At 62.4% G+C, this 54,635-nt stretch carries 46 protein-coding genes and 1 pseudogene; 31 read left to right on the forward strand and 16 right to left on the reverse strand.

Annotated elements, in window-relative coordinates; all coding sequences use genetic code 11:
• Positions 1-229 precede the first annotated feature (229 nt).
• Complete coding sequence (locus QMX97_RS14485; protein WP_017529542.1) at positions 230-664, reverse strand: YkgJ family cysteine cluster protein; 435 nt, start codon at positions 662-664, stop codon at positions 230-232.
• Between the two features lie 237 nt (positions 665-901).
• Between QMX97_RS14485 and QMX97_RS14490 the strand changes: the two genes are divergently transcribed.
• The 6 genes from QMX97_RS14490 (at position 902) to QMX97_RS14515 (ending at position 10,580) form a co-directional block, all read left to right on the forward strand.
• Positions 902-3,352, forward strand: coding sequence for a glycogen/starch/alpha-glucan phosphorylase (locus QMX97_RS14490; RefSeq protein WP_106805396.1), 2,451 nt, complete (start codon positions 902-904; stop codon positions 3,350-3,352).
• A 200-nt stretch (positions 3,353-3,552) separates the two neighbouring features.
• Complete coding sequence (locus QMX97_RS14495) at positions 3,553-7,077, forward strand: DUF2339 domain-containing protein (protein WP_282397129.1); 3,525 nt, start codon at positions 3,553-3,555, stop codon at positions 7,075-7,077.
• A complete protein-coding gene (locus QMX97_RS14500; RefSeq protein WP_282397130.1) occupies positions 7,074-8,429 on the forward strand; it encodes a DUF3999 domain-containing protein in 1,356 nt (451 codons plus the stop codon). Before QMX97_RS14495 ends, QMX97_RS14500 begins: the two co-directional genes overlap by 4 nt.
• A 109-nt stretch (positions 8,430-8,538) precedes the next feature.
• Entirely contained in the window at positions 8,539-9,549 is a 1,011-nt protein-coding gene (locus QMX97_RS14505; protein WP_065899834.1) for a class 1 fructose-bisphosphatase, read from the forward strand.
• 176 nt (positions 9,550-9,725) lie between these two features.
• On the forward strand, positions 9,726-9,980 hold the full coding sequence (locus QMX97_RS14510) for a hypothetical protein (protein WP_017849914.1): 255 nt from the start codon (positions 9,726-9,728) through the stop codon (positions 9,978-9,980).
• 30 nt (positions 9,981-10,010) lie between these two features.
• Complete coding sequence (locus QMX97_RS14515) at positions 10,011-10,580, forward strand: lipocalin family protein (RefSeq protein WP_106805393.1); 570 nt, start codon at positions 10,011-10,013, stop codon at positions 10,578-10,580.
• A 66-nt stretch (positions 10,581-10,646) separates the two neighbouring features.
• Here the strand turns inward: QMX97_RS14515 and QMX97_RS14520 are convergent, their stop codons facing one another.
• The gene (locus QMX97_RS14520) at positions 10,647-12,011 is read right to left on the reverse strand and encodes a formimidoylglutamate deiminase (RefSeq protein ID WP_282397131.1); all 1,365 of its coding nucleotides are present in this window, start codon (positions 12,009-12,011) and stop codon (positions 10,647-10,649) included.
• A 78-nt stretch (positions 12,012-12,089) separates the two neighbouring features.
• Here QMX97_RS14520 and hutC point away from each other — a divergent pair, with 78 nt between their 5' ends.
• The 22 genes and pseudogenes from hutC to QMX97_RS14630 all read left to right on the forward strand — a co-directional run bounded on the left by hutC (position 12,090) and on the right by QMX97_RS14630 (position 38,887).
• Entirely contained in the window at positions 12,090-12,869 is a 780-nt protein-coding gene (gene hutC, locus QMX97_RS14525; protein ID WP_177343917.1) for a histidine utilization repressor, read from the forward strand.
• Positions 12,866-13,426, forward strand: a complete 561-nt coding sequence (locus QMX97_RS14530; RefSeq protein WP_106805392.1) for a HutD family protein — start codon at positions 12,866-12,868, stop codon at positions 13,424-13,426. Before hutC ends, QMX97_RS14530 begins: the two co-directional genes overlap by 4 nt.
• A 384-nt stretch (positions 13,427-13,810) precedes the next feature.
• A complete protein-coding gene (gene hutU / locus QMX97_RS14535) occupies positions 13,811-15,514 on the forward strand; it encodes a urocanate hydratase (RefSeq protein ID WP_065899838.1) in 1,704 nt (567 codons plus the stop codon).
• Positions 15,515-15,658: 144 nt separating this feature from the next.
• Positions 15,659-17,119, forward strand: coding sequence for a cytosine permease (locus tag QMX97_RS14540; RefSeq protein WP_282397132.1), 1,461 nt, complete (start codon positions 15,659-15,661; stop codon positions 17,117-17,119).
• 69 nt (positions 17,120-17,188) lie between these two features.
• Positions 17,189-18,154 (forward strand): ABC transporter substrate-binding protein, encoded by a 966-nt coding sequence (locus QMX97_RS14545; RefSeq protein ID WP_065899842.1) that lies wholly within the window; start codon positions 17,189-17,191, stop codon positions 18,152-18,154.
• 71 nt (positions 18,155-18,225) lie between these two features.
• Positions 18,226-19,077 carry a proline/glycine betaine ABC transporter permease gene (locus tag QMX97_RS14550; RefSeq protein ID WP_012721776.1) on the forward strand — a complete coding sequence of 284 codons (852 nt, stop codon included), beginning with the start codon at positions 18,226-18,228 and terminating at the stop codon, positions 19,075-19,077.
• Positions 19,074-19,898 carry a glycine betaine/L-proline ABC transporter ATP-binding protein gene (locus QMX97_RS14555; RefSeq protein WP_065899844.1) on the forward strand — a complete coding sequence of 275 codons (825 nt, stop codon included), beginning with the start codon at positions 19,074-19,076 and terminating at the stop codon, positions 19,896-19,898. Before QMX97_RS14550 ends, QMX97_RS14555 begins: the two co-directional genes overlap by 4 nt.
• Before the next feature lie 131 nt (positions 19,899-20,029).
• The gene (hutH, locus tag QMX97_RS14560) at positions 20,030-21,553 is read left to right on the forward strand and encodes a histidine ammonia-lyase (protein ID WP_106805390.1); all 1,524 of its coding nucleotides are present in this window, start codon (positions 20,030-20,032) and stop codon (positions 21,551-21,553) included.
• A 19-nt stretch (positions 21,554-21,572) separates the two neighbouring features.
• On the forward strand, positions 21,573-23,111 hold the full coding sequence (hutH, locus tag QMX97_RS14565; RefSeq protein ID WP_106805389.1) for a histidine ammonia-lyase: 1,539 nt from the start codon (positions 21,573-21,575) through the stop codon (positions 23,109-23,111).
• Between the two features lie 146 nt (positions 23,112-23,257).
• A complete protein-coding gene (locus tag QMX97_RS14570; protein WP_065899851.1) occupies positions 23,258-24,667 on the forward strand; it encodes an amino acid permease in 1,410 nt (469 codons plus the stop codon).
• Positions 24,668-24,682: 15 nt separating this feature from the next.
• Positions 24,683-25,888, forward strand: a complete 1,206-nt coding sequence (gene hutI, locus QMX97_RS14575; protein ID WP_282397133.1) for an imidazolonepropionase — start codon at positions 24,683-24,685, stop codon at positions 25,886-25,888.
• Positions 25,889-25,899: 11 nt separating this feature from the next.
• Complete coding sequence (gene hutG / locus QMX97_RS14580) at positions 25,900-26,700, forward strand: N-formylglutamate deformylase (protein ID WP_065899855.1); 801 nt, start codon at positions 25,900-25,902, stop codon at positions 26,698-26,700.
• 242 nt (positions 26,701-26,942) lie between these two features.
• Positions 26,943-27,890, forward strand: coding sequence for a choline ABC transporter substrate-binding protein (choX, locus tag QMX97_RS14585; protein ID WP_282397134.1), 948 nt, complete (start codon positions 26,943-26,945; stop codon positions 27,888-27,890).
• A 155-nt stretch (positions 27,891-28,045) separates the two neighbouring features.
• On the forward strand, positions 28,046-28,975 hold the full coding sequence (locus QMX97_RS14590; RefSeq protein WP_282397135.1) for an alpha/beta hydrolase: 930 nt from the start codon (positions 28,046-28,048) through the stop codon (positions 28,973-28,975).
• Between the two features lie 103 nt (positions 28,976-29,078).
• Positions 29,079-30,050 carry a prolyl aminopeptidase gene (gene pip / locus QMX97_RS14595; RefSeq protein WP_065899862.1) on the forward strand — a complete coding sequence of 324 codons (972 nt, stop codon included), beginning with the start codon at positions 29,079-29,081 and terminating at the stop codon, positions 30,048-30,050.
• Positions 30,047-30,484 carry a D-aminoacyl-tRNA deacylase gene (gene dtd / locus QMX97_RS14600; protein WP_106805386.1) on the forward strand — a complete coding sequence of 146 codons (438 nt, stop codon included), beginning with the start codon at positions 30,047-30,049 and terminating at the stop codon, positions 30,482-30,484. Before pip ends, dtd begins: the two co-directional genes overlap by 4 nt.
• A gap of 266 nt (positions 30,485-30,750) precedes the next feature.
• Positions 30,751-32,487, forward strand: coding sequence for a glucan biosynthesis protein G (locus tag QMX97_RS14605; protein ID WP_065899928.1), 1,737 nt, complete (start codon positions 30,751-30,753; stop codon positions 32,485-32,487).
• A pseudogene (mdoH, locus tag QMX97_RS14610) lies at positions 32,480-35,052 on the forward strand (glucans biosynthesis glucosyltransferase MdoH); the annotation flags it as partial. The gene QMX97_RS14605 and the pseudogene mdoH, both read left to right, overlap by 8 nt.
• A gap of 183 nt (positions 35,053-35,235) precedes the next feature.
• Positions 35,236-36,036 carry a transporter substrate-binding domain-containing protein gene (locus QMX97_RS14615; protein WP_282397136.1) on the forward strand — a complete coding sequence of 267 codons (801 nt, stop codon included), beginning with the start codon at positions 35,236-35,238 and terminating at the stop codon, positions 36,034-36,036.
• A gap of 219 nt (positions 36,037-36,255) precedes the next feature.
• A complete protein-coding gene (locus tag QMX97_RS14620; protein ID WP_065899930.1) occupies positions 36,256-37,053 on the forward strand; it encodes a transporter substrate-binding domain-containing protein in 798 nt (265 codons plus the stop codon).
• Positions 37,054-37,200: 147 nt separating this feature from the next.
• Entirely contained in the window at positions 37,201-38,160 is a 960-nt protein-coding gene (locus QMX97_RS14625) for an amino acid ABC transporter permease (RefSeq protein WP_065899870.1), read from the forward strand.
• The gene (locus QMX97_RS14630) at positions 38,153-38,887 is read left to right on the forward strand and encodes an amino acid ABC transporter ATP-binding protein (protein ID WP_058423697.1); all 735 of its coding nucleotides are present in this window, start codon (positions 38,153-38,155) and stop codon (positions 38,885-38,887) included. The genes QMX97_RS14625 and QMX97_RS14630 overlap by 8 nt, the downstream gene beginning before the upstream one ends.
• A gap of 14 nt (positions 38,888-38,901) precedes the next feature.
• Here QMX97_RS14630 and QMX97_RS14635 read toward each other — a convergent pair whose 3' ends face one another.
• The 11 genes from QMX97_RS14635 to ubiE form a co-directional block, all read right to left on the reverse strand.
• Positions 38,902-40,809 carry a methyl-accepting chemotaxis protein gene (locus tag QMX97_RS14635; protein ID WP_282397137.1) on the reverse strand — a complete coding sequence of 636 codons (1,908 nt, stop codon included), beginning with the start codon at positions 40,807-40,809 and terminating at the stop codon, positions 38,902-38,904.
• A gap of 165 nt (positions 40,810-40,974) precedes the next feature.
• A complete protein-coding gene (locus QMX97_RS14640; protein WP_282397138.1) occupies positions 40,975-42,891 on the reverse strand; it encodes a methyl-accepting chemotaxis protein in 1,917 nt (638 codons plus the stop codon).
• A gap of 303 nt (positions 42,892-43,194) precedes the next feature.
• Entirely contained in the window at positions 43,195-43,902 is a 708-nt protein-coding gene (locus tag QMX97_RS14645) for a 16S rRNA (uracil(1498)-N(3))-methyltransferase (RefSeq protein ID WP_282397139.1), read from the reverse strand.
• Positions 43,899-44,690 (reverse strand): twin-arginine translocase subunit TatC, encoded by a 792-nt coding sequence (gene tatC / locus QMX97_RS14650; protein ID WP_065899881.1) that lies wholly within the window; start codon positions 44,688-44,690, stop codon positions 43,899-43,901. Before tatC ends, QMX97_RS14645 begins: the two co-directional genes overlap by 4 nt.
• The gene (gene tatB / locus QMX97_RS14655) at positions 44,687-45,118 is read right to left on the reverse strand and encodes a Sec-independent protein translocase protein TatB (protein ID WP_106805383.1); all 432 of its coding nucleotides are present in this window, start codon (positions 45,116-45,118) and stop codon (positions 44,687-44,689) included. Before tatB ends, tatC begins: the two co-directional genes overlap by 4 nt.
• A gap of 10 nt (positions 45,119-45,128) precedes the next feature.
• On the reverse strand, positions 45,129-45,407 hold the full coding sequence (locus tag QMX97_RS14660; RefSeq protein WP_012721795.1) for a twin-arginine translocase TatA/TatE family subunit: 279 nt from the start codon (positions 45,405-45,407) through the stop codon (positions 45,129-45,131).
• A gap of 25 nt (positions 45,408-45,432) precedes the next feature.
• On the reverse strand, positions 45,433-45,765 hold the full coding sequence (locus QMX97_RS14665; protein ID WP_065899885.1) for a phosphoribosyl-ATP diphosphatase: 333 nt from the start codon (positions 45,763-45,765) through the stop codon (positions 45,433-45,435).
• Between the two features lie 2 nt (positions 45,766-45,767).
• A complete protein-coding gene (gene hisI, locus QMX97_RS14670) occupies positions 45,768-46,160 on the reverse strand; it encodes a phosphoribosyl-AMP cyclohydrolase (protein WP_065899886.1) in 393 nt (130 codons plus the stop codon).
• Between the two features lie 41 nt (positions 46,161-46,201).
• Complete coding sequence (gene ubiB / locus QMX97_RS14675) at positions 46,202-47,806, reverse strand: ubiquinone biosynthesis regulatory protein kinase UbiB (RefSeq protein WP_282397140.1); 1,605 nt, start codon at positions 47,804-47,806, stop codon at positions 46,202-46,204.
• Positions 47,803-48,426, reverse strand: a complete 624-nt coding sequence (locus QMX97_RS14680) for an SCP2 domain-containing protein (RefSeq protein WP_065899889.1) — start codon at positions 48,424-48,426, stop codon at positions 47,803-47,805. Before QMX97_RS14680 ends, ubiB begins: the two co-directional genes overlap by 4 nt.
• Entirely contained in the window at positions 48,426-49,196 is a 771-nt protein-coding gene (gene ubiE, locus QMX97_RS14685) for a bifunctional demethylmenaquinone methyltransferase/2-methoxy-6-polyprenyl-1,4-benzoquinol methylase UbiE (protein ID WP_060754560.1), read from the reverse strand. The genes QMX97_RS14680 and ubiE overlap by 1 nt, the downstream gene beginning before the upstream one ends.
• A gap of 144 nt (positions 49,197-49,340) precedes the next feature.
• Between ubiE and QMX97_RS14690 the strand changes: the two genes are divergently transcribed.
• From QMX97_RS14690 to QMX97_RS14700, 3 genes are all read left to right on the forward strand, one after another.
• The gene (locus tag QMX97_RS14690) at positions 49,341-49,616 is read left to right on the forward strand and encodes a polyhydroxyalkanoic acid system family protein (protein ID WP_065899890.1); all 276 of its coding nucleotides are present in this window, start codon (positions 49,341-49,343) and stop codon (positions 49,614-49,616) included.
• 105 nt (positions 49,617-49,721) lie between these two features.
• Positions 49,722-50,144 (forward strand): phasin family protein, encoded by a 423-nt coding sequence (locus QMX97_RS14695; RefSeq protein ID WP_065899891.1) that lies wholly within the window; start codon positions 49,722-49,724, stop codon positions 50,142-50,144.
• Between the two features lie 12 nt (positions 50,145-50,156).
• Positions 50,157-51,182, forward strand: coding sequence for a phasin family protein (locus QMX97_RS14700; RefSeq protein ID WP_282397141.1), 1,026 nt, complete (start codon positions 50,157-50,159; stop codon positions 51,180-51,182).
• A gap of 58 nt (positions 51,183-51,240) precedes the next feature.
• Here the strand turns inward: QMX97_RS14700 and QMX97_RS14705 are convergent, their stop codons facing one another.
• The 3 genes from QMX97_RS14705 to phaZ all read right to left on the reverse strand — a co-directional run bounded on the left by QMX97_RS14705 (position 51,241) and on the right by phaZ (position 54,505).
• Complete coding sequence (locus QMX97_RS14705; RefSeq protein WP_065899893.1) at positions 51,241-51,861, reverse strand: TetR/AcrR family transcriptional regulator; 621 nt, start codon at positions 51,859-51,861, stop codon at positions 51,241-51,243.
• A gap of 27 nt (positions 51,862-51,888) precedes the next feature.
• Positions 51,889-53,571, reverse strand: a complete 1,683-nt coding sequence (gene phaC / locus QMX97_RS14710; RefSeq protein ID WP_282397142.1) for a class II poly(R)-hydroxyalkanoic acid synthase — start codon at positions 53,569-53,571, stop codon at positions 51,889-51,891.
• A gap of 88 nt (positions 53,572-53,659) precedes the next feature.
• Positions 53,660-54,505, reverse strand: coding sequence for a poly(3-hydroxyalkanoate) depolymerase (phaZ, locus tag QMX97_RS14715; protein ID WP_065899897.1), 846 nt, complete (start codon positions 54,503-54,505; stop codon positions 53,660-53,662).
• Positions 54,506-54,635: the final 130 nt, after the last annotated feature.

The raw sequence follows: 54,635 nt of genomic DNA on the forward strand, positions 1-54,635 counted from the left end.
GGCTTGCCCCGCGTTGGGCTGCGAAGCGGCCCCTCCAGGAATCGGTGCGTTGTTTCAGGCAAACCGAGGTGTTTGGGTTTTGGGCTGCTGCGCAGCCCAACGCGGGGCAAGCCCGCTCGCCACAACAGGCTCGTTCATCACAACAAGCCCGTCCACCACAACAAGCTCATTCATCACAGCGAGCTCGTTCATCAGAGCAGGCCCGCTTGCCAAAGGGGTGGGTTTGGGATCAGAACTTGTCGAGGGTCTTGAACTTGGTTTCGCGCACCACTTCCTTCGGCTTGTACGCGCAATACCCTGGGCGCGGGCCGATCTTGGGGTGGTTGCGGCAAGTGTCCGGGCGCTTGTCATAAATAGTGCAGAAACGCGTCTTACGATCCAGGTACAGGCAATCGTTGTTGCTCATGCGCTGCAGGGTGAATATTTCCGACTTGGAATTGAAGCGCTCGACGATGCCTTCCTTCTGCAAGCGCTTGGCGATGTTCTTCGGCGGGTCGCCGCGCTCGAACTCATCGACGATGCCAATGCGGATCAGGTCCTTGATCTTCACCTCGACCGGCAGCGTGCAGCAGCTGGACACGCAGCCACCGCACATGTGGGCGGAATATTTCTGCCAGGTCTCGAGACGGTCGAGTTCCGCGGCGGCGATCAGTTGAGGCTTCATCAGGGTTCCAAGGTGGGGCGATATCCGGGCGCGCGATCATACCGGGATTGGTGATTTTTTGAACAACATTTTGCAGATTTCATCTCCAATGGTGCGCCAGGGGAAAGCAGGCACGGCCCCTGCATCTAATTTCCGCAAAGGTGAATGAGTTAAAAAACTGCCGAACCAGAGCGTCTACCGTCTGTCAGACCGTCTAGGCTCTAGCAACTCCTTCTATCTCGCCCGAGGTCGCATTTGATGTCTCAGGAACCACTTGCACGAGAAGCAGAGGTAGCCGCATTTCGCGATGCCGTCTTGACCAAACTCACCTACGCGGTGGGCAAGGACCCGGATCACGCCTTCGACCATGACTGGTTCGAAGCCATTGCCCTGGCCGCCCGCGACCAGATGGTCGACCACTGGATGGACCACACGCGGCGGATCTACCGCAAGGGCCAGAAGCGGGTGTATTACCTCTCGCTGGAATTCCTTATCGGCCGCTTGCTCTACGACAGCCTGAGCAACCTTGGCGTGCTGGAAATTGCGCGCGAAGCCCTGTCCGAGCTGGGCGTGGACCTGGAGCGCATCCGCCTGCTGGAGCCCGACGCGGCGCTCGGCAACGGCGGTCTGGGCCGTCTCGCGGCCTGCTTCATGGAGAGCATGTCGACCCTGGGCATTGCCGGCCATGGCTATGGCATCCGCTATGAACACGGCCTGTTCCGCCAGGCGATTGTCGATGGATGGCAGCAGGAGCAAACCGAACGCTGGCTGGATTTCGGCAACCCGTGGGAGTTCGAACGTGCCGAAGTGATTTACCCGATCGGCTTTGGCGGCAGCGTCGAAACCCTGGCGGATGCCTCCGGCAAGATGATCCAGGTGTGGTCGCCCAACGAAACCGTGCGCGCCGTTGCCTACGACACCCCGGTGGTCGGCTGGCGCGGCGCCAGTGTGAATACCCTGCGGTTGTGGCGCGCGCGGGCGGTGGAAGACCTGCACCTGGAGCGCTTCAACGCCGGTGACCACCTGGGCGCGGTGGCCGAAGTGGCCCGCGCCGAAAGCATCTCGCGCGTGCTTTACCCGGCCGACAGCACCGAAGCGGGGCAGGAATTGCGCCTGCGCCAGGAATATTTCTTCGTCTCGGCCTCGCTGCAGGACCTGCTGCGCCGCCACAAGAACATGCACGGCTCGGTGCTGAGCCTGGGCGAGCACGCGGCGATCCAGCTCAACGACACCCACCCGTCCATTGCCGTCGCCGAGTTGATGCGCCAGTTGGTCGACCTGCACGACATTCCATGGGAAGCCGCCTGGGATGTCACCGTCGAAACCTTGTCGTACACCAACCACACGCTGCTGCCCGAAGCGCTGGAAACCTGGCCGGTCGGCCTGATGGAACGCATGCTGCCGCGGCACATGCAGATCATCTACCTGATCAACGCCCAGCACATCGACTCGCTGCGCGCCAAAGGCATCCACGATTTCGACGTGCTGCGCGCGGTGTCGCTGATCGAAGAAGACAACGGCCGCCGCGTGCGCATGGGTAACCTCGCGTTCCTCGGCTCCCACAGTGTCAACGGCGTGTCCGGTTTGCACACCCAGTTGATGCGCAGCACGGTGTTTTCCGAATTGCACAAGCTCTACCCGGAGCGCATCAACAACAAAACCAACGGCATCACCTTCCGCCGCTGGCTGTACCAGGCCAACCCCAAGCTCACCTCGATGTTGGTGGAGGCGCTGGGCCCGGACATTCTCGACAAGCCCGAAGAGCGCTTGGTAGAGCTTGAGCCCTTCGCCGATAAGCAGACCTTTCGCAAGGCGTTTGCCGAGCAACGGCTGCACAGCAAGCGGGCACTGGCCGACATCATTCATGAGCGGTTGGGAATCGCGATCAACCCGGCAGCGATGTTCGACGTGCAGGTCAAGCGCATCCACGAGTACAAGCGCCAACTGCTGAACCTGTTGCACACCGTGGCGCTGTACCAGGCGATCCGTGCCGAACCTGGCACCGACTGGGTGCCGCGCGTGAAGATCTTCGCGGGCAAGGCGGCGGCCAGTTATCACCAGGCCAAGTTGATCATCAAGCTGACCAACGACATTGCGCGCACCGTCAACAATGACCCGACCGTGCGCGGTCTGCTCAAGGTGGTGTTCCTGCCCAACTACAACGTCAGCCTGGCGGAAAGCATCATCCCGGCGGCGGACTTGTCGGAGCAGATTTCCACCGCCGGCTTTGAAGCCTCGGGCACCAGTAACATGAAATTTGGCCTCAACGGCGCGCTGACCATCGGCACCATGGACGGCGCCAACGTGGAAATGCACGAGCGCGTGGGCGCCGAGCACATGTTTATCTTCGGCCTCAGCGCGCAGCAGGTGGAAGCCCGCAAGCACGCGGGTGAGTTCAACGCCGGGCCGGAGATTGCCGCATCGCATCGGCTCAACGATGTACTGCAGGCGATTCGCGGTGGGGTGTTCTCGCCGGATGACCCGGGCCGTTATGTCGGCCTGATCGACGGGCTGGTCGATTACGACCGCTTCCTGGTGTGTGCCGACTTCGATTCCTACTGGGACGCCCAGGCGCGGGTCGAAGCGCATTGGCACGACTCCAAGGCGTGGTGGCGTTCGGCAGTGCTGAATACGGCGCGGATGGGTTGGTTCAGCTCGGACCGGACCATCAGGGAGTACGCGACCGAGATCTGGAAAGCCCTCGACTAAACATCGCTGACCTGAACATGTGTACGGATTTATGTGGGCGCTGGCTTGCCTGCGATAGCATCACCTCGGTGTGACTGATACGCCGACGTGTCTGCATCGCGGGCAAGCCCGGCGCCCACATAAGCGTGCTTCCACATGGGGTCTGCGTCGATATACTAGGCGCCAGTTCGCCCGCCTCGGGCTGCTTAGGGATATCGACCATGCAATGGATTTTCATGCTGATTGGCCTGGTGCTCGGCTGGACGCTCGATGAGTCGTTCACCGATGCCGGTTTCGGTGCGCTGTTGGGGTTGGGCGTGGGTCAGGCGATTCGCCTGGCGAAGCTCTCGGCCCAGGCGGATCAGCAGGCACGTCAGTTGGAAACCACGCAGAAAGCGCTGATCGCGCTGGGTGAGCGCCTGCGGCAATTGGAAGTGCCCACGCCGGCCAGCCCTGTGAGTGTCGCACCGCTTATCCCTGAGCCGACGCCTGTCACCCAGGCTCCTGAGCTTGTGTGGGAGTTGCCGGCAGAAGCAGAAATAGCCCCCGTCGCTGCGGCTGTCGAAGCCAGCCAGCCGCTGCCGGATGACGTGTGGACCCCCGCGCCCACGCCGCGCGCCCAGGAACCTGCAATCCCCCGCGGCCCCAACCTGATCGAACGCGCGATCAGCGGCGCACGCAATTGGCTGTTTGGCGGCAATACCGTGCTGCGTGTCGGCGTGGTGCTGTTGTTTCTCGGCCTGGCGTTCCTGCTGCGCTACGCCACCGAAGGCATGGTCGTGCCGATCGAACTGCGTTACGCCGGCGTCGCCGCCGCCGCATTGGGCCTGCTGGGCCTGGGTTGGTGGCTGCGGCTGCGCAACAGCAACTACGGTCTGATGCTGCAGGGTACCGGGATTGCGGTGCTGTACCTGACGGTGTTTGCCGCGATGCGCCTGCACCCATTGATCGACCCGAGCGCGGCGCTGGGGCTGTTGGTGGCGGTCACGGTGTTCTCGGCGATCCTGGCGATTACCCAGGATGCGCTGGGGCTGGCCTGTGCGGCGGCGCTGGGCGGCTTTGCGGCGCCGATCCTCACCTCAACCGGTGCCGGCAACCATGTGGCGCTGTTCAGTTATTTCGCCCTGCTCAACGCCGGCATCCTCGCCATCGCGTGGTTCAAGGCCTGGCGCCTGCTCAACCTGATCGGTTTTGTCGGCACCTTTGGCATCGGCTTCGCCTGGGGCATGCGCTCCTACACGCCCGAATTGCTGTGGAGCACCGAGCCGTTCCTGATCCTGTTTTTCCTGATGTACCTGGCCATCGGCCTGTTGTTCGCCCGGCGCACATTGCTGGAAATGCGTGACGCGCCCGACGATGACAGCCGGGCCGCAGTGCTGCGTTGGTCGCTGGCCAAGGGGCACTATGTCGACGGCAGTATGCTGTTTGGCCCGCCGCTGGTGGGGTTCGGCCTGCAGTTCGCACTGGTGCAGCACCTGGAGTTTGCCGCTGCGTTCAGCGCGTTGGGCCTGGGGATCATCTACATGGGTCTGGCTCGCCTGTTGGGTGGTGGGCGCGCGTTGCTGCTGGCGGAAACCTGCCTGGCGCTGGGGGTGATCTTTGCCAGCCTGGCCATTCCGTTGGGTCTCGATGCGCGCTGGACTGCCGCCGCCTGGGCGGTCGAAGGCGCCGGGATCTTCTGGCTTGGCTTGCGTCAGGAGCGGCCATTGGCGCGTGCCTTCGGCTTGTTGCTGCAAGTGGGTTCGGCGTTGGCATTCCTCAGTGAGCTGCGCATCGGCGAGCACACCTTGCTCGACGGCGCCCCGCTGGGGGCGCTGCTGCTCGGCGCGGCGTTGCTGTTCAGCTTCGACCAGCTGCGCAAGGCCTCGGCGCAGCAGGCTGCAGCGTGGGAGCGCAAAGGCCTGCCCGTGCTGGCGAGCCTGGGCCTGGGCTTTTTGTACCTGCTTGCACCGTTCTTTTGGCTGACCCAAGGCACCGCGATCAGTTGGGCAATCGCCGGTCTGGTGACGCTGTTCGTCGGCCTGCGCATCGGCTCGCGCACCTTTCTGTTCACGGCATTCGCGGTGCAGTTGCTCGGCGGTGCTGTGTTCCTGCTGCGCTTGCAAGGCGGTGACGGCGCGGCGGTCTTCAATGCGGGCTGGAGCGGTTTGCTGACCGCCTCGCTGATCGGCCTGGCCTTGATCGGCGGCATGCTCCTGGCGGCCCGCGATGACAGCGTGCGCGGTGACGTGCGCTTGCTGCGCGGGCTGTCGGTGGTGCTGCTGGCCGGCTTGGTGCTGATCAACCTCGCGGTGCTGTTCGTGTTGCCGTGGGAAAGCGCCAGCGCGGTGTGGGCGGCCAGTGGCGTGTTGATCATCTGGCTGAGCCTGCACTTGCAGCAGCGCGTCAGTTTCGTCTTTGGCTTGCTGTTGCAGGTGATCGGAGGCAGCGCGTTCCTGCTGGCGGTGCCGCAACTGCTGGGGCCGTTGACCAGCGAGGGCTTGCGGCCGCTGGCCCACAGCGGGTTCTGGACACCGATGGTGCTGGGCCTGGCTGCACTGGTCGGCGCCTGGCGTTTGCAGCGTGAGCCGCATGCGCCGGTGTTCGCTGTGCTGAAGCTGCAGCGTCTGTCCGACCTGCTGCTGGTGTGGGGCGCGGCCTGGTGGACGCTGGCGTTGGTCGGTGAAGTGCTGCGGTTTCTTCCTGACGAGCTGCAGGGCTCGGCCTTGCTCGGCATCGCGGCGCTGAGCGTGGCGATCTGGGCGCTGCTGGCGGCGCGGCTGCACTGGGCGTCGCTCGGTGTGCTATGCGCCTTGCTGATGCCGGCGGCGGGCGTGGTGCTGCTGGTCTCGGCGCACAACTACTATCACCCGGCGGCGCACTACGGCTGGCTGGCTTGGCTGGCGGTGTTCGCGGTGCACTTCATTGCGTTGCGGCGTCTGGCGGCGAGTGTGCCGGCCAGGGTGCTGAGCGTGGCCCATGTGCTGGGCTGCTGGATGCTGATCGGCGTGCTGGCGCTGGAGCTGCGTTACGGCCTGTTGCGGCTCTCGAGTGAATACAACGCCTGGCGCTGGCTGGGCTGGGCGATACTGCCCAGCCTGTATCTGGTGCTGGCCGCCGCGCCGCGCACCTGGCCATGGCCAGTGGCGGCGTACCCGCGTGAGTACCGCGTGCTGGCCGCCTTGCCGCTGGCAGTGCTGATGCTCGGCTGGTTCTGGCTGGCTAACAGCTTCAGTGACGGCACGGCGAACCCTTTGCCCTATGTGCCGCTGCTCAACCCGTTGGACCTGGGCCTGCTGTTTGCGCTGCTGGGTGTGTACCTGTGGTCGCGCAGCGTGGCGCCGCAACGTGGGCCGCGTGCCGAGTTGATCGCCCAGGGTGTCGCGGGCGTTTCGCTGTTTGCCTTCTTCACCGCGTTGGTGATGCGCACGGCCCACCATTGGGGCGGCGTGCCGTTCCATCTGGATGCGTTGCTGGCGTCGATGCTGGTACAGGCCGGCCTGTCGATCGTCTGGACCCTCATCGCCCTCGGGTTGATGATCGGTGGCCACCTGCGCCATCGTCGTGAAGTGTGGTTGATCGGGGCGGTGTTGATTGCGGTAGTGGTCGCCAAACTGTTCTTTGTCGAACTGAGCAACCGCGGCGGCCTGGCGCGGATCGTGTCGTTCATCGGCGTGGGCGGGCTGTTGCTGGTGGTGGGCTACTTTGCGCCGCTGCCACCCAAGCGTGCCGAACCTGTATTGGAAACTGAAGGAGCAGCCTCTTGATCGGTAAGTTGAGCGTCATTGCGGTGGGCTTGTGTACGACCTGGGCCGTGTGGGCGCAGGAAACCCCGGCCGATTTCACCACCCAGGTACCGCTGGCGGTGAGTGGCAACGGCCCTTGGTATCGCCTGGAGTTGCCGCTCGCCGTGCAGTTGGCCGCGCGCCAGGCTGACCTGAGCGATGTGCGCGTGTTCAACGCTGCCGGCGAGCCGCAAGCCTATGCGCTGTCGCGCCAGACCTCCGAGCGCACCGAAAGCCGCAACATCACTGACGTGAAGTGGTTCCCGCTGTACGCCTCCGATGCCCGTGACGCTTCGCCTGGCGTGACGATGAAAGCCACCACGGCGGGCACGCTGGTGGAAATCAAACCCTCGAGCGGCGCCAAGCTCGGCAAGCAGGTATTGCGCGGCTGGGTGCTGGATGCCAGCGCGATCAAGGCGCCATTGCAGCAGTTGAGCCTCGACTGGAGCCGCGAGCACGAGGGCTTCCAGCGTTTCAGCATCGAAGCCAGCGATGACTTGCAGCACTGGGAATCCTGGGGCGATGGGCAGGTGGCGCGCTTGTCGTTTGCCGATGAGCGAGTCGAGCAGCATGACGTCAGCTTGCCAGGGCAGTCGGCACGCTACCTGCGCCTGATGTGGCAAGGCCAGGCGGCGCCGCGCCTGACCTCGGCCAAGCTGGTGAGTGCATCGAGCAGCAGTCTGCCGCTGCCGTTGGTGTGGTCGCAGCCGTTGGCGGGGTCGCGGCTCAAGGCGGGGGAGTACAGCTGGCAGTTGCCGGTGGGGCTGAATGTCGAGCGCTTGCGGGTTGAATTGAAGCAGCCCAACACCTTGGCGCCGGTGACCTTGGCAGGGCGGCGGGACAGCCAGCAGGCCTGGCAACCGTTGAGCAATGGCTTGCTGTACCGCCTGACCCAGAACGGCCAGGACGTGGTGCAGGATGAGTTGCGTTTGCCTGGCCAGGTGGTCAACCAGCTGAAATTGCAGGTGGACGAGCGCGGCGGTGGCCTGGGCGTTGAAGCACCGTCCCTGCGTTTTGCCGTGCGCGCCACGCAGTTGGTGTTCCTGGCGCGGGGTGAGCCGCCGTTCACGCTGGCCTTGGGCAATGCCTCGGTGAAGGCGGCGAACCTGCCGCTGTCGACGCTGATTCCCGATTACAACGCCGCGCGCGTCAAGGCGCTGGGCCAGGCCACGTTGTCAACGGAGGTGGTGGTCAAAGCGCTGGCCGTGGTGGCACCGACCGAGGCCGGCACCGACTGGAAGAAGCTCGGCCTGTGGGCCGTACTCCTGCTGGGTGTGGCGGCGCTGGGAGGCATGGCCTACAGTTTGCTGCGCAAGCCGCCGGTGGCACGTTAAATAAAGTCCATGAACTCTATTGGGTTTAAATCCTCTGATAGGAGGAAATACGCCCCGACTCGCGTTAAACTGCGCGGGTTTTTAGCCCCCCCATTCTCCGGAGCCTTCCATGTCCCGCGTTACCTTGAGTCGCTATTTGATTGAGCAGACCCGCAGCAACAACACGCCTGCCGATCTGCGCTTCCTTATCGAAGTGGTGGCGCGTGCTTGCAAGGAAATCAGCCACGCCGTCTCCAAAGGCGCACTGGGTGGTGTTCTGGGCAGCATGGGCACTGAAAACGTGCAGGGCGAAGTACAGAAGAAGCTCGACGTACTCTCCAACGAGATCCTGCTCGAAGCCAACGAATGGGGCGGTCACCTGGCCGGCATGGCGTCCGAAGAAATGGACAATGCCTACCAGATTCCGGGCAAATACCCGAAAGGCGCCTACCTGTTGGTATTCGACCCGCTGGACGGTTCGTCGAACATCGACATCAACGCGCCGGTCGGCACCATCTTCTCGGTACTGCGTTGCCCAAACGAATACCTGAGCCAGAACGAAGCCTTGAACGAAAAGGCCTTCCTGCAGCCAGGCACCGAGCAGGTCGCTGCCGGCTACGCGATCTACGGCCCGCAGACCATGCTGGTGCTGACCCTGGGCGACGGCGTCAAGGGCTTCACCCTGGACCGTGAAATGGGCAGCTTCGTACTGACCCACGAAGACATCTCGATCCCTGCCTCGACCCAGGAATTCGCGATCAACATGTCCAACCAGCGTCACTGGGAAGCCCCGGTACAGCGCTACGTCAACGAGCTGATGGAAGGCGAGGAAGGCCCGTTGAAGAAGAACTTCAACATGCGCTGGGTGGCTGCGATGGTCGCTGACGTGCACCGCATCCTGACCCGTGGTGGCCTGTTCATGTACCCACGCGACAGCCGCGAGCCGTCCAAGCCAGGCAAGCTGCGCCTGATGTACGAAGCCAACCCGATGTCGTTCCTGGTAGAGCAGGCGGGCGGTGCGTCCACCGACGGCCACCAGCGCATCCTCGACATCCAGCCTGAAGGCCTGCACCAGCGTGTGGCGGTGTTCCTGGGTTCCAAGGAAGAAGTTGAGCGTGTGACGGCCTATCACAAGGCATAACCCACGGCGATAAATTATCGGCCGTGTTGTGAGCCGGTTCACCGTTAAAGAAGCCCCGAAACGTTTCAGCGTTTTCGGGGCTTTTTTGTTTTCGTTCGTCGGGAACCAGACACCTCTTTTCCCTTCTAAGCTTCTGGCAGATACCCAAGCTGCTTCGTCCCTCCAGGAGTTTTTCCATGTCGTTACGCCGTCTCGCTTTGCTGGCTTTTTGCGTGCTGTTGGCCGCTTGCAGCAAGGTCAACCAGGAAAATTACGCAAAGTTGTCGGCTGGCATGGCCAAGGCCGAGGTGGAGTCGCTGCTGGGTAAGCCGACCGATTGTTCTGGCGCACTGGGCATGTCCAGCTGCACGTGGGGCGATAAAAACAGCTTTATCAGCGTTCAATATGCCGGTGACAAAGTTCTGATGTTTTCCGGGCAAGGCCTGAAGTAAACCGGGGCGAGAGCCTGCGGGAGAAGAAGAATGATGCGTTTTGTTTTGTGCCTTTGTGCCAGCCTGTTTTTGGCGGGCTGCGCCAGTCATTCTGGCGATGATCTGCAACCCAAGACCGCGAGCAACGTCAATCTCAAGCGTTACCAGGGCACCTGGTATGAGTTGGCCCGATTGCCGATGTACTTCCAGCGCAACTGCGCGCAGTCCGAAGCCCGCTACACACTGCTGCCCGATGGCGATATGTCGGTGTTCAACCGCTGCCTGACCAGCGAGTGGAAGTGGGAAGAAGCCAAAGGCACGGCCACGCCGCAAGTGCCGGGCAAGACCGACAAGCTCTGGGTTGAATTCAATAACTGGTTTACCGCGCTGCTGCCCGGCGTCGCCAAGGGCGACTACTGGGTGCTGTACGTCAGCGATGACTACAAGACCGCCATCGTAGGCAGCCCGAGCCGGCGCTACATGTGGATCCTGTCGCGCACGCCGACGGTGAATGCTGACACCCGCGAAGACTTGCTCAGCAGGGCGCGGCAACAGGGGTATGACACCACACGGTTGATCTGGCGTACGTCGGACAAGCAGATGGCCAAGACCTCGCAGTAACTGAGGGCACCCTCAATCCAATAGGGGAGCTGGCTTGCCAGCTCCCCTATTTTTTTGTGTCGCCCGTCAGCCGAGCAAATCCCTCAAGACTTGCGTGAATGCCCGGCTGCTTTCTTCCTCGCCAGCATGGCGCCCATCCCGTACTACCCACTTACCGTTGACCAGCACATCGCGTACTTGCCGATCACCACCGGCGAACAGCCAGCGATTCAGGATCCCGTCTTCACTCGCCGTGGCCAGGTACGGATCATTGCCGTCCAGCACGATCCAATCCGCACGCTTACCCACTTCCAGTCGACCAATCGGCTGCCCCAGCGCCTGTGCGCCACCGTCCAGCGCGGCATCGAACAGTGTGCGGCCGACCATCGGCTGATCGCTGCGATACAAGCGATTGCGCCGCTGGTCGCGCAGGCGCTGGCCGTATTCCAGCCAGCGCAATTCTTCGACCACGCTCAATGAGACGTGGCTGTCGGAGCCGATCCCAATGCGACCGCCCTGTGCCAGAAAGTCCACGGCCGGGAAGATCCCGTCGCCCAGGTTGGCTTCGGTGGTCAGGCACAAACCGGCAATCGCGCGGCTCTTGGCCATGCGGGCCACTTCGTCAGCGTCCGCGTGAGTGGCGTGCACCAGGCACCAGCGCTCATCCACCTCGACATTGTCATACAGCCATTGCAGCGGGCGTTTGCCGCTCCAGGCCAGGCAATCGTCGACTTCCTTTTGCTGCTCGGCAATGTGGATATGCACCGGGCAGGCTTTGTCGCTGGCGGCCAGCACGTCATTGATTTGTTGCGGGGTCACCGCGCGCAGGGAGTGAAAGCACAACCCCAGCTGCTGCGCCGGTTGCGCGGCGAGGATCGGTTTCAGGTGCGCTTGCAGGTCCAGGTAGTTTTCCGTGCTGTTGATAAACCGACGCTGGCCTTCATTGGGGGCCTGGCCGCCAAATCCCGAGTGGGTGTAGAGCACCGGCACCAATGTCAGCCCGATGCCGCTGCTGGCGGCCGCCTGGCTGATCTGCCGCGACAGCTCCGTGCGGTCAGCATAGGGCTGGCCACTGACGTCATGGTGCACGTAGTGGAACTCAGCCACCGAGGTGTAGCCGGCCTTGAGCATCTCGATGTACAGCTGCCGGGCGATGACCTGCAATTGGTCCGGGTTGATCTTGCCCACCATGCGGTACATCAGGTCGCGCCAGGTCCAGAAGCTGTCATTCGGGTTGCCGGCGACTTCCGCCAGCCCCGCCATGGCGCGCTGGAACGCGTGGGAGTGCAGGTTCGGCATGCCCGCCAACACCGGGCCCCTGAGCCGTTCGGCGCCGTCTGCACTGGCGTTGGGCTCAACGTGGGTCAGCAGGCCATCGGCGCTGACTTCAAAGCGTACATCGTTGGCCCATCCATTAGGCAGCAGTGCGCGTTCGGCAAAGAAAGCGGACATGATCATGTCACCCCGGTCGTGTGTTTATTTGTATATACATATACAGACGTTTGCCTGCTCGGTAAACTCCGGCAATCTATGCATCTTTTCCTCTTGCAAGGATTCCCTGTGCCGACTCCGCCCGCCAAGTCTTCACTGGCTGCCCACATGGACGAAAGTCCGGCGCCCTTGTACGCCCGCGTCAAACAGATGATCAGCCAGCAGATCCTCAACGGCAACTGGCCGCCCCATTACCGCGTGCCGTCGGAGAGCGAGCTGGTCAGTCAACTGGGCTTCAGCCGCATGACCATCAACCGCGCCCTGCGCGAGCTGACCGCCGAAGGTTTGTTGGTGCGCATGCAAGGTGTCGGCACGTTCGTCGCCGAACCCAAGAGCCAGTCGGCGCTGTTCGAGGTGCACAACATCGCCGATGAGATCGCCTCCCGTGGGCATCGGCATACTTGCCAGGTCATTCACCTTGGTGAAGAAGCGGCCGGCTCCGAACGCGCCGTAGCGCTGGAAATGCGCGAGGGCGGACGGGTGTTCCATTCGCTGATCGTGCACTTTGAAAACGACATTCCGGTGCAAATCGAAGACCGTTTCGTCAACGCCCTGGTCGCGCCGGAGTACCTGCAGCAGGACTTCACCCAGCAAACCCCCTACGCCTATCTGAACCAGGTCGCACCGTTGACCGAAGGCGAGCACGTGGTCGAGGCGATTCTCGCCGACGCCGCCGAGTGCAAGTTGCTGCAGATCGAGCCGAGCGAGCCCTGCCTGTTGATTCGCCGACGCACCTGGTCGGGTCGCCAGCCGGTGACCGCCGCGCGTTTGATCCACCCCGGTTCCCGTCATAGCCTGGAAGGACGTTTCAGTAAATGAGTGCAGTGAAAGTCTGGCGCGCCGCCGATTACGTGCGCATGCCGTGGAAAAACGGCGGTGGCAGCACCGAAGAAATCACCCGTGACGCCGGTACCGGCCTGGATGGCTTTGGCTGGCGCCTGTCGATTGCCGATATCGCCGAGTCGGGTGGGTTTTCCACCTTCGCCGGCTATCAGCGCGTGATCACCGTGATCAAGGGCGCCGGCATGGTGCTTACCGTGGATGGCGAGGAACAGCTGGGCCTGTTGCCGCTGCAACCCTTTGCGTTCAAGGGCGACAGCCACGTGTCGTGCCGCTTGATCACGGGGCCGATCCGCGATTTCAACCTGATCTACTCGCCCCAGCGCTACCACGCACGTTTGCAGTGGATTGACGGCGTGCAGCGCTTTTTCAGCACGGCGCACACGGTGCTGGTGTTCAGCGTGGCGGATGAAGTGAAGGTGCTGGACCACGTGCTCGGCCATCACGACTGCCTGCAAGTGGACGGTAACACTGGCCTGCTGGATATCTCGGTCAGCGGCCGCAGTTGCATCATCGAACTGACTCAACACGATTAAAAAGCTGTGGGAGCAGGCTTGCCTGCGATAGCGGTGTATCAGCATGGGGTGTGCTGATCGACACACTGCTATCGCGGGCAAGCCTGCTCCCAGAGTTGTTTTGTGGTGAGCAGAAAACTGTTTCCAGCCTGCGCACCAATTTGTTACCGAATGCCCCAGCGTGGCGCAAAACCACGCGTTGGTGACGAACCCCTCCCGTAGCAAAACTCCTTTGTAAGAAATTTCATCAAGCCTCGAAGCCTTATTTTCCAAGGCTCGCACACGCTTTCGAAAAAACTCCAAACGACTCGCGCAAAAAGTTGGCCGCTTGATTGCATATGCTTGTATGTACAAGTAAAGATGTGTGCGTAAGACTCTCCTTCGCACCATCCCTGTTCGCGCATCATGCCGAGGAGTCCAGCCGTGACCGATTTTTCTAAAGCCAGGCCTACAAAATACCGTGACGTCGAAATCCGCGCGGCCCGCGGTAACAAGCTCACCGCCAAAAGCTGGCTGACTGAAGCGCCGCTGCGCATGTTGATGAACAACCTCGATCCGCAAGTGGCCGAGAACCCGAAGGAGCTGGTGGTGTACGGCGGTATTGGCCGTGCGGCGCGCAATTGGGAGTGCTACGACCAGATCGTCGAGAGCCTCACTCACCTGAACGACGACGAAACCCTGCTGGTGCAATCCGGCAAGCCGGTCGGCGTGTTCAAGACCCACAGCAACGCTCCACGCGTGCTGATCGCCAACTCCAACCTGGTGCCGCACTGGGCCAGCTGGGAACACTTCAACGAACTGGATGCCAAGGGCCTGGCCATGTACGGCCAGATGACCGCCGGCAGCTGGATCTACATCGGTAGCCAAGGCATCGTGCAGGGCACCTACGAAACCTTCGTCGAAGCCGGCCGCCAGCACTACGATTCCAACCTCAAGGGCCGCTGGGTCCTCACCGCCGGCCTCGGTGGCATGGGCGGCGCCCAGCCGTTGGCCGCGACCCTGGCGGGTGCATGCTCGCTGAACATCGAGTGCCAGCAGGTCAGCATCGACTTCCGCCTGAACAGCCGTTATGTCGACGAACAAGCTACCGACCTCGACGACGCCCTGGCGCGTATCGCCAAGTACACCAAGGAAGGCAAGGCCATCTCCATTGCCCTGCTGGGTAACGCGGCGGAAATCCTGCCGGAACTGGTCAAGCGCGGCGTACGCCCGGACATGGTCACCGACCAGACCAGCGCCCACGACCCGCTCAATGGCTACCTGCCGGCCGGCTGGAGCTGGGACGAATACCGCGCCCGCGCCAAGACTGAGCCAGCCGCCGTGATCAAGGCCGCCAAACAGTCGATGGCCGTGCACGTCAAGGCGATGCTGGAATTCCAGAAGCAAGGCATCCCGACCTTCGACTACGGCAACAACATCCGCCAGATGGCTCAGGAAGAAGGCGTCGAGAACGCGTTCGACTTCCCAGGCTTCGTACCGGCGTACATCCGCCCGCTCTTCTGCCGTGGCATCGGCCCGTTCCGTTGGGCAGCACTGTCCGGCGACCCGCAAGACATCTACAAGACCGACGCCAAAGTCAAAGAGCTGATTCCGGACGACGCGCACCTGCACAACTGGCTGGACATGGCGCGCGAGCGCATCAGCTTCCAGGGTCTGCCGGCGCGTATCTGCTGGGTTGGCCTGGGCCAGCGCGCCAAGCTCGGCCTGGCGTTCAACGAAATGGTACGCAGCGGTGAGCTGTCGGCACCTATCGTGATCGGCCGCGACCACCTCGACTCCGGCTCGGTCGCAAGCCCCAACCGCGAAACCGAAGCCATGCAGGACGGTTCCGACGCCGTGTCCGACTGGCCGCTGCTCAACGCCCTGCTCAACACCGCGAGCGGCGCGACCTGGGTCTCGTTGCACCACGGCGGCGGCGTGGGCATGGGCTTCTCGCAGCACTCCGGCATGGTGATCGTCTGCGACGGTACCGACGAAGCGGCCGAGCGCATCGCGCGCGTGCTGCACAACGACCCGGCCACCGGTGTGATGCGTCACGCGGATGCCGGCTACCAGATCGCGATCGACTGCGCCAAGGAGCAGGGGCTCAACCTCCCGATGATCAAGTAACCCCTGTGGGAGCTGGCTTGCCTGCGATGCGGGCGACTCGGTCTATCAGTAGAACCGAGGGGATGCCATCGCAGGCAAGCCAGCTCCCACAGAAAAGCGGTTTTACCCAGGCTTTATGAACAATCCATCAGAGGTTGAACACACATGGCTGCAAATGACGTACGTGCAAGCACCACCCCGTTGATCGAAAGGCGTTCGATCGACTACATCCCGGAAGCGGAAAGACACGGTCGTCTATTGAGTCAGTTCACCCTGTGGCTGGGTGCCAACCTGCAGATCACTGCCATCGTCACCGGGGCCCTGGCCGTGGTGCTCGGCGGTGATGTGTTCTGGTCGTTGATCGGTCTGTTGATCGGGCAACTGCTGGGCGGCGGCGTCATGGCGTTGCATGCTGCGCAAGGCCCGCAACTGGGCTTGCCGCAAATGATCTCCAGCCGCGTGCAGTTCGGCGTGTATGGCGCCGTGATCCCGTTGGTGCTGGTGTGCCTGATGTATGTCGGCTTTTCGGCCAGCGGTTCATTGCTGGCGGGGCAGGCGGTAGCGCAGTTGCTGCACGTCGAAGACTGGGTCGGCATTGTGCTGTTTGCCGGGTTGATCATGGTGTTCACCGTCTTCGGCTACCGCGTCATCCACGGCATCGGTCGCGTGGCCAGTGTGTTGGGGGTGGTGGCCTTCATCTACCTGTTCTACAAGCTGCTGGCGGGCAACGACGTGGGTGCCCTGCTGGGCAACAAACATTTTTCCCTCAGCAGTTTCCTCTTGGCGATTTCGCTGTCGGCCTCCTGGCAGATCGCTTTTGGCCCGTATGTGGCGGACTACTCGCGCTACTTGCCGCGTAGCACGTCAGCGTCGAAAACCTTCTGGGCCGTGGGCCTGGGTTCGGTGATCGGGGCGCAGGCGTCGATGGTGTTCGGTGTGTTCGCGGCGGCCCTGGCCGGCTCGCAATTCGCCCATCATGAGGTGTCATTTATCGTCGGCCTGGGCGGCACCGGGATTGTCGCGGCGGTGCTGTATTTCAGCATCGCCTTCGGCAAGGTCACGGTGACCACCCTCAATGCCTACGGCAGCTTCATGTCCATCGCGACGATCATCAGCGGCTTTCGTGGCAGCCGGCACATCTCGAGTGCGGTGCGCCTGCTGTACATCTTCCTGATGGTATCGATTGCCGCCGCGCTGGCGTTGCTGGGCAAAGACTCGTTCCTCAAGGACTTCTCCGCGTTCATCCTGTTCCTGCTCGCATTCTTCACGCCGTGGAGCGCGATCAACCTGGTGGATTTCTACTGCATCACCAAGGAACGCTACGACATTCCGGCGCTGTCCAACCCCAATGGTCGTTATGGCCGCTGGAACCTGATGGGCATCGGCATCTACGTGTTCGGCGTGCTGATCCAGATGCCGTTCATCTCCACGCATTTCTATACCGGCCCACTGGTCGCCAGCCTTGGCGACACCGATATCTCCTGGATCATCGGCCTGGTGGTGCCTGCTGCGCTGTATTACTGGGCTGCGAAAAAGTGGCACAGCGCGATTCCTGAACACCTGATCCTGCCGATAGAGCAGGGCGCTGCACCGACGACGACAAACGGGCTGGCCGCACAAGCCTGATGGGACGTGGACAGGGCAGGATGCCTACTGACTGCCGTAATCCATTTCAAGATTGGGAGCGTCACAACAATGAAAATGCATAAAACCCTGTTGGCCACTCTGTTCTCTGCTGGCTTGCTGGCCACTGCCGGCGCCCAGGCGGCCGGTTGGTGCGAGTCCGGCAAACCGGTGAAATTCGCCGGCCTGAACTGGGAAAGCGGCATGTTGCTTACCGACATCCTGCAGACCGTGCTGGAAAAAGGCTACGACTGCAAAACCGACAGCCTGCCGGGCAACTCCATCACCATGGAAAACGCCCTGAGCAGCAACGACATCCAGGTCTTCGCCGAAGAATGGGTAGGCCGCAGTGAAGTGTGGAACAAGGCCGAGAAGGCCGGCAAAGTCGTCGGCGTCGGCGCCCCTGTGGTGGGCGCTGTCGAGGGCTGGTACGTGCCGCGCTACGTGATCGAAGGCGACGCCAAGCGCAAGCTTGAACCCAAGGCGCCGGACCTGAAAAACATCGCTGACCTGGCCAAGTACGCCTCGGTGTTCAAGGACCAGGAAGAGCCGTCCAAGGGCCGTTTCTACAACTGCCCGGCCGGCTGGACCTGCGAGCTGGACAACAGCGAAATGCTCAAGAGCTACGGCCTGGAAAGCACCTACACCAACTTCCGTCCAGGCACCGGCCCGGCGCTGGATGCGGCCGTGCTGTCGAGCTACAAGCGTGGCGAGCCGATCCTGTTCTACTACTGGTCGCCAACGCCGCTGATGGGTCAGGTCGACCTGGTCAAGCTTGAAGAAAAACCCGGCGTCGATAAAAGCGTGAGCATCAAGGTCGGCTTGTCCAAGACCTTCCACGAGCAGGCGCCGGAACTGGTGGCCGTGCTGGAAAAGGTCAACCTGCCGATCGACCTGCTGAACCAGAACCTGGGTCGCATGGCCAAGGAGCGAATTGAGTCGCCAAAACTGGCGAAAATTTTCCTCAAGGAACATCCTGAAGTCTGGCACGCCTGGGTGAGCGACGACGCAGCCAAGAAAATCGACGCGGCCTTGTAGGTCAAGTGTGCCCGGCTACCCTCAGGGGTGGCCGGGCGCCTGGCCACAACCCACTGGATCGAGAGCACGATATGTTTCCTGAGAGTTTTACGTTTTCCATTGCCGACTGGGTCAACGGTTGGGTGGATTCACTGGTCACCAACTACGGTGATGTGTTCCGGCACATTTCCGACACCCTGCTATGGGCCATCGTCAACCTGGAAGGGTTGCTGCGTGCGGCGCCCTGGTGGCTGATGCTGGCCATCGTCGGCGCAGTTGCCTGGCACGCCACCCGCAAGGTGGTGACCACGGCGGTGATCGTCGGCCTGCTGTTCCTGGTGGGTGCGGTCGGCCTGTGGGACAAGCTGATGCAGACGCTGGCGCTGATGATGGTCGCCACGGTGATCTCGGTGCTGATCGGCATCCCGCTGGGCATCCTGTCGGCGCGCAGCAATCGCCTGCGCTCGGTACTGATGCCGTTGCTCGACATCATGCAAACCATGCCCAGCTTCGTGTACCTGATCCCGGTGCTGATGCTGTTCGGCCTGGGCAAGGTCCCGGCGATCTTCGCCACGGTAATCTACGCCGCACCGCCGTTGATCCGCCTCACCGACCTGGGCATTCGCCAGGTCGACGGCGAAGTCATGGAAGCGATCAACGCCTTCGGTGCCAACCGTTGGCAACAACTGTTCGGCGTGCAACTGCCGCTGGCCCTGCCGAGCATCATGGCCGGGATCAACCAGACCACCATGATGGCGTTGTCGATGGTGGTGATCGCCTCGATGATCGGCGCCCGTGGGCTGGGTGAGGACGTCCTCGTCGGCATCCAGACCCTCAACGTCGGCCGTGGCCTCGAAGCCGGGCTGGCGATCGTGATTCTCGCAGTGGTCATCGACCGCATTACCCAGGCCTATGGTCGTCCACGGCATGAGGCGAGCAAATGACTACTGTCAGCAAAATCGAAGTCAAAAACGTCTTCAAGATCTTCGGCGCCCGTTCCAAGGATGCGCTGTCGCTGATCGGCCAAGGCAAGAGCAAAGACCAGGTCCTGGCCGAAACCGGTTGCGTGGTCGGAGTGAACGACTTGTCCCTGAGCATCGGCACCGGTGAGATCTTCGTGATCATGGGCCTGTCGGGTTCCGGCAAGTCCACGTTGGTGCGCCACTTCAATCGCCTGATCGACCCCACCAGCGGCGCGATCCTGGTCGACGGCGAAGACATCCTGCAACTGGACATGGAAGCGCTGCGTCAATTCCGTCGGCACAAGATCAGCATGGTGTTCCAGAGCTTCGGCCTGCTGCCCCACAAGAGTGTGCTGGACAACGTCGCCTACGGCCTCAAGGTGCGTGGCGAAACCAAGCAGGTCTGCGCCGAACGTGCGCTGCACTGGATCGAAACCGTGGGCCTCAAGGGCTACGAAAACAAATACCCGCACCAGCTCTCCGGCGGCATGCGCCAACGCGTCGGCCTGGCCCGTGCGCTGGCGGCCGACACCGACATCATCCTGATGGACGAAGCTTTCAGCGCCCTCGACCCGCTGATCCGCGCCGAAATGCAGGACCAGTTGCTCGAGCTGCAAAAGACCCTGCACAAGACCATCGTGTTCATCACCCACGATCTCGATGAGGCCGTGCGCATCGGCAACCGCATTGCGATCCTCAAGGACGGCAAGCTGATCCAGGTCGGCACCCCGCGCGAGATCCTGCATTCGCCGGCGGATGAGTATGTGGACCGGTTTGTCCAGCGGCGGGCGGCGGTGGTGTAGCTGATCATTCCCACGCTCTGCGTGGGATGCATCCCGTGACGCTCTGCGTCACCTCTAACAGCGGGGCGCGGAGCGTCCCAGGTGGCATTCCCACGCAGAGCGTGGGAACGATAAACATGAAGAGGTCAACGATGTCCCAGGCTGCAAAAATCATCATCGCCGACGCCCCCTTGCGCTGGCAGGACGTCGTCGCCGTCGCTCGCCATGGCGCGGTCCTCGAACTCTCGGGCCAGGCCTGGGCGCGGATCGACAATGCCCAGGCCATCGTGCAGCGCATCGTCACCAGCGGCGAGCGCGCCTATGGCGTGAACACCGGCTTGGGCGCGCTGTGCAACGTGTCGCTCAAGGGCGAGCAACTCAGCCAGCTGTCGCGCAATACCCTGCTGAGCCACGCCTGCGGCGTCGGCCCGGTGCTGAGCGACGAGCAGACCCGCGCGATCATTTGCGCGGCCGTCATCAACTACAGCCACGGCAAATCCGGCCTGCATCCGCAGGTGGTGCATTCGCTGCTGGCGCTGCTCAACCATGGCATCACGCCGCAAGTGCCGTCCCAGGGTTCGGTGGGTTACCTGACCCATATGGCCCATGTCGGCGTGGCCTTGCTCGGTGTCGGCACTGTGAGCTACCGGGGCCGGATCGTCGCGGCGCAACAGGCCCTCAGCGAAGAAGGTTTGCAGCCGGTGGTGCTTGGCGCCAAGGACGGCCTGTGCCTGGTCAACGGCACACCGTGCATGACCGGCCTGAGCTGCCTGGCCCTGGCCGATGCGCATCACTTGCTGCAGTGGGCCGACGTGATCGGTGCCATGAGTTTTGAAGCCCAGCGCGGCCAGATCGATGCCTTCGATGCAGAAATCATCGCGCTCAAGCGGCACCCGGGCATGCAACATGTCGGCATCAACCTGCGTGCGCTGCTCGACGGTAGTGAAGTGATCGCCAGCAGCAAAGGCATCCGCACCCAGGACGCGCTGAGCATCCGCTCGATCCCGCAGATCCACGGCGCGGCGCGCGACCAGGTGGAGCACGCGACCCGCCAGATCGAGACCGAACTCAACAGCGCCACCGACAACCCGCTGGTGCTCGGTACCCCGGACAATTACCGCGTAGTGTCCCAGGCCAACCCGCACGGGCAGTCCGTGGCACTGGCCGCCGACATGCTGGCGATCGCCATGGCCGAAATCGGCTCGGTGGCCGAGCGCCGCCTGGACCGCCTGATCAACCCGCACGTCAGCGGCCTGCCGGCGTTCCTGGTCAGCAACCCAGGGGTCAACTCCGGGATGATGATCGTGCAGTACGTCGCCGCTTCGCTGTGCGGGCAGAACCGCCAGCTGGCGCAACCGGCGGTGCTCGACAACTTCGTCACCTCGGGCCTGCAGGAAGACCACTTGAGCATGGGCACCAACGCCGCGCTGAAGCTGCACCAGGTGCTGGCCAACGTCACGCAGATCCTCGCCATCGAGTACCTGCTGGCGGCCCAGGCTTTCGAATTCCTCAAGGAGCAGCGCTTCGGCGCGGGCACCGACAGTGCCTGGCGCCTGCTGCGTGAAGTGGTGCCGGCCTATGAGCAGGACCGCTGGCTGGCACCGGACATTGCGGCCGCCGCTGCATTGCTTCAGGACACGGCCCTGCTGCACCAGACAATTCCCCATTTGCACTGAAAAATAATTCAAAAGGAGCATGAATGTGACTGCGCTAAACCTGATTCCAGGCCAACTGAGCCTCGCCCAACTGCGGGCCATCTACCAGCAGCCGGTAACCCTCAGTCTGGATGACAGCGCCTCGGCCCAGATCGAAGCCAGTGTCGCCTGCGTGGAGCAGATTCTCGCCGAGAACCGCACCGCCTATGGCATCAACACCGGTTTCGGCCTGCTGGCCTCGACCCGCATCGCCAGCGAAGACCTGGAAAACCTCCAGCGTTCGCTGGTGCTGTCCCACGCCGCCGGCGTTGGTGAGCCGATCAGCGATGCGCTGGTGCGGCTGGTCATGGTGCTCAAGGTCAACAGCCTGAGCCGCGGGTTCTCCGGGATTCGTCGGCAAGTGATCGACGCGCTGATCGCGCTGATCAACGCCGAGGTGTACCCGCATATCCCACTCAAGGGTTCGGTCGGTGCTTCCGGCGATCTGGCGCCATTGGCGCATATGTCGCTGGTGCTGCTCGGCGAAGGCAAGGCGCGCTACAAGGGTGAATGGCTGGAGGCGACCGCCGCGCTGAAAGTCGCCGGCCTGACCCCGTTGACCCTGGCCGCCAAGGAAGGCCTGGCGCTGCTCAACGGCACCCAGGTGTCCACCGCGTATGCCCTGCGTGGCCTGTTCGAGGGTGAAGACCTGTTCGCCGGCGCGCTGGCGTGCGGTGCGCTCACCGTGGAAGCCGTGCTGGGTTCGCGCTCGCCGTTCGACGCGCGCATTCATGCCGCTCGTGGCCAGCGTGGGCAGATCGACTCGGCAGCGGCTTATCGCGACCTGCTGGGTGAAAGCAGCCAGGTCTCCCAGTCGCACCAGAACTGCGACAAGGTGCAAGACCCGTACTCCCTGCGTTGCCAGCCACAAGTCATGGGCGCGTGCCTGACCCAGTTCCGCCAGGCCGCCGAAGTGCTGGTGATCGAAGCCAACGCCGTGTCGGACAACCCCTTGGTATTTGCCGCTGAAGGCGATGTGATTTCCGGTGGTAACTTCCACGCTGAACCAGTGGCCATGGCCGCTGACAACATGGCGCTGGCCATCGCTGAAATCGGCTCGCTGAGCGAGCGGCGTATCTCGCTGATGATGGACAAGCACATGTCGCAACTGCCGCCGTTCCTGGTGGGCAACGGCGGGGTCAACTCCGGCTTCATGATCGCCCAGGTGACTGCCGCCGCACTCGCCAGCGAGAACAAGGCGCTGGCGCATCCGCACAGCGTGGATAGCCTGCCGACGTCCGCCAACCAGGAAGACCATGTGTCGATGGCCCCCGCAGCCGGCAAGCGCCTGTGGGAAATGGCCGAAAACACCCGTGGCATCCTCGCCGTGGAATGGCTGGCAGCCGCCCAAGGCCTGGACCTGCGTGAAGGCTTGAAAACCTCGCCGAAGCTGGAAAAAGCGCGTGGCATCCTGCGCGACAAAGTGGCGTTCTATGACAAGGACCGCTTCTTCGCCCCGGACATCATCGCCGCCACCGACCTGCTCGCCAGCCGCTGCCTGAATGAGCTGGTGCCAGCCAAGCTGTTGCCAAGTCTGTAACTGCTCGTTCCCACGCGCTGCGTGGGAATGCCGCCCTGGACGCTCTGCGTCTGCTATTAGAGCCGTGACGCGGAGCGTCATAGGATGCGTTCCCACGCAGGGCGTGGGAACGATCTTCTCTTCATAAGAATAATTAGGGACGAGAAATGCACCAGCAAGAAAAAGGTTTGAAACGCGGGCTATCAGCCCGACATATTCGCTTCATGGCACTGGGGTCGGCGATCGGCACCGGGCTGTTCTACGGCTCCGCCTCTGCCATCCAGATGGCGGGCCCCGCCGTGCTGCTGGCCTACCTGATCGGCGGCGCCGCGGTGTTCATGGTCATGCGCGCCCTCGGTGAAATGGCTGTGCACAACCCCGTGGCCGGCTCCTTCGGACAGTACGCCAGCACCTACCTGGGCCCCATGGCCGGTTTTATCCTCGGCTGGACCTACGCCTTTGAAATGATCATCGTCTGCCTCGCCGACGTCACCGCCTTCGGCATCTACATGGGCTTCTGGTTTCCCGAGGTTGCGCGCTGGGTCTGGGTGCTCGGCATCGTGTTTCTGATCGGCGGCCTGAACCTGTGCAACGTCAAAGTGTTTGGCGAGATGGAGTTCTGGCTGTCGTTGCTCAAGGTCGGCGCCATCGTGGCGATGATCCTCGGCGGCTTCGGCATCATGCTGTTCGGCATCCATTCGGCGGGCGAAACGCACGCCAGCGGGATCAGCAACCTGTGGGCCCACGGCGGTTTCATGCCCAACGGCATCGGCGGCCTGATCGCCTCGTTCGCGGTGGTGATGTTCGCGTTTGGCGGCATCGAAATCATCGGTATCACTGCCGGTGAAGCCAAGGACCCGCAGCGCGTGATCCCCAAGGCGATCAATGCCGTGCCGCTGCGCATCCTGTTGTTCTACGTGCTGACCTTGTTCGTGCTGATGGCGATCTACCCGTGGCCGCAGATCGGCAGCCAGGGCAGCCCGTTCGTGCAGATTTTCAGCAACCTGGGCATCGGTTCGGCGGCGACTATTCTCAATATCGTGGTGATCTCGGCGGCGGTGTCGGCGATCAACAGCGACATCTTCGGCGCCGGGCGCATGATGTACGGCCTGGCCCAGCAAGGGCAGGCGCCCAAGGGCTTTGCGCAATTGTCCAGGCACGGTGTGCCATGGATGACCGTGGTGGTGATGGGGGCGGCGCTGCTCGGCGGCGTGGTGCTCAACTACCTGATTCCCGAAAACGTGTTCCTGCTGATCGCCTCGATTGCCACCTTTGCCACCGTGTGGGTGTGGCTGATGATCCTGTTTACCCAAGTCGCCATGCGCCGCTCCATGACCCAGGAGCAGGTGGCCGACTTGAAATTCCCGGTACCGTTCTGGCCCTACGCGCCGGCCGCGGCCATCGTGTTCATGCTGTTCGTGTTTGGCGTGCTGGGTTATTTCCCGGACACCCAGGCAGCCTTGCTGGTCGGGGCGGTGTGGATCGTGTTGCTGGTCGTTGCCTACCTGCTGTGGGTCAAGCCCGCTGCCGGGCAGGCGGCCAAGGTCCATTACGACCCGGCTTTGTCTCATCGATAACTTAGGGAGGCGTTGATGAAAACGCTTTGGCAACACTGCCACGTCGCAACCATGGCCAGCGGCAAATACTCGATCATCGAGGATGCCGCCATGGTGACCGCCGATTCGCTCATTGAGTGGATCGGCCCCCGCAGCCAGGTGCCGAGCGCGGATTACGCGCAAGTGCATGACCTGCAAGGCGCGTGGGTCACCCCCGGGCTGATCGACTGCCACACCCATACCGTGTTCGGTGGCAATCGCAGCGGCGAGTTCGAGCAGCGCCTCCAAGGCGTGAGCTACGCCGAGATCGCGGCCCAGGGCGGCGGGATTGCCAGCACCGTGCGTGCCACGCGTGCTGCCAGCGAGGACGAGCTGTTTGCCAGCGCCGAAAAGCGCCTGCGCAGCCTGCTGCGCGATGGCGTCACCACGGTAGAGATCAAGTCCGGCTACGGGCTGGACCTGGTCAACGAACGCAAGATGCTGCGCGTGGCGCGGCGTCTCGGTGAAGCGCTGCCGGTCAGCGTGCGGGCCACGTGCCTGGCGGCTCATGCGTTGCCGCCGGAATACAAGGATCGCGCCGACGACTACATCGAACATATCTGCAGCGAGATGCTGCCGGCGTTGGCGGCGCAAGGGCTGGTGGATGCGGTCGACGCGTTCTGCGAATACCTGGCGTTTTCCCCGGCGCAGGTAGAGCGCGTGTTCAAGGTCGCCCAGCAACTCGGCCTGCCGGTGAAGCTGCACGCCGAGCAACTGTCCTCCTTGCATGGCTCCAGCCTGGCGGCGCGTTACCACGCGTTGTCGGCCGATCACCTGGAATTCATGACCGAGGAAGACGCCATCGCCATGTCCGCCTCCGGCACCGTCGCCGTGTTGCTGCCAGGGGCGTTCTACTTCCTGCGTGAAACCCAGTTGCCGCCGATGGAGGCGCTGCGCAAGCACGGTGTGAAAATCGCCATCGCCAGCGACCTCAACCCTGGCACCTCGCCGGCGTTGTCGGTGCGCCTGATGCTGAACATGGCCTGCACGCTGTTCCGCATGACCCCGGAAGAAGCCCTGGCCGGCGCCACCCAGCATGCGGCCACCGCCCTCGGGATGGGCGACACCCATGGCTCGCTGGAGGTGGGCAAAGTCGCCGATTTCGTCGCCTGGCAGATCGATCGTCCCGCTGACCTGGCCTACTGGCTGGGCGGCGAGTTGGATAAACGCGTCGTGCGCCATGGCGTCGACGTCACCGTATGAGGAGTGCTGCTGTGGATAAGGTTCTCAATTTCAAACAAGGCCGTGTGCCGCTGCTGATCAGCATGCCCCACGCCGGCCTGCGCCTGACGCCTGCGGTGGAAGCGGGCCTGATCCCCGAGGCGCAAAGCCTGCCGGACACCGACTGGCATATCCCTACGCTGTATGACTTTGCCGAGGAACTGGGCGCCAGCACCCTGTCGGCCGAGTACTCGCGATTTGTCATCGACTTGAACCGGCCTTCAGACGACAAACCCTTGTACGCCGGCGCCACTACCGGTCTGTACCCGGCGACCCTGTTCGATGGCGTGCCGTTGTTCCGCGAAGGCCTGGAGCCAAGCGAGGCCGAGCGTGCCAGCTATCTGCAGAAGATCTGGGGCCCGTATCACCGCGCCCTGCAAGAAGAACTGGCGCGGCTCAAGGCCGAGTTCGGCTACGCATTGCTGTTCGATGCGCACTCGATCCGTTCGGTGATCCCGCACCTGTTCGACGGCAAGCTGCCGGACTTCAACCTCGGCACCTTCAACGGCGCGGCCTGCGACCCTGAGCTGGCGAGCCGGTTGGAAGCCATCTGCGCCGCGCATCCGCAGTACACCCACGTGCTCAACGGGCGTTTCAAAGGCGGGCATATCACTCGGCACTACGGCGACCCGGCGCAGGATATCCACGCCGTGCAGCTGGAGTTGTGCCAGAGCGCCTATATGGAAGAGTTTGAGCCGTTCCGTTATCGGCCTGACCTGGCCGAGCCGACGCGGGTGGTATTGAAGCAGTTGCTGGAAGGGTTGTTGGCCTGGGGGCAGCAGCACTACCGGTAGTTTTCGCTGCTGCTGTAACAGCTTTCGCGAGCAAGCCCGCTCCCACACTTGACCGAGTTCCAACATGAGCGTGCGGTCTGAATGTGGGCGCGGGCTTGCTCGCGAAGGGGTCCTCACAGTCGCCCCAGTGCAACTGCCGGTCGCCCCAGTTCGTGTGGACAGTGTTCTCGCTGGGTAAGGTTGTGGGTACGGCGCACCAGACGCCACTCCCCACAATAAAGCTGCCGAGTGAGACCTCTTTCATGAAAAGACTGTTCACCCGTTACCTGTTGACGCTTACCGGCGCCGCGCTGCTCAGTGCGCACGCCATGGCGGCTGAACCCGCCTCGTGCAAAACCGTGCGCATGGGCGTGGTCAGCTGGACCGACGTGGTCGCCACCTCGGGCATGGCCGATGTGCTGCTCAATGGCCTGGGCTACGACAGCAAACAGACCAGCGCCGTGCAGCAGATCATCTTTGCCGGCATCCGTGACAAACGCCTGGATATCTTCCTCGGCTACTGGAAGCCGGCGATGGACAACAATATCGCGCCGTTCCTGGCCGCCAAGCAGGTCAAGGTCTTCGACACGCCCAGCCTGGCCGACGCCCAGGCTACCTTGGCCGTGCCGCAATACGTGGCCGATGCCGGCTTGAAAACCTTCGCCGATATTGCCCGCTTCAAGGACCAGCTCGGCGGCAAGCTCTATGGCATCGAGCCCGGCAGCGGCGCCAATACCGATATCCAGAAAATGATCGACACCAACCACTTCGGCCTGGGCGACTTCAAGCTGGTGGCCTCCGGTGAAGCCGGCATGCTCGCCGCCGTGCAGCGGGCGGTGAATCGCAAGGAGTTCGTGGTGTTTGTCGGCTGGACGCCGCACCCGATGAACATCAACATGAAAATGGCCTACCTCACCGGCAGCGAAGACGTGTTCGGCGCCAATGAGGGCCGTGCCACGGTGTCCACCGTCACCGCCCCGGATTTCGCCGAGCACTGCCCCAACGCCAACCACCTGCTGGAAAACCTGACCTTCACCGCCGCCCAGGAAAGCCAGTTGATGGTACCGATCATGGCGCGCCAGTCGCCGCAGGACGTGGCCAAGCAGTGGTTGCGCGACCATCCGGAGGACTTGCAGCGCTGGCTGGCCGGGGTGACTGCATTTGATGGCAGCGATGGCGTGGCGTCCGTACAAGCCACGCTGAAACCCTGAGCCGGGCTCGGTAGATCAAACAATACACAGCAAATGTGGGAGCGGGCCTGCTCGCGAATGCGATAGGCCAGTCAACTCATCAGGCGACTGATACACCGCATGCGCGAGCAAGTCCGCTCCCACAGGTGGATCTCCATTGTCAGGGATATTTGCGCATGTACCCGATTTCTCCGCAGATGGCAGCTTTTGTCGCCAGGACCGAGTCCTTCACCAGCGACGACTCCTCCCTGGCTGGGCTGCGCCAGAACTACGACCGCATGTGCCAGGCGTTCACCCCACCCGTGCCTGAGGGATTGACGGTCAAGGACGTCTCCCTCGGCGGCGTCGGTGTACGCAGCTACGTGCCGACGACGCCCACGCCGGCGCAGGGCTGGCCCTGTCTTCTATATATGCACGGCGGCGGCTGGGTGGTCGGCGGGCTGGATTCCCATGACTTCATCTGTTTCGAGCTGGCCAGCGCGTTGCAGGTGCTGGTGATCGCCATCGACTACCGCCTAGCGCCGGAACACCCGTTTCCGGCGGCCTATGAGGATTGCCGCGCGGTGTGGCAGGCGCTCCAGGCGGGGGCGGCACCGTTTGCCATCGACCCCCAACGCCTGGCGGTGATCGGCGACAGTGCCGGCGGCAACCTGGCGGCGGCGCTGTGCCTGGGTTTGCGCGACGACGGGCAGCCGTTGCCCCGGGCCCAGGTGTTGATCTACCCCGGCCTGGGTGGCCCGGCCGATTTGCCCTCGCGCCGCGATTGCATGGACGCGCCGCTGCTCAGCACCGCCGACACCGATTGCTACCTGGCACTTTACCTGCGCGGCGCGGGCAAGCCGTCGGCCTATGCGATGCCGCTGCTGGCCAGGGATTTCAGCGGCTTGCCCAAGGCACTGGTCGCCGTGGCCGAGTTCGACCCGCTGCGCGACGATGGCATGCTTTACGCCGAACGCCTGCAACAGTCAGGCGTGGCCGCCGTGCTGTACCCCGGCAAAGGCCTGGTCCATGGCTGTTTGCGCGCGCGTGGCCAGGTGCCGGAAGTCGACCGGCTGTACGGCTATCTGTTGGACTACCTCAGGAGCGAAGGGCTGACACAGGTCTAAGTGCTCAAGGACATGCTCATTGCACAATTCGGGTTTATAGTGCCAGACGGCAAAATAAAAGACGTCCCCCCAGGGATGAACCCGACCCCCTACGGAGCGCGCAATGCAGACTTGGTACCCGCAGATCAAACCCTACGCCCGGCACGATCTGGCCGTCGATGACACCCACACGCTGTACGTCGATGAAAGTGGCTCCCCCGAGGGCTTGCCCGTTGTCTTCATTCATGGCGGCCCCGGCGCCGGTTGCGACGCCCAGAGCCGCTGCTATTTTGACCCGAACCTGTACCGCATCGTCACCTTCGACCAGCGCGGCTGCGGGCGCTCCACGCCACGCGCCAGCCTGGAAAACAACACCACCTGGGACCTGGTCGCCGACCTCGAGCGCATCCGCGAACACCTGGGCATCGACAAATGGGTGCTGTTCGGCGGTTCCTGGGGGTCGACCCTGGCGCTGGCCTACGCGCAAACCCACCCCGAGCGTGTGCATGGCCTGATCGTGCGCGGCATCTTCCTGGCCCGCCCGCAGGATATCCACTGGTTCTACCAGGAGGGCGCGAGCCGCCTGTTCCCGGACTACTGGCAGGACTACATCGCGCCGATCCCGGCCGATGAGCGTCATGACATGATCACGGCCTACCACAAGCGCCTGACCGGCAACGACCAGATCGCCCAGATGCACGCGGCCAAGGCCTGGTCCGGCTGGGAAGGGCGCATGCTCGGCCTGTGCCCGAGCCCGCAGCATGTGGAGCGTTTTTCCGAGCCACAACGTGCGCTGTCGATTGCGCGCATCGAGTGCCACTACTTCACCAACAACTCCTTCCTGGAACCCAACCAGCTGATTCGCGACATGCACAAGATCGCCCATCTGCCTGGCGTAATCATTCATGGGCGCTACGATATGATCTGCCCGCTGGATAACGCCTGGGAGCTGCATCAGGCCTGGCCCAACAGCGAGCTGCAGGTGATCCGCGAGGCGGGCCATGCCGCGTCCGAGCCGGGTATTACCGATGCGCTGGTGCGTGCGACCGCCGAAATGGCACGCCGCCTGCTTGATCTGCCGCCAGAAGAAGCATGAAGGGCCTGTTGCAGCGGGTGCGTGGCGCCCGCGTCGAAGTAGACGGCGAAATCGTCGGGGCGATCGACCAGGGTTTGCTGGTGCTGGTGGCCGTCGAGCCGTCGGATACGCCCGAAAGTGCCGATAAGCTGCTGCACAAGCTGCTTAACTACCGTGTGTTCAGCGACGACGAGGGCAAGATGAACCTGTCGTTGAAGGACATCGGCGGTGGTTTGCTGCTGGTGTCGCAGTTCACGCTGGCGGCGGACACCAAAAGCGGGCTGCGGCCAAGCTTCTCCACGGCGGCACCGCCCGCCCTGGGAGCGGCGCTATTTGATCACTTGCTGTTACAAGCGCAACAATTGCATGGCAAGGTGGCGTCGGGGCGTTTTGGTGCCGATATGCAGGTGCATTTGGTCAATGATGGCCCTGTGACCTTCCTCTTACAGACATGAATGTATTAAAAACGACTTTAATGCCTAAAAACGCAGGGTTTCGCTACAAATACTTCGTTGTCCCTGATGCGTTGTCTCGCGGGCTACTAGATAATCGCGCGCTACGGGGATCAGCGTTGTTTGGTCCATTTTTGACTTAGGTAGAGACTTGTCCGATCGCCATTGGGGAATCATTTTGACCCAGGGGAGTCGGAACAATGCTCGCCAACCTGGCATATAGATAGCTGGCCGTTGGTTTTTTGATCTGTTTTCGGCGAGGGTTGCTCGTGATTGTTAGTCCCTGTAATGCACCAAAATTGTCTGCCAAACGGTTACGAAACGCACTGGTGACGGGCTCTGCCCTGTTTTGCCTGTTCGGCGCGGGTCAACTGTGGGCATTCAGTCTGGATGATGTGTCGGCCAAGGCAAAAGAGCTGGCCGGGCAGAAATACGAAGCTCCGCGCAGCAATCTGCCGAACGAATTCCGCGAAATGAAATTCGCTGACTACCAAAAGATTCGTTTCCGCAACGAAAAAGCCGAGTGGGCCGATCAGAACACCCCGTTCAAGCTGTCCTTCTATCACCAGGGTATGCATTTCGATACACCGGTGAAAATCAACGAAGTCACTGCCGACAGCGTCCAGGAAATCAAATACGACCCGACGCGCTTCGATTTCGGTGACGTCAAGTTTGATCCCAAGGCCACCGAACAGCTGGGTTATGCCGGTTTCCGCGTGCTGTACCCGATCAACAAGGGCGACAAGCAAGACGAAATCATGACCATGCTCGGCGCCAGCTACTTCCGCGTCGTGGGCAAGGACCAGGTCTACGGCCTGTCCGCCCGTGGCATGGCGATCGATACCGCGCTGCCGTCCGGTGAAGAATTCCCGCGTTTCACCGAGTTCTGGATCGAGCGCCCGAAGCCGGGTGACAAGCACCTGGTGATCTTCGCCCTGCTGGACTCGCCACGTGCCACCGGCGCCTACCGCTTGATCCTGCGTCCGGGCACCGACACCGTGGTCGACGTCAAATCCCAGATGTTCCTGCGCGACAAGGTCAGCAAGCTGGGCGTTGCCCCGTTGACCTCGATGTTCCTGTTCGGCGCCAACCAGCCGTCCAAGGTCCTCAACTACCGTCGCGAGCTGCACGATTCCAGCGGCCTGTCGATCCATGCCGGGAACGGCGAGTGGATCTGGCGCCCACTGAACAACCCTAAACACCTGTCGGTCAGCAACTTCACCGTCGAGAACCCGCGTGGGTTCGGCCTGCTGCAGCGTGGTCGCAACTTCAGCCACTACGAAGACCTGGACGACAACTACGACAAGCGCCCAAGCGCCTGGATCGAGCCTGAAGGCGACTGGGGCAAGGGTTCCGTCGACCTGGTAGAGATCCCGACCGCCGACGAGACCAACGACAACATCGTGGCGTTCTGGAGCCCGGCCGAATTGCCGGAAGTCGGCAAGCCGCTGGATGTTGCCTATCGCCTGCACTGGACGCTGGACGACGCCGCGTTCCACTCGCCGGACAGCGCCTGGGTCAAGCAGACCCTGCGTTCCACCGGTGATGTGAAGCAATCGAACCTGATCCGTCAGCCGGATGGCAGCGTTGCCTACCTGGTCGACTTCGAAGGTCCGTCCCTGAAAAAACTGCTGCCGGATGCCCCGGTGCGCAGCCAGGTGAGCGTGGGTGACAACGCTGAAATCGTGGAAAACAGCGTGCGTTACAACGAGCACACCAAAGGCTGGCGCCTGACCCTGCGCATGAAGATCAAGGACGCAGGCAAGCCGACCGAAATGCGCGCCGCACTGGTGCAAGACATCGTGCAGCCGGAGCCGGAGCAGGTTTCGACGCAAGTGCTCAAGGCGGACAAGGTCCTGGCCAAGCAGCACGAGAAACAGGCCAAGAAAGACGCGAAAGACAAGGAAGCCAAGCAGCCAGAAGCTGCCCCAGCCACGCCGGAGCCGATCAAGACCGAGCAAGTCCTGACCGAAACCTGGAGCTATCAGTTGCCTGCCGATGAGTAATTCTCAAGTCCAGCCAGAGACTCTCTCCGAGTATCTGGCGCATCTCCCGATGACCGCTGAGCAGCGCGCCGAACTGGCGGGCTGCACATCCTTCACCGAACTGCACGAGCGCTTGTCGTCGTCGACGTTCGATGCGCCGGTCGATGCCGCCCAGGCGTCGGTCGGCCGCCGGCTGACCCTGAACACGGCCGAAGAGCTGCAAGACGCCGAAATGCTCGCGCTCGACGCCAACGGTCGCGTGTGCCTCAAGGCCACGCCGCCGATTCGCCGTACCAAGGTCGTGCCTGAGCCATGGCGCACCAATATCCTGGTACGTGGCTGGCGGCGCCTGACCGGTCGCACCAACCCGCCGAAGCCGCCGAAAGACGAGCGTGTGTTGCCGGCTGCGCGCTGGCGCACCGTCGGTTCGATCCGCCGCTACATCCTGCTGGTGCTGATGCTCGGCCAGACCATCGTCGCCGGCTGGTACATGAAAGGCATCATGCCGTACCAGGGCTGGTCGCTGGTCGACTTCGACGAGATCCGCAACCAGACCCTGCTGCAAACCGCCACCCAGGTACTGCCTTACGCCCTGCAAACCAGCATCCTGATCATGTTCGGGATCTTGTTCTGCTGGGTTTCGGCCGGTTTCTGGACCGCGCTGATGGGCTTCCTGGAGTTGCTCACCGGCCACGACAAATACCGGATCTCCGGTAAAAGTGCCGGCGACGAGCCGATCCCGAAAGATGCGCGCACCGCGCTGGTGATGCCGATCTGCAACGAAGACGTGCCGCGTGTGTTTGCGGGGCTGCGCGCGACGTTCGAGTCGGTGGCCGCCACCGGTGACCTGGATCGCTTCGACTTCTTCGTGCTCAGCGACAGTAATGACGCCGACATCTGCATCGCCGAGCAGCAAGCCTGGCTCGACGTGTGCCGCGAAGCCGGCGGCTTCGGCAAGATCTTCTATCGTCGCCGTCGCCGTCGCGTCAAACGCAAGAGCGGTAACCTCGACGACTTCTGCCGTCGTTGGGGCGGTGACTACAAGTACATGGTGGTCCTCGACGCCGACAGTGTGATGAGCGGCGAATGCCTGACCAGCCTGGTCCGCCTGATGGAAGCCACGCCGGATGCCGGGATTATCCAGACCGCGCCGCGTGCGTCGGGCATGGACACCCTGTATGCACGCATGCAGCAGTTTGCCACCCGCGTCTACGGCCCGCTCTTCACTGCCGGCCTGCACTTCTGGCAGCTGGGTGAATCCCACTACTGGGGTCACAACGCAATCATCCGCATGAAGCCGTTTATCGAGCACTGCGCCCTCGCGCCGTTGCCGGGCAAGGGTGCGTTTGCCGGTGCGATTCTCTCCCACGACTTCGTCGAAGCCGCGCTGATGCGCCGTGCCGGCTGGGGCGTGTGGATTGCCTACGACCTGCCGGGCAGCTACGAAGAGTTGCCGCCGAACCTGCTCGACGAACTCAAGCGTGACCGTCGCTGGTGCCACGGCAACCTGATGAACTTCCGCCTGTTCCTCGTCAAAGGCATGCACCCGGTGCACCGCGCGGTGTTCCTGACCGGTGTGATGTCTTATCTGTCGGCGCCGTTGTGGTTCTTCTTCCTGGTGTTGTCCACCGCGTTGCTGGCGGTCAACACCCTGATGGAGCCGCAGTACTTCATGGCGCCACGCCAGTTGTACCCACTGTGGCCGCAATGGCACCCGGACAAGGCGGTGGCGCTGTTCTCCACCACCATCGTGCTGCTGTTCCTGCCCAAGTTGCTGAGCATCATCCTGATCTGGGCCAAGGGCGCGAAAGAGTTCGGCGGCAAGTTCAAGGTGACCTTGTCGATGCTGCTGGAGATGTTGTTCTCCATGCTGCTGGCCCCGGTGCGGATGATTTTCCACACGCGTTTCGTACTTGCCGCGTTCCTCGGCTGGGCCGCGACCTGGAATTCGCCGCAGCGTGACGACGACTCCACCCCCTGGAGCGAAGCGGTCAAGCGCCACGGCCCGCAAACCGTGCTCGGCTTCCTGTGGGCGCTGCTGGTGGTGTGGTTGAACCCGAGCTTCCTGTGGTGGCTGATCCCGATCGTCGGTTCGCTGATGCTGTCGATCCCGGTGTCGGTGATTTCCAGCCGGGTCAAGCTGGGCCTCAAGTCGCGTGACGAGAGCCTGTTCCTGATCCCTGAGGAATACAATCCGCCGCAAGCCCTGCTGTCGACCGAGAAGTACACCCACGAAAACCGTTGGCACGCACTCAACGATGGCTTCGTGCGTTCGGTGGTCGACCCGCAGCAGAACGCCCTGGCCTGCGCCCTGGCGACCTCGCGGCACCGTGAAGCGGAGCCGATCGAGTACGTGCGTGTCGAGCGTGTGCGTCATGCGTTGAAAGTCGGCCCTGCCGGCCTCAACAATGCCGAGCGCCTGGCCTTGCTCAGTGATCCGGTAGCCCTGGCCCGCCTGCACGAGCAGGTTTGGAGCGAAGGGCATCCCGAGTGGCTCGCCGCCTGGCGTGACTCGATCAAGGCCGATCCGCACGCGCCGTTGCTGCCGCTGCAACCGCTGTCGTCCCAGGCCCAACCGGCCTGATTCAGACGCCCCCGAGGGTTCTCCTCGGGGGTGTTCGAGACGCGTGTCCTACAGCGTTTCGACCCTCTTCCGTATCTCTCTAACTCCTTGTTATTTCGAAACAAAAGACCCTCGTCCGAGGCGTATTGCCGTGCGCGCGGCTGGGTTAGCATCGCCCCGAATTTGACGTAGTCACAGGGGGATTCATGAGTAAACGGTATTGTTCGGCACTGCTGATAGTCGCTGTCACGTGGCTGCACATCGGCCTGGTCCAGGCCGGGGCCATTGATGACGCCGTTCGGCGCGGCGTGCTCAAGGTGGGCACCACGCCCACTTACGTTCCGTTTGAAATGACCGACAAACAGGGGCATATCGTCGGCTTTGAAATCGACCTGCTCAAGGTGATGAGCCAGGCCCTGGGGGTGGAGCTGGAGCTGGTCAGCGTGCCCTATACGGAGCTGATGCCGGGGTTGCTGGCGAAGAAGTTCGACCTGATCGGCAGCGGCATGACGGTCACCCAGGAGCGCAACCTGAAGCTGAATTTCAGCGACTCTTTCATCGTGGTCGGCCAGTCCGTGCTGCTGCACCCCAGCCTGCTCGGCAAGGTCGGCAGCGTTGAAGACCTCGACGACGCCAGCTACCGCATCGCCACCACCGAAGGCACCACCGGCGAGGCGGCGGCGCAACGCTTTCTCGGCGCGGCGCGATTAAGCAGTTTTGCCACGCCGGAGGAGGGTGTGCATCAGGTGGTGACCGGTGCGGCCGATGCCTTTATCCATGATGCGCCCTACAACCTGATCGCCCTGGGACGTCCGGAAAACAGCGCGCTGCTGGCCCTGGAACAGCCGTTCACCTTCGAGCCACTGGCGTTTGGAGTAAAAAAGGGCGATTTCGACAGCCTCAACTGGATCAACCATTTCCTCAATCAGATCGCCCAGGACGGCACCTATGATCGCTTGCACGACAAGTGGTTTAAAGACACAGCCTGGTTGAAGGAAATCCACTGAAAGTCATAACTTCTTACACATCAATCCGTTGGCGCTTTGCCGTGTGCATGCGTCTAGTCCTGCGCTTGGCTGCACCGTTGTGGGGCCTTTGCGACATACGCCGATAACAATTACCCGTGAAACCTTTGTGACGGGCATCGAGTGGGTTAGGATCGCACCCCGAAATGGTGCAGCCCGTTTGCGCGCCGACCTCATAAGAAACGTTCAGGGGACTTGATGATGAAAAAGTATCTTTCGATGCTGCTGCTCGGCGTCACGGCGCTGGTTGCCGCCACTGCGGCCCAGGCCGGCGCCATCGACGATGCGGTCAAGCGCGGCACGCTGAAAGTCGGCATGGACCCGACCTACATGCCGTTCGAAATGACCGACAAGCGTGGCGAGATCATCGGCTTCGAAGTCGACATCCTCAAGGCCCTGGCCAAGTCCATGGGCGTCAAGCTGGAGCTGGTCTCCACCGGTTATGACGGGATCATCCCGGCGTTCCTGACCGGCAAGTTCGACATGATCGGCAGCGGCATGACCCTGACCCAGGAGCGCAACCTGCGCCTGAACTTCAGCGAACCCTTCATCGTCGTCGGCCAGACCCTGCTGATTCGCAAGGACCTGGAAGGCACCATCAAGTCCTACAAGGACTTGAACGACGAGAAATACCGCCTGACCTCCAAGCTCGGCACCACCGGTGAGATGGTCGCCAAGAAGCTGATCTCCAAGGCCAAGTACCACGGCTATGACAACGAGCAGGAAGGCGTGCTGGACGTGGTCAACGGCAAGGCCGATGCCTTTGTGTATGACGCCCCCTACAACGTGGTTGCCGAGAAAAAAGTCGGTAACGGCAAGCTGGTGTTCCTGGAAGAACCCTTCACCTTCGAACCGTTGGCGTTTGGCCTGAAAAAGGGTGACTACGACAGCATCAACTACATCAACAACTTCCTGCACCAGATCCGCAACGACGGCACCTACGATCGTATCCATGACAAGTGGTTCAAGAGCTCCGAGTGGCTCAAGGACATGGAATAAGTTCGGCTGAATACCGAGTCGCGTCCTTCGCGAGCAAGCCCGCTCCCACATTTTTGACCGCATTCTCAAGTTGGAACTCGGTCAAGTGTGGGAGCGGGCTTGCTCGCGAAAGCGGCCTGACAGGCGACATCAATCCCGGAACCTGAAATGAAACAGAAAAAAGCCCAATGGCCCTGGCACCTGCTGACCGTGGTCGTGCTGGTCGGCCTGGCCGGCGCCTTGTACTACGCCACGTCGTTGATGTCCTACGAATGGCGCTGGAACCGCGTACCGCAGTACTTCGCCTATCAGGCCGAAACGTCGCAGCGTGCCGCCGATATCTCCACCGTGGTCGAGTTGGTGCGCAAAGGCGATGTGGCCGAAGTGACCCTGCGCAACGATGCCGGCGTGGAGCAGAAGCTCAGCGTGGCCGACAACAGCCTGCAAGTGGCGCGCGGTGACGATGTGGCCGAGGGCGATGTGGTCGGTGTGACCCGGCATTGGGCGTTGGGGCCACTGATGTGGGGCTTGTGGACCACGTTGTGGCTGTCGGTGGTGTCCGGCATTCTCGGTTTGGCGATTGGATTGGCGACCGGGTTGTGCCGTCTGTCCACTAATCCGACCTTGCGCGATCTATCGACGATCTACGTCGAACTGGTGCGTGGTACGCCGCTGTTGGTGCAGATCTTCATTTTCTATTTCTTTATCGGCACGGTGCTCAACCTGTCCCGCGAGTTTGCCGGGATCGCCGCATTGTCGCTGTTCACCGGTGCCTATGTGGCCGAGATTGTTCGTGCCGGCGTGCAGTCCATCACCCGTGGCCAGAACGAAGCCGCGCGGTCCCTGGGCCTGAGTGCCAGCCAGTCGATGCGCCACGTGGTGCTGCCGCAGGCATTCAAGCGCGTGCTGCCGCCGCTGGCCGGGCAATTTATCAGCCTGGTGAAAGACACCTCGCTGGTGTCGGTGATCGCGATTACCGAACTGCTCAAGAGTGGCCGCGAGGTGATCACCACCTCGTTCTCGCCGTTTGAAATCCTGTTCTGCGTGGCAGGCCTGTACCTGCTGATCAACCTGCCGCTGTCGAAAATGGCCAGCCGGCTTGAGCGGAGGCTCGCGCAAAGTGATTGAAGTCCGCGATCTGGTAAAAGTCTTCGACACCCGTGGCCATGTGGTGCGCGCGGTGGATAACGTCACCACTCAAGTCGCCAAGGGCGAAGTGCTGGTGGTCATTGGCCCGTCGGGTTCCGGCAAGTCGACGTTCCTGCGCTGCCTCAACGGCCTGGAGGAATTCGATTCGGGTTCGGTGAGCATCGACGGCCTGCAACTGGCTGACCCGAAGACCGACGTGAACGCCTATCGCCGTGAAGTCGGCATGGTGTTCCAGCATTTCAACCTGTTCCCGCACATGACCGTGCTGGAAAACCTGTGCCTGGCGCAAAAAGTCGTGCGCAAGCGCGGCAAGCAGGAGCGTGAGGCCAAGGCCCTGGCGCTGCTGGAAAAGGTCGGTATTGCGCAGAAAGCCAACGAGTTCCCGTCGCGACTGTCCGGCGGCCAGCAACAGCGCGTGGCGATTGCCCGGGCGCTGGCGATGGAACCCAAGGTGATGCTGTTCGACGAACCGACCTCGGCGCTCGACCCGGAAATGGTCGGCGAAGTGCTGGACGTCATGAAGACCCTGGCCCTGGAAGGCATGACCATGGTCTGCGTGACCCACGAAATGGGCTTTGCCCGCGAAGTGGCGGACCGGGTGCTGTTCTTCGATCACGGTAAATTGCTCGAAGACGCGGCCCCGGCCGAGTTCTTCGACGCGCCGAAAGACCCACGGGCCCAGGCATTCCTACGTCAGGTCCTGTAACGCGCGAGGGGCGCTCAGACTTTGAACCGCCCCACGCACTGTTGCAGATCCGTTCCCAGCCGCGCCAGCTCAAGACTCGCCGCCGCCGTCTGCTCACTGGCGGTGGCGGTCTGTTCCGAGGCGTCGCGGACTTTCAAGACGCTGCGATTGATCTCCTCGGCGACTGCACTTTGCTCTTCGGCGGCTGCGGCAATCTGCGGGTTCATCTCCTGAATGACTGCCACGGTGCGGGCGATCTCGGTCAGGGCATCCCCGGCGTTGCGCGTCAGGGTGACGCTGTTGTCGGTCAGGGTGCGGCTGTAGTCCATGATGTCGGCCACTTGTTGCGTGCCGCTGTGCAAGCCCCCGATCAGCCCCTCGATTTCCTCGGCAGACTGTTGGGTCCGCTGCGCCAGGCTGCGGACCTCATCGGCAACCACCGCAAAGCCTCGGCCAGCTTCGCCTGCGCGTGCGGCTTCTATCGCGGCGTTGAGCGCCAGCAGGTTGGTCTGCTGTGACACGGACTTGATCACCTCCAGCACGCTGCCGATCTTCTGACTCTCGTGTTGCAGCGCCAGCATGGCCTGGCTCGAGCGCGCCATCTCATGGGCCAGGTGTTCAATCTGCGCGACGGCATCCGTCACCACCTGATCGCCCAATTCCGCTTGTTGATTGGCTTCGGCCGCGGCGATGGACGCCTGCTCGGCGTGGCGCGCCACCTCCTGGGCAGTGGCCAGCATCTGGTTCATGGCTGTCGCGACCTGCTCGGTTTCATCGCGCTGATGACTGACCCCGGCGCGGGTTTGCACGGTGATGGCCGCCAGCTCCTCGGCTGCACTGGCGATTTGCCGGGCGTTATCGCTGATATTGCCAATCAGCCCGCGCAGGTTCAGGGTCATTTGCGCCATGCTGCGTTGCAACTGGCCCAGTTCGTCCCGGCGCCTGGTCTGTATGTCGTGGCTCAGGTCGCCCTCGGCAATGCGATGGGCGACGTCCAGTGCCTTGCGCAGCGGCTTGACGATTTGCCCGGCAATCACCCAGGCGGCCAGGACACCGAGAAGCAACGCCGCAGCGGTAACCCCCAGCATCTGGGTGCGGGCTTGCTCGGCCTCACTGTCGCGCCTGTGGGTCTGGTCCTGGCTCAATAGGTCGCTCTGCGCGAGCAGTTGATCCAGCTGTTGCTCCAGTTGGGTTTGGGTATTTTCCGTGGTCAGTTGGGTGTCCTTGAGACGCGTGAGGTAAGTGCGGGTGCCGAGCACGGTATTTTTCAGCAGGTTGCCGTCCACCGGCAGTTTCGCCACGGCGGCCTGGGCGGTTTCCAGGCTGCGCTCTGCGTCACCGATCGCCTGCGCGTAGGCCTCCAGCGAACTGGCGGCCCACGCGGGGCTCTGCGCGCGATCTTCGGCCTGCTCGATGGCCTGGCGCAGGTCTTCGATGGCATCCAGGGCCTTTGCGTCCTCCTGGTCAGGCAGGTCGCTGGCCAGTTGTGCCAGGACGTCGCCGGTTCGCGATGAGCTTTGTTTCAGCTGTTCACGGGCGCCCTCGCGTTTTTCAACCAGCAGGGGCACGTCCTTGAGTGTGGTTTTGAACGACGCTGAAATGCGCGTCATTTCCTGCAGGTATTCGATGGGTTTGGGTATTTTCAGTCGGCCGGAAAGCTCCACCAGAAGCTCGTCGACTTTGCCCATGCTGACACTCAATTTATTCAGGCTGTTGGTATCGTCGAGGGTGCGATAAACAATTCTGTCGGCGCGCAGTTCCTCGCCAGTCACCGCCAGTTGCGCAAGTATCGTCAGCGTTTGTGATCGATAGAGCGAGGCGGCCAGGGCCTGCCAGCCGGTGACGGCAATCACCAGGCTCAGGGCCAGGACCAGCGAGAATCCCAGGACCAGCTTGAGGGTGACGCTGGCGTCACCCAACAGGTGCGTCATTCGAGCAAACATGATGACCCCTCCGACAAGAGAACAACGGGCGTTCTTGAGGTGCGCAAGCACATTGAACTGACTGAACGCTAGTTCTCGGGGCGCGACGGCGGGGCTGATAAGTGCGTAGGAAATTTCACAGGGTATGCGCGGCGACCCAGGACAGGTCGCCACGCGGGGCGGGCATCAGACGCGGAAGCGGCTGACCAGCGCTTGCAGGTGCGTGCCCAGGCGCGCCAGTTCGGTGCTCGACGCAGCGGTTTCTTCGCTGGCCGCAGCGGTCTGTTCCGAGATGTCGCGCACATTGAGCACGCTGCGGTTGATCTCTTCGGCCACGGCGCTTTGCTGCTCGGCGGCGGTGGCGATCTGCGAGTTCATCGCCTGGATGGTCGATACCGTGCGGGTGATGCTGCCCAGGGCGCTGCCGGCCCGGCGGGTCAGCTCGACGCTGCTGTCGGTGAGGCCTCGGCTGTTGTCCATGATGTTCGCTACCTGCTGGGTGCCGCTTTGCAGGCCGACAATCAGCTCCTCGATCTCCTCGGTGGACTTCTGGGTGCGCTGGGCCAGGCTGCGCACTTCATCGGCCACTACCGCAAAGCCGCGGCCGGCTTCACCAGCCCGCGCGGCCTCGATCGCCGCGTTGAGGGCCAGCAGGTTGGTTTGCTGGGCCACGGACTTGATCACATCAAGCACGCTGCCGATCTTGTCGCTTTCACGCTGCAGATGGCCCATGGCCTCGGTGGAGTTACCGACCTCGGTGGCCAGGCGTTCGATCTGGGCGATGGCTTCGCCGACGACCTTGTCGCCTTCACGGGCTTGCTGGTCGGCGGCTACAGCGGCCTCAGAAGCTTCCTCGGCGTTGCGCGCCACTTCCTGCACCGTGGCAGCCATTTCATTCATGGCGGTGGCCACTTGGTCGGTCTCGACTTTCTGGCTGTTGACGCCGGCGCTGGTCTGTTCCGTCACGGCCGACAACTGCTCGGCGGCGCTGGCGATCTGGGTGACGCCGTCGCTGATACCGCCGATCAGTTCGCGCAGGCCTACGCTCATGCTTTGCATGGCGCGTTGCAGCTGGCCCAGCTCGTCCTTGCGCAGGGAAGTGAGGTTGTGGCTCAGGTCGCCGGAGGCTACGCGCTCGGCGACTTTGAGGGTCTGGTTCAGCGGAATGACGATCTGGCGCGTGATGGCCCAGGCCGCGACGACGCCGAAGATCAGCGCCAGTGCGGTGGCCAGCAGCAACAACTGTTTGGCTTGCGCTGCGTCGGTATCGCGCACCACTGTCTGGGAAGCCGTGAGTTTTTCGCTATGACCCAGCAGCACATCGCCCTGGGTGTTCATGATTGCCAGGGCCGCAGCACTGGCGACCTGGGAGTCTCGGTACTGGCTGACGGCCGCGCGGTAGGCTTGCAGCGAAACGCTGGCCTCTTGCAGGTTGGCCTGGAACTCGGCCGGCAGTTGGCCTTCGAGTTCGGTGATTTTCTTCAGGGCGTTGTCGATGGCATCCAGCGCCGGCTGTTCGGCTTCGACTTTGCCGCTGTAGGTGTAGCCGCGCACCTGGAAGCGTGATTGCTGGATCAGCTTGCTCAGGTCGACCACACGATTGAACTGGGTGACGCTGTCCCCTTGCAGCAGGTTTTTTTCGACTTCGTTGATCTTGGCGACGGCGTTGTCGGCGGTGTCGCCGAGTTTGCTGCGAGCCCCTTCACGCTTTAGGCCGGCCTGGACCATCGCGCCGAAGGCTTTTTTGTATTGGTTCAAGGCGTCCAGTTGTTGCTCGACCAGGGCCTTGTCGTCGGGTTGCTCGATCAGGGACTCGGCAGTTTTCAAGCCGTTTTCCAGCTGTGTGATCAGGTCATTGACCGCGCCGGTGCCCTGTTCGCCACGGCGGGTTTCGAAGTCCAGGCGCGCCAGGCGCAGGTCTTTGGTCAGCCCGGTGAGGCTGGAGATGAAGCCCAGCTTGTCACCACGGCTGATCACCTCGCCCAGCCCGGTCCAGCCGGTGAACGTGATCAACAGGGTCAGGATCAACACCAGGCCAAAACCTATGCCCAGCTTGCGGTTGACGCTCACATTCCCCAGCTTTTCGGCTAACCAACGATACATGCTGCGATCTCCCCTGGAACAAGGCTTGGACTTATCCAGGGGTTATCGGCAGAGCGGGAAGATTCTGTAGGAGGAAGGGGTTGTGGCGGGCTTGCTCCGTGTTGGACTGTGCAGCAGGGCCAATCCAGTAGAGTGCGGTGGGTCAGGTGTTTATGAGTGGTGGGTTTGGGGCCGCTTCGCAGCCCAACGCGGGGCAAGCCCGCTCACCACAAAAAGCCTGCCAGCCATAAAAATTTCACCTGTCTCAGCTGGCAGGTTTGCCAGATCGCCCCTGAAACACCTTCATCCGCAACAAGTGGGGGATCAGAACAAGCGGGCGAGCAGGGCGGTTACGGCGGTTTCGACCCGCAGGATGCGCGCGCCCAGCTGGACTGGCTGCATTCCGGCCTTGCTCAGCAGGTCCACTTCATAGGGGATCCAGCCACCTTCCGGGCCAATGGCCAGGGTCACCGGTGTATCCAGCCCGCGCGGGCACGCCGGGAAATCGCCCGGATGGCCGATCAGGCCCAGGGTGCCCTCGGTCATGGCCGGCAGGCGGTCTTCGACGAAGGGTTTGAAGCGCTTCTCGATGATGATCTCGGGCAGCACGGTGTCGCGCGCCTGTTCAAGGCCGAGGATCAGTTGCTCGCGGATCGCCTCGGGTTCCAGGAACGGGGTTTGCCAGAAACTCTTTTCGACCCGATAGCTGTTGACCAGCACCACCTTGGGTACGCCCATGGCCGCCACGGTCTGCAGCACCCGACGCAGCATCTTCGGGCGCGGCAGGGCCAGCAGCAGGGTCAGCGGCAGTTTGGCCGGGGGCGGCAGGTCGAAGCTCACTTGCAGCTCGGCTTCGTGTGCTTCAAGGCGTTGCAGTTGCGCATTGCCCATCAGCCCGCCAATGCGGCCGACACGCAAGTTGTCGCCGACCGCCGCGCGGTGGACGTCCTGCATATGCACCAGGCGCCGATCACGCAAGATGACGCGGTCGGCCGCGATGAAGTCGGCCTCTTCGAGCAGCAGCAGGTTCACGGCTGGGTCGCTGGCGGCTGGTCGTCGTCGGCGGGTTGGTCATCCGGATGTTCGCCGCGCTTGCTGATCAGGGCGCTGAACAGGATGCCGATCTCGAACAGCATCCACATCGGCACGGCGAGCAGGGTCTGGGAGAAAATGTCCGGCGGCGTGAGGATCATGCCGACCACGAAGCAGCCGATGATCACGTACGGGCGGATTTTCTTCAGGTACTTCACGTCGACCACGCCGATCCACACCAGCAGCACCACCGCCACCGGGATTTCGAAGGCCACGCCGAAGGCGAAGAACAGCGTCATCACGAAGTCGAGGTAGCTGGTGATGTCGGTCATCATCTCCACGCCGGCCGGGGTGGCGGCAGCGAAGAACTTGAAGATCAGCGGGAACACCAGGAAGTAGGCGAACGCCATGCCGGTGTAGAACAGCAGGATGCTCGACACCAGCAGCGGCACGGCGATGCGTTTCTCATGCTTGTACAGCCCCGGCGCGATAAAGCCCCAGATCTGGTGCAGGATCACCGGGATGGCCAGGAACAGCGAGACCATCATGGTCAGCTTCAGCGGCGTGAGGAACGGCGACGATACGTCGGTGGCGATCATCGTCGCGCCGGCCGGCAGGTACTGGCGCAAGGGCGTGGAGACGAAGGTGTAGATCTGCTGGGTGAAGGCGAACAGCCCGGCAAAGATGATGAAGATGGCCGCTACGCAACGCAGCAGGCGGGTACGCAACTCGGTGAGGTGCGAGACCAGCGGCATGTGCTGGTCGTTTTCCGGTTTATCAGCGCTCATGGGGCTCGCGGCGGCAATGTAGGGTCATGGGGAGCGGGCGACGCAACGGGCGTCGGCGCTGGCTCTGTCGGGGCGGGAACGCTCGGTGCCGGGGTCGGTTCCACCACGGGTGCAGGCTCGGCCGCGGCGGGCGGCGCGATACTGTGTTCCACCACAGGCTCCGCCGGTTTGGCGGGTTCCTGCACCGGAGACAGGATTTTGCGCGCTTCCTGCTCCAACGACAGGATATGTTCGTTGTGCAGCTGGCGCCGGATTTCGTCGGCGCCGATTTCCCGTTCAACTTCCTGTTTGATGGCGTTGAAACTGCGTTTCAGGCGCCCGATCCACAGGCCCGCCGTGCGTGCGGCACCGGGCAGGCGTTCCGGCCCGAGTACCAGCAAGGCAACCAGGCCGACGAGGAGCAGTTCAGAGAAGCTGATACCAAACATTAGTCAGTGCTCACGAGTCTTTGCGGGTCGGCTCTTCGACTTTTTCAGCCTGCACGTCGAAGGTACGACGCTCGGTGATCGGCTGGGTGGCCTGTGGGTGCACAGGCTGGGCCGGAGGCACCGGGTTGACGACCGGGTCGGCCGGCTTCTCATCGTCGTTCATGGCTTTGCGAAAGCCCTTGATCGACTCGCCCACGTCGGTGCCGAGGTTTTTCAGTTTCTTGGTGCCGAACACCAGTACCACCACCACCAGAATGACGATCCAGTGTTTCCAGTCAAAAATGCCCATGCTGCAATTCCTCTGTAAAAGTTATTCAGGCGGACGGGCGCGAGGCCTTTTCGGCATGCCCGGACAAGCCGAAGCGACGGTCCAGTTCATCCAGCACTGCCTGTGGATGCTGCCCCAGTTGGGCGAGCATGACCAGGCTGTGGAACCACAAGTCGGCGGTTTCGTAGATCACATCACTGCAGTCGCCACTGACCTGGGCGTCCTTGGCGGCGATGATGGTCTCGATGGATTCTTCGCCGAGTTTTTCCAGAATCTTGTTCAAGCCCTTGTGGTACAGGCTGGCGACATAGGAGCTGTCGGCATCCGCGCCTTTGCGGTCTTCCAGCACCTGGGCCACACGGTTCAGGGTATCGCTCATGTTCAGTGTCCTGCGGAGTAGATGGCGTGCGGGTCTTTGAGCACCGGCTCGACAACCTTCCATTCGCCGTTCTCGAACACGCGATAGAAGCAGCTGTGACGGCCGGTGTGGCAGGCGATGTCGCCGATCTGCTCGACCATCAGGATCACCACGTCGGCGTCGCAGTCGATGCGCATCTCGTGCAGGGTCTGCACATGCCCGGACTCTTCGCCCTTGCGCCACAGTTTGCCACGTGAGCGTGACCAGTAGATGGCACGCTGCTCAGCGGCAGTCAGGCTCAGCGCCTCGCGGTTCATCCAGGCCATCATCAGGACGCGCCCGGTCTTGTAGTCCTGGGCAATGGCCGGCACCAGGCCGTCACTGTCCCACTTGATCTCGTCCAGCCAGTCTTTCATGTTCGGCTCCGGCAATTTGCGACAGTGTATAACCGGATTGGCTATCGACGCACGATCAGATAAACACCCACGGCGACCATGATGCCGGCCGGCCAGTGGCCTAATTGGTTCAGCGGCCCGCCGATGGCCAGCATCACGCCACCCACCAGGTGCGCCGCGCCGAGCAGGCGCAGGAACCAGTCGTCCTTGCGCTTCTGCCATGGCGGCGCCGGGTCCTTGGCATGGGGCTGGGACATGCGCTCCAGCAGGTCGCGGGTCATGTTGGCCAGGTGCGGCAGCTGTTCCATCTGGCTGTGCAGGTTGCCCAGCAGGGTTTTCGGGCTGACGCGCTCGCGCATCCAGCGTTCGAGGAACGGCTGCGCGGTGTTCCACAAGTCGAGGTCCGGGTAGAGCTGGCGGCCCAGGCCTTCGATGTTCAGCAAGGTCTTCTGCAGCAGCACCAGTTGCGGCTGCACTTCCATATTGAAGCGGCGCGCGGTCTGGAACAGGCGCATCAGCACCTGGCCGAAGGAAATATCTTTTAATGGTTTTTCGAAGATCGGCTCGCACACGGTGCGGATCGCTGCTTCGAATTCATTCAGCTTGGTTTCTGCCGGCACCCAGCCTGAGTCGATGTGCAACTGCGCCACACGGCGGTAGTCACGCTTGAAGAAGGCGAAAAGGTTGCGCGCCAGGTAGTCCTGGTCTTCCGGGGTCAGGCTGCCGACGATGCCGCAGTCGATCGCAATGTATTGCGGGCTCCACGGGTTGACGGTGCTGACGAAGATGTTGCCCGGGTGCATGTCGGCGTGGAAGAAGCTGTCGCGGAACACCTGGGTGAAGAAGATCTCCACGCCGCGCTCGGCGAGCATCTTCATGTCGGTACGCTGGTCGGCGAGGGTGGCGAGGTCAGTGACCTGCACGCCGTAGATGCGCTCCATCACCAGCACTTTCGGGCGGCACCAGTCCCAATACACTTGTGGCACATAGAGCAACGGCGAGCCTTCGAAGTTGCGTTTGAGCTGGCTGGCGTTGGCCGCCTCGCGCAACAGGTCGAGTTCGTCGTAGATGGTTTTTTCGTAGTCGGCGACCACGTCCACCGGGTGCAGCAGGCGTGCATCCGCCGAGAAACGCTCGGCGGCGCGGGCGAGGATGAACAGCCACGCCAGGTCCTGGCCGATGATCGGCTTGAGGCCCGGACGAATTACCTTCACCACCACTTCTTCGCCGGTCTTGAGCTGCGCCGCGTGCACCTGCGCCACCGAGGCCGAAGCCAGGGGCTCGATGTCGAAGCGGCTGAACACCTCGCTGATCTTCTTGCCCAACTGGTCTTCGATGAGCTTCATCGACTGCTGGGAATCAAACGGCGGTACGCGGTCCTGCAACAGCATCAGTTCGTCGGCGATGTCTTCCGGCAGCAGGTCGCGGCGGGTCGACAGGATCTGCCCGAACTTGATGAAGATCGGCCCCAGGTCCTGCAGCGCCAGGCGCAGGCGCGCGCCACGGCTCAGCTCCAGCTGTTTGCGCGGGAACCAGCGCCACGGCAGCACATAGCGCACCGCGAGCAGGAACCAGGGCAGAGGCAGGGCGAACAGCAGGTCATCGAGGCGGTAGCGGATTACGACGCGCTGGATACGAAACAAACGGCGGACGGCGAGCAGCTTCATGCGTTATCGCTTGGATCAAGGGAACGGCTCAGGCGCTCGAAGCGGGCCTCGAGGCGTTCCAGGTCGATTTTGGCCTTGTCGAGTTCACGAAAGCGCGCTTGCGCTTCCCGTTCTCCGACCAGGGTGCGCGATTCTTCGCTCAGGTATTCGGCGAGGTTCTGATTGAGGCTGGCGAACCCCTGCTGGTACCAGCGCGAGCGGCTGCGCAGGTGTCCGCTGATCAGTTGGGTGGCCACGGGGCCGATCCAGCGGGACAGCTCGTATTCCCAATCCAGCTCCAGGTCCTGCAGCACGGCGGCCAGGTCCATCAGCACCGCGCTGTCGCCTTCCAGCTCCACTTCGGGGCTGTGCAGGATGGCGGTCTTGTTGCGACTGAGCGCCAGGTGCAACAGGCTCGAGGCCGGCGCACGCAGGGTGCAGTCGGCCTCGGCGGCCCATTGGGTCGCGAGCAGCAGGCCTTCATCGCTGGGCAGGATAAACAGCTGCAAGGCGGGGCTGCGGCAGTCGACGGCAATCACCTTGCCGTTCAAGTGCGCCAGCCGCGCCAGGGCGGTGCTGTCCAGGCGCAGCACACGGTTGAGGCCGTGCTCTACGCTGGCGAGGAGGCCCGCGAACAACATCAGGGCTTGATGCCGCGGTGCAGGGCGACGATGCCCGAGGTCATGTTGTGGTAGGTCACACGGTCGAAGCCGGCCTCTACCATCATCGACTTCAGGGTTTCCTGGTCGGGGTGCATGCGGATCGATTCGGCCAGGTAGCGGTAGCTCTCGGCGTCATTGGTGATCAGCTTGCCCATCAGCGGCATGAAGGCGAACGAGTAGGTGTCGTAGACCTTGGACATCAGCGCATTGGTCGGTTTGGAGAACTCCAGGACCAACAGGCGGCCGCCCGGCTTGAGGACGCGCAGCATCGAGCGGATCGCGTCTTCCTTGTGGGTCACGTTGCGCAGGCCGAAGGCGATGGTCACGCAGTCGAAATGGTTGTCGGGGAATGGCAGTTTTTCCGCATCGGCCTGGACGAATTCGATATTGCCGGCCACGCCCTTGTCGAGCAGGCGGTCACGGCCGACCTTGAGCATCGAACCGTTGATGTCCGCCAGGACCACCTGGCCGGTCGGGCCAACCAGCTTGGAGAACTTGGCTGCCAGGTCGCCCGTGCCGCCGGCGATATCCAGCACGCGGTTGCCGGCGCGAACACCCGACAGCTCGATGGTGAAGCGTTTCCACAGGCGGTGCATACCGCCGGAGAGCACGTCGTTCATCAGGTCGTACTTGGCCGCCACGGAGTGGAACACCTCAGCGACTTTTTCCGCTTTCTGGCTTTCCGGGACGTTCTTGAAGCCGAAGTGAGTGGTGGGTTCGGCATCGCTGCCTTTGCGCTGATCAGTCATATCGCTGTCACCAAAAGAGAATGCGGGACATGATAATCCCCAAGGCCTGCTTTGTCTTGGCAAGGCTGCAGGTAAGATGGGCGGTCACCGAGACCTTTTGCCGCATCGAAGGTATTCAAATCCCTATAAAGAGGAGTCATTGCAATGGCCCGTATAACCGTTGAACGTGCACATTCCCTGGGTAAAGAAGGCGCACGGGCAAAGGCCGACAAGTTGGCGCACAAACTCCAGGAGCAATATGGCCTCGAGCCGTCGTGGTCCGGCGATACCTTGAACCTCAAGCGTTCGGGGGTTAAAGGCACGGTAGTCGTCGCTGATGATTCACTGCGTATTGATGTGGAACTGGGGCTGTTGATGTCGGCCATGAGTGGCACGATCAAATCCGAAATCGAGAAAGCCCTGGATAAAGCCTTGGCCTGATCCGCGTGTACTTAGGGTGCCGATTCTAATTTTCCAGCCTACTTTGTGCCCAAGCCCTCAACTCCTGTGGGCCGTTCCTCCCCCCTTTTTCGCGTGAGGTGCACCATGGCCAAAGTTATTCTGAAGAAAAAAATCGACGCCCAGACCACTGCCCTGAGTGACGTTAAAACCTATGCCCGCAAGATTTGGCTGGCGGGTCTTGGTGCCTACGCCAAGGTCGGAAGCGAGGGTAGCGACTACTTCAAAGAGCTGGTTAAGACTGGTCAACATGTTGAAAGTAAAGGTAAAAAAGTTGCAGTTGAACAACTTGATGCTGCCAACAGTCAGATTGATCAAGTAAAGAGTAATGTCTCCGCGGTCAAAGGTCTGGTAGAAGTTCAGCTGGATAAAGTTGAAAAAGCTTTTGATACTCGTGTCGCCAGTGCCTTGAATCGAATCGGCATTGCGTCTAAACATGACGTGGAGACACTCTCTGCTAAGCTCGAAGAGCTGACGGCATTGCTCGAACGTGTCGCGCGTAAACACTAAGGAGACATCGGGATGGCTGTTAAAAAGACTACTCAGAAAGAAGGCAGCTCGTGGGTCGGGAAAGTTGAAGAATATTCCCGCAAGATCTGGCTGGCTGGTTTAGGCGTTTACTCGAAGATCGACAGTGACGGCAGTAAACTCTTCGAGACTTTGGTCAAGGACGGCGAAAAGGCCGAGAAGTTGACCAAGAGCACAGTCGGTAAACAAGTTAATGCCGCCAAGGCGACTGCCGGTTCGCGCATCAGTGATGCGAAGAAACAGGTACTGGGTACTTGGAGCGAGCTTGAAGGGGCACTGGATACTCGCCTCAACAAAGCCATCTCGCGACTGGGCGTGCCTAGCCGTACTGAAGTGAAGGCCCTGCACACCAAGGTCGATACCCTGACCAAGCAAATCGAAAAACTCACGGGCGCCAAAGTGGCTCCGGTTAAAACCGCTGCGGCGAAACCGGCTGCCAAGCCCGCGGCCAAAACCGCTGCTGCCAAACCGGCCGCCAAAACCGCTGCCAAGCCTCTGGTGAAAGCTGCTGCCAAGCCGGCTGCCAAACCTGCGGCCAAGGCCCCTGCAAAAGCCGCGGCGAAACCCGCCGCCAAGCCTGCAGCCAAGACCGCCGCGGCCAAACCGGCCGCCAAGCCTGCGGCTAAACCTGTAGCGGCTAAAGCTGCAGCCAAGCCAGCGGCCAAACCGGCTGCCAAGCCTGCCGCCAAAGCAGCAGCAAAACCGGCCGCCAAGCCGGCCGCGAAAACCGCAGCAGCCAAACCTGCCGCCAAGCCAGCTGCCAAGCCTGCTGCCGCGAAACCGGCTGCCAAGCCCGCTGCTGCCAAACCGGCCGCCGCCAAGCCTGCGGCAAAACCCGCCGCCGCGAAGAAGCCCGCTGCAGCGAAAAAACCCGCAGCGGCCAAGCCCGCCGTAGCGGCCAAGCCTGCCACCGCGCCAACGTCAACCGCGTCCTCAGCCAACTCGGTCTCCGCACCGACGCCCGCTGCTGTCACCCCGACTGCAACGCCGGTAACCCCGACGCCATCCAGTCAGTCCTGATTTCTACAGGACACAAAAAAACGCTCGGCCTACAGAGGTCGGGCGTTTTTTTTCATTTCTAATCGGTGTGATCCAGGTATTTGAGGGCCAATCGCTCGGTCGCCTGACGTGCCGGCAACATCAAGTGCGGCGCCACCAGCATCATGATCTGGTACACCACCACCCGCACTTCGCCGTCGCGGTCGAGAATGCGCTGGTAGTCCAAGGAGAACAGCAGGGTCAGGGTGATCTGCTCCACCAGTTGCCCCAGTGCCTGGGTATCGCTGACCAGTTGCCCCGCCGTCTTCAACCGCGCCAGCAATGACGCCAGGGTGCGCTTGAGTGCAGTCAACAGGCCACGAATCCCCTTGGCCAGCTTCGGCAGGCGGCCGGCCAGGTTCGACAGGTCCTGGAACAAAAAACGGTAGTGCGCCATGCGCTCGACGATCAGGTGCAGGAACAGCCAGTAATCCTGGGCCTCCAGTTGCGCATCTGCCGGTGGGTCGAGCAGCGGCGCCAGCTCGTTCTGGAAGCGCTCGAACAGCCCGAGCACCAGCGGCTCCTTGCCATGGAAGTGGTAGTAGAGGTTGCCGGGGCTGATCCCCATTTCATTGGCCACCTCCATGGTCGACACGTTCGGTTCGCCCTTCTGGTTGAACAACTGCAGGGCACATTCAAGGATACGGTCGCGGGTCTTCATCCAGTCTTCTTAATGTGATCGTTGAGCTCAGCGCACCCGCACGTAAGTGCCTGGCGCCGCTTCCATCGGTGGATAGTTCTGGTTGCCCAGGGCGGTGAGGGTTTCGCGCTGTACGCCCGAGCGTTGCTGGATCCAGGTCAGCCACTGTGGCCACCAACTGCCTTCGACGTGATCGGCGTCGTAGTACCAGGCGCGCGGGTCGCTGCTCAGCTTGGGGTTTTCGACATAGTTGGCCTTGGGGTTGCCCGGCGGGTTGAGAATGCTCTGGATATGCCCGCTGTTGGACAGCACGAAGCGCCGCTCGCCGCCCAGCAGTTGGGTGGAGCGATACACCGCGTCCCACGGCGTGATGTGGTCGTTGATCCCGGCGACGCTGAAGCTGTCCACCGTGACCTTCTGCAGGTCGATGGGCGTGCCGCACACCTCCAGGCCGCCCGGATGACTCAACGGGTTGTGCTTGAAGAAGTCCAGCAGGTCGCCATGCAGTGCGGCGGGCAGGCGCGTGTTGTCATTGTTCCAGTACAGGATGTCGAACGCCGGTGGCTCCTTGCCCAACAGGTAATTGTTGATCCAGTAATTCCAGATCAGGTCATTGGGGCGCATCCAGGCGAACACGCGCGCCATGTCGCGGCCGTCGAGCACGCCTTGCTGGTAGGAGCGGCGCTTGGCCGCCTCCAGGGTTTGCTCGTCGACAAACAGCGTGGCGGGGCTGTCGATCTGGCTGTCCAGCAGGCTCACCAGGTAGCTGGCACTGGAGATGCGCCGCAGCTGGCGCTTGGCTTGCAGATGGCCTTGCAGGGCCGCGATGGTCAGGCCGCCGGCGCAGGCGCCCATCAGGTTGACTTCGCGGGCACCGGTGATCGCCCGGCACACGTTGAGCGCTTCTTCCAGCGCGGCCACATAGGTGGAAAGGCCCCACTCGCGATGGCGGACGTCCGGGTTGCGCCAACTGACGATGAACGTCTGCAGGCCGTTCTTCAGCGCGTACTGCACAAAACTGTTGGCCGGGCTCAGGTCGAAAATGTAGTACTTGTTGATTTGCGGCGGCACGATCAGCAGCGGCTTGGCGTACTGCTTTTCGCTCATAGGCTTGTATTGGATCAGCTCCAGCAGCTCGTTGCGAAACACTACCGAGCCCGGCGTGGTGGCCACGGTCTTGCCGACCTCGAAGGCCTGCTTGCTCACCTGGCGTGGCAGGCCGTGGTTGTGCAGCAGGTCGTCGAACAGGTTGCTCACGCCGCGCACCACGCTGTTGCCGCCGGAGTTGAGCAGCTCCTTGATGGCCAGCGGGTTGAGCAAGGTGTTGGACGGCGAGACGGCGTCGTTGATCAGGGCGAAGGCAAAATGCGCACGGGCGCGGTCATCGGCGCTCAAGGTGCTGTCATCGATCCAGTGGCGGGTCTGTTTCTGCCAGCTCAGATAGGCTTGCAGGCTGCGCCGGTAGAAGGGGTTGAGGGCCCATGTCGGGTCGACAAAGCGGCTGTCGCGGGGATTGGGCTCGTGCACCGTTTCCCCCAGCAGTACGCGGCCCAGTTGACCACCCAGCGCGAGCGCGTGACGGGCGGTATGCACCGGGTTGCGCAAGCCATGGGCGGCGACGCTGCGCAGGGTCGACAGCAAATCCTGGCCGCGCAGGCCGGTGATCGCATTTTGCGCGTTGATGAACGCAGCGGGGGTGGGCGCCGGGTTCGTCACGGGTCTTTCTCGCATGAGCCAACACTCCTTCGTCAAGCCATCAACAGGCACGCCAATTCAGAACCATAGCCGGTTCTCGGCAAGTTGCGCGGCGGCGCAGTCCTTACACCGCCGGTCGCGGGTGAATCACCGCCCGCAGACGCTCCTCCTCGAGAAACTTCATGATGATCGGGGCCACGGCTTCCGCGCGGGTGATCAGGAACAGATGGCCGTCATCGATGATGTGCAACTGCGCGTTGGGAATGCGCCAGGCCAGCATGCGCATGTTGACCAGCGGGATCAGCGGGTCGTCGTCCCCGGCCAGCACCAAGGTCGGCTGGCGGATCTTGTGCAGCCAATGAATGCTGGTCCAGCCAAGCCCCGCGAACAGCTGCCAGTAGTAGCCGAGCTTGCCGGCCGAGCGCACTTTGCTGGCGTGTTCGGCGGCCAGTTTCGAGTCGCGGCGGAACGAGCCGCCATAGATCATCGGCGCAATGCGCACCACATGAGAGGGCTGGATATAGCGCCGTGGGCTCGCCATCAGCCATAGCACCTTGGGTTTGCCCGGCACCATAAAGGCGCCGGCGGCGGTGGCGGCCAGGATCAGCTTCTTGCAGCGCTCCGGGTAGTCATAGGCAAACTGCTGCGCCAGCGCGCCGCCCCAGGACACGCCCACCGCGTTGACCTGGCCGTAATCCAGGTAATCGAGCATGCGCGCCGTGAGCTTGGCCAAACCAGGAAACCGGTACGGCCGGCTGGGCGTCGAGGAACCCCCCACGCCGGGCACGTCGAAGGCGATCACTTCAAGGTCGGGGTCCAGGGCCTGGACGAACGGAAACACCAACTCAAGGTTGGCGCCGATGCCGTTGAAGATCAGCAACGGCGTCAAGTGCGGCTTGCCCGGGCGCACCGCCGTGCGGATGGTCTGGCCATCCAGGTCGATGGTGCGGAAGATGAACGGTTGCGGCATGGGCTTACCCTGCGAAGTGGCGCACTATTTCCCTGTCGGAATTCGGTCAGTGTGGGAGCGGGCTTGCTCGCGAAAGCGGTGTATCAGTCGTAGCAAATAGTGACTGATCTAGCGCATTCGCGAGCAAGCC

The sequence above is a fragment of the Pseudomonas sp. PS01298 genome (assembly GCF_029959745.1).
GTDB lineage: Bacteria > Pseudomonadota > Gammaproteobacteria > Pseudomonadales > Pseudomonadaceae > Aquipseudomonas > Aquipseudomonas aylmerensis.

What these genes read in the sequence shown, in the direction of transcription:
- phaC (WP_282397142.1), bottom strand. Translation starts at nt 53,571, where the DNA reads ATGCGAGAAAGACCCGTGACGAACCCGGCGCCCACCCCCGCTGCGTTC.
- QMX97_RS14695 (WP_065899891.1), top strand. Translation starts at nt 49,722, where the DNA reads ATGGCCAAAGTTATTCTGAAGAAAAAAATCGACGCCCAGACCACTGCC.
- QMX97_RS14615 (WP_282397136.1), top strand. Translation starts at nt 35,236, where the DNA reads ATGAGTAAACGGTATTGTTCGGCACTGCTGATAGTCGCTGTCACGTGG.
- choX (WP_282397134.1), top strand. Translation starts at nt 26,943, where the DNA reads ATGAAAAGACTGTTCACCCGTTACCTGTTGACGCTTACCGGCGCCGCG.
- hutH (WP_106805390.1), top strand. Translation starts at nt 20,030, where the DNA reads ATGTCCCAGGCTGCAAAAATCATCATCGCCGACGCCCCCTTGCGCTGG.
- QMX97_RS14665 (WP_065899885.1), bottom strand. Translation starts at nt 45,765, where the DNA reads ATGAGCGATACCCTGAACCGTGTGGCCCAGGTGCTGGAAGACCGCAAA.
- QMX97_RS14555 (WP_065899844.1), top strand. Translation starts at nt 19,074, where the DNA reads ATGACTACTGTCAGCAAAATCGAAGTCAAAAACGTCTTCAAGATCTTC.
- QMX97_RS14690 (WP_065899890.1), top strand. Translation starts at nt 49,341, where the DNA reads ATGGCCCGTATAACCGTTGAACGTGCACATTCCCTGGGTAAAGAAGGC.
- QMX97_RS14540 (WP_282397132.1), top strand. Translation starts at nt 15,659, where the DNA reads ATGGCTGCAAATGACGTACGTGCAAGCACCACCCCGTTGATCGAAAGG.
- dtd (WP_106805386.1), top strand. Translation starts at nt 30,047, where the DNA reads ATGAAGGGCCTGTTGCAGCGGGTGCGTGGCGCCCGCGTCGAAGTAGAC.
- hutC (WP_177343917.1), top strand. Translation starts at nt 12,090, where the DNA reads ATGCATCTTTTCCTCTTGCAAGGATTCCCTGTGCCGACTCCGCCCGCC.
- QMX97_RS14590 (WP_282397135.1), top strand. Translation starts at nt 28,046, where the DNA reads ATGTACCCGATTTCTCCGCAGATGGCAGCTTTTGTCGCCAGGACCGAG.
- QMX97_RS14700 (WP_282397141.1), top strand. Translation starts at nt 50,157, where the DNA reads ATGGCTGTTAAAAAGACTACTCAGAAAGAAGGCAGCTCGTGGGTCGGG.
- QMX97_RS14550 (WP_012721776.1), top strand. Translation starts at nt 18,226, where the DNA reads ATGTTTCCTGAGAGTTTTACGTTTTCCATTGCCGACTGGGTCAACGGT.
- hutH (WP_106805389.1), top strand. Translation starts at nt 21,573, where the DNA reads ATGAATGTGACTGCGCTAAACCTGATTCCAGGCCAACTGAGCCTCGCC.
- ubiE (WP_060754560.1), bottom strand. Translation starts at nt 49,196, where the DNA reads ATGACTGATCAGCGCAAAGGCAGCGATGCCGAACCCACCACTCACTTC.
- ubiB (WP_282397140.1), bottom strand. Translation starts at nt 47,806, where the DNA reads ATGAAGCTGCTCGCCGTCCGCCGTTTGTTTCGTATCCAGCGCGTCGTA.
- QMX97_RS14495 (WP_282397129.1), top strand. Translation starts at nt 3,553, where the DNA reads ATGCAATGGATTTTCATGCTGATTGGCCTGGTGCTCGGCTGGACGCTC.
- QMX97_RS14680 (WP_065899889.1), bottom strand. Translation starts at nt 48,426, where the DNA reads ATGTTGTTCGCGGGCCTCCTCGCCAGCGTAGAGCACGGCCTCAACCGT.
- QMX97_RS14520 (WP_282397131.1), bottom strand. Translation starts at nt 12,011, where the DNA reads ATGTCCGCTTTCTTTGCCGAACGCGCACTGCTGCCTAATGGATGGGCC.
- QMX97_RS14705 (WP_065899893.1), bottom strand. Translation starts at nt 51,861, where the DNA reads ATGAAGACCCGCGACCGTATCCTTGAATGTGCCCTGCAGTTGTTCAAC.
- tatC (WP_065899881.1), bottom strand. Translation starts at nt 44,690, where the DNA reads ATGAGCGCTGATAAACCGGAAAACGACCAGCACATGCCGCTGGTCTCG.
- QMX97_RS14545 (WP_065899842.1), top strand. Translation starts at nt 17,189, where the DNA reads ATGAAAATGCATAAAACCCTGTTGGCCACTCTGTTCTCTGCTGGCTTG.
- QMX97_RS14490 (WP_106805396.1), top strand. Translation starts at nt 902, where the DNA reads ATGTCTCAGGAACCACTTGCACGAGAAGCAGAGGTAGCCGCATTTCGC.
- QMX97_RS14620 (WP_065899930.1), top strand. Translation starts at nt 36,256, where the DNA reads ATGAAAAAGTATCTTTCGATGCTGCTGCTCGGCGTCACGGCGCTGGTT.
- pip (WP_065899862.1), top strand. Translation starts at nt 29,079, where the DNA reads ATGCAGACTTGGTACCCGCAGATCAAACCCTACGCCCGGCACGATCTG.
- QMX97_RS14625 (WP_065899870.1), top strand. Translation starts at nt 37,201, where the DNA reads ATGAAACAGAAAAAAGCCCAATGGCCCTGGCACCTGCTGACCGTGGTC.
- QMX97_RS14510 (WP_017849914.1), top strand. Translation starts at nt 9,726, where the DNA reads ATGTCGTTACGCCGTCTCGCTTTGCTGGCTTTTTGCGTGCTGTTGGCC.
- QMX97_RS14505 (WP_065899834.1), top strand. Translation starts at nt 8,539, where the DNA reads ATGTCCCGCGTTACCTTGAGTCGCTATTTGATTGAGCAGACCCGCAGC.
- QMX97_RS14515 (WP_106805393.1), top strand. Translation starts at nt 10,011, where the DNA reads ATGATGCGTTTTGTTTTGTGCCTTTGTGCCAGCCTGTTTTTGGCGGGC.
- QMX97_RS14485 (WP_017529542.1), bottom strand. Translation starts at nt 664, where the DNA reads ATGAAGCCTCAACTGATCGCCGCCGCGGAACTCGACCGTCTCGAGACC.
- QMX97_RS14635 (WP_282397137.1), bottom strand. Translation starts at nt 40,809, where the DNA reads ATGTTTGCTCGAATGACGCACCTGTTGGGTGACGCCAGCGTCACCCTC.
- QMX97_RS14640 (WP_282397138.1), bottom strand. Translation starts at nt 42,891, where the DNA reads ATGTATCGTTGGTTAGCCGAAAAGCTGGGGAATGTGAGCGTCAACCGC.
- tatB (WP_106805383.1), bottom strand. Translation starts at nt 45,118, where the DNA reads ATGTTTGGTATCAGCTTCTCTGAACTGCTCCTCGTCGGCCTGGTTGCC.
- QMX97_RS14570 (WP_065899851.1), top strand. Translation starts at nt 23,258, where the DNA reads ATGCACCAGCAAGAAAAAGGTTTGAAACGCGGGCTATCAGCCCGACAT.
- hutU (WP_065899838.1), top strand. Translation starts at nt 13,811, where the DNA reads ATGCCGAGGAGTCCAGCCGTGACCGATTTTTCTAAAGCCAGGCCTACA.
- hutI (WP_282397133.1), top strand. Translation starts at nt 24,683, where the DNA reads ATGAAAACGCTTTGGCAACACTGCCACGTCGCAACCATGGCCAGCGGC.
- hisI (WP_065899886.1), bottom strand. Translation starts at nt 46,160, where the DNA reads ATGAAAGACTGGCTGGACGAGATCAAGTGGGACAGTGACGGCCTGGTG.
- QMX97_RS14530 (WP_106805392.1), top strand. Translation starts at nt 12,866, where the DNA reads ATGAGTGCAGTGAAAGTCTGGCGCGCCGCCGATTACGTGCGCATGCCG.
- QMX97_RS14660 (WP_012721795.1), bottom strand. Translation starts at nt 45,407, where the DNA reads ATGGGCATTTTTGACTGGAAACACTGGATCGTCATTCTGGTGGTGGTG.
- phaZ (WP_065899897.1), bottom strand. Translation starts at nt 54,505, where the DNA reads ATGCCGCAACCGTTCATCTTCCGCACCATCGACCTGGATGGCCAGACC.